Here is a 55,661-nt window from a genome sequence, read left to right on the forward strand (position 1 = left end):
GACGCGGTCACCTCCTCCGGCTCCGGACTCGACCCCCACATCTCCCCCGCCTACGCCCGGCTCCAGGTCCACCGGGTCGCGGCCAACAACCACCTGACCGTCACCCAGGTCGAACAACTCCTCACCACCCACACCCACGGCCGGATCCTCGGCTTCATCGGCGAACCCCGCGTCAACGTCCTCGAACTCAACACCGCCCTGAAGAACCTCACGACGGCCAAGGGCTGATGGCCTTACCCCGTCGACAGAGGGTGCCGACCGTTCAGCCCGCACAAGAGGAAGGCAGCACGTCGATGACCCGGGTGCTGGTGGTCGAGGACGACGCCCAGCTCGCACGAGCGCTGGTGATCAATCTGCAAGCCCGTCGGTACGGGGTGGACTCCGCGCGGGACGGCGCCACGGCACTCGCCCTCTCCGCCGCCGAACCGCCCGACGTGCTGATCGTCGATCTCGGGCTGCCCGACATGGACGGGGTCGAGGTCATCAGGGCGCTGCGGCGCTGGAGCCGGGTGCCCGTGCTCGTCCTCTCCGCCCGCAGCGGCTCCGAGGACAAGATCCGGGCGCTCGACGCGGGCGCGGACGACTACATGACCAAGCCGTTCAGCATGGACGAGCTGCTCGCCCGGCTGCGGGCGGCGACCCGGCGCGCCGCCGAGGCACCGGTGTCCGAGCCGGTCACCGGGGGGCGGGTCACCACCGACGACTTCACCGTGGACCTGGTGGCCAAACGGGTGCGGCGCGCGGACCGGGACGTGCGCCTCACACCCACCGAGTGGCACCTCCTGGAGATCCTGATCTGCAACCCGGGCCGCCTCATCAGCCAGCGCCGCCTCCTGAAGGAGGTGTGGGGGCCGAGCTACGCGACGAAGACGAACTATCTGCGGGTCTACATGGCCCAGTTGCGGCGCAAGCTGGAGAACGACCCGTCGCACCCCCGCTATCTGATCACCGAACCCGGCATGGGCTACCGGTTCGAGCCGTAGAGGCACGCAGCCGTGGCACCCGGAGCCGCTGACCCGCCGCCGAGGCGCCGAGCGGCGGGCCCGTACCGCAGTCGAGCCGTAGGAGAAACGCAGAACATGAGACGCGGGAAGCTGCGCATCTATCTGGGGGCCGCCCCCGGCGTCGGCAAGACGTACTCCATGCTCTCCGAAGGGCACCGGCGGGTGGAGCGCGGCACGGACTGCGTGGTCGCCTTCGTGGAGCACCACAGCCGTCCGCGCACCGAGGTCATGCTGCACGGCCTGGAGGTGATCCCGCGCCGCACGATCGAGTACCGGGGCACGTCCTTCACGGAGATGGACGTGGACGCCGTCCTCGCCCGGCGGCCCGCCGTCGCGCTGGTCGACGAACTGCCCCACACCAACGTGCCCGGCTCCCGCAACGCCAAGCGCTGGCAGGACGTCGAGGAACTGCTCGTGGCGGGCATCGACGTCGTCTCGACCGTCAACATCCAGCACCTCGAATCGCTCGGCGACGTCGTCGAGGCGATCACCGGCATCCGGCAGCAGGAGACCGTCCCGGACGAGGTGGTGCGCCGGGCCGACCAGATAGAGCTGGTCGACATGTCGCCGCAGGCGCTGCGCCGCCGGATGGCCCACGGCAACATCTACAAGTCCGACAAGGTCGACGCGGCCCTGTCCAACTACTTCCGCCCCGGCAACCTCACCGCCCTGCGCGAGCTGGCCCTGCTGTGGACCGCCGACCGGGTCGACGAGTACCTCCAGGAGTACCGGACGGAGCACCGCGTCTCCACGATCTGGGGTTCGCGGGAACGGATCGTCGTCGGACTGACGGGCGGGTCCGAGGGCCGCACCCTGATACGGCGGGCCACCCGGCTGGCCGAGAAGGGCGCGGGCGGCGAGGTCCTCGCCGTCTACATCTCCCGCAGCGACGGGCTGAGTTCGGCGTCCCCGAAGGAAATGGCGGTGCAGCGCACCCTGGTCGAGGACCTCGGCGGCACCTTCCACCACGTCGTCGGCGACGACGTCCCCACCGGGCTCCTGGAGTTCGCGCGCGGGGTGAACGCCACCCAGATCGTCCTCGGGGTGAGCCGCCGCCGCTCCTGGCAGTACCTCCTCGGCCCCGGCGTCAGCGCCGTCGTCGCCCGTGAGTCCGGGCCCGATCTGGACGTCCACATCGTCACCCACGACGAAGCCGCCAAGGGCCGTCGGCTGCCCGTCGCGCGGAGCGCCCGGCTCGGCCGGTCCCGGACGGTCTGGGGCTGGCTCGTGGGCCTCGGGGGCCCCGCCCTCCTCACCCTGCTGCTGCGCACCGCGACACCCGAGGTGGGCCTCGCCAACGACGTCCTGCTGTACCTGACGCTCACCGTCGCGGCGGCGCTGCTCGGCGGCCTCAAGCCCGCGCTCGCGTCCGCCGCGGTCGGCTCCCTGCTCCTGAACTGGTTCTTCACCCCGCCGATCCACGAGCTGACGATCGCCGACCCCCGCAACATGGTGGCCCTGGGGGTCTTCGTCGGCGTGGCGATCTCGGTGGCCTCGGTGGTGGACCTGGCGGCCCGGCGCACCCACCAGGCGGCCCGGCTGCGGGCCGAGTCGGAGACCCTCTCCTATCTCGCGGGCAGTGTGCTGCGCGGCGAGACCACCCTCGAAGCGCTCCTCGAACGGGTCCGGGAGACCTTCTCCATGGAGGCGGTCGCCCTGCTGGAACGCCCGGACGAGACGGGGCCCTGGGCGTGCGTCGCCGTCGCGGGCCACGGTCCCTGCGCGCGCCCGGACGACGCGGACGTCGACATCCCCGTCGGCGACCATCTCGCGCTGGCCCTGACCGGCCGGGTCCTGCCCGCCGAGGACCGCCGGGTGCTCGGCGCGTTCGCCGCGCAGGCGGCCGTGGTCCTGGACCGGCAGCGGCTCGTCGGCGCGGCGGAGGAGGCCCGCAGGCTCGCCGAGGGCAACAAGATCCGCACGTCCCTGCTGGCCGCCGTCAGCCACGACCTGCGCACCCCCCTCGCGGGCATCAAGGCGTCGGTGACCTCGCTGCGTTCCGACGACGTCGAGTGGTCCGAGGAGGACCGGGCCGAACTCCTGGAGGGCATCGAGGCGGGCGCCGACCGCCTCGACCACCTCGTCGGCAACCTCCTCGACATGTCCCGGCTGGAGACGGGCACGGTCACCGCCGTGATCAGGGAGACCGATCTGGACGAGGTCGTCCCCATGGCACTGCTCGGCGTCCCCGAGGACAGCGTCGAACTGGACATCCCCGAGACGCTGCCGATGGTCGCCGTGGACCGGGGGCTCCTGGAGCGGGCCGTCGCCAACATCGTGGAGAACGCCGTCAAGTACAGCCCGCCGGGCCAGCCCGTCCTCGTCGCCGCGAGCGCCCTCGCGGACCGGGTCGAACTCCGGGTCGTCGACCGGGGTCCGGGCGTGCCCGACGAGGCCAAGGACCGCATCTTCGGGGCGTTCCAGCGGTACGGGGACACCCCGCGCGGCGAGGGCGTCGGCCTCGGTCTCGCCGTCGCCCGGGGCTTCGTGGAGTCGATGGGCGGCAGCCTGGCGGCGGAGGACACCCCGGGCGGCGGCCTGACGATGACGGTCGTCCTGCGGATGCCGGACGGGGCGCCGCCCCAGATCCCGGAACAGGCGGCCGGGACGACGACCTGACGGGCAACGGGACGACGACCCGACGGGCGGGGGACCGGGACCGGACCCGGCTTCCGGGCCGGGACCCGGCCCGTCAGGGCTCCGAGCGGACGACGACGAGGGAGCCCCGGTAGGCGGGCCGGGTGCGCAGATGACCGAAGCGCGCGTCCCAGGCGCCGGAGGCCAGGTCGTGGCGCAGGGTGCGGTCGAAGTGTTCGCGGGCCGTGTCGTCGACGAAGCTCCAGGCGGAGCACGCCTCCCGGGCGGCGGGGTCCAGGAGCATCTCGGGGCGCCCGTAGTAGGCCTCGTTGAAACCGTCGGTGCAGTCGAACGGGACGGGGACCGCCTCCACGGTCACCGTGCCGCCCAGGGCGGCGGCGATCTCGTCGACGGGCGGGTACCTGAGGGCCTCCGTGTCCAGGACCCCGGGCGCGTACGCGTACAGCCAGAAGTCCCGTACGCGCGCGGGATCGCGGGTCAGGACGGTGACCGGGCCGCGCGTCACCCGGCGTGTCTCCCGCAGCCCGGCGGTGACGTCGCCCCACTGGTGCACGCTGAACAAGGTCATCGCCGCGTCGAAGGAGCCGTCGGCGAAGGGCAGTTCCCCGGCGGCGGCGACGGCCACCGCGTCGACGGCGGGGGCGGTGTGCGGGGACGAGGAGGGCCCGCCGGGCGCCAGCGCGCGGACGGCGTTCTCGTACGTGCCCGTGCCCGCGCCCACGTTGAGGACGGTCCGCGCCCCGCCGAGCGACCGGGCGACGAACAGAGCTATCCGCCCGTCGGGCCGCCGCCGGACGGAGCGGCCGTGTCCGGGCGGGCCGTGGCCGAGCACCCCGGAGCCGCCGTCGTGGGTCCGCGCGCATGTGGTCATCTGCCTTGCCTCGCCTCGTGAGCAGGAACAGCGGAAGCGGGCGGAGACCCGTGGGGGACCTCGCTCGCGGCAGCCGGTGCCGACGGGCCCCCGCGCACCGAACACCGCGTGCGGTGCGCAGGGCCCTGCCGGTTCTCCGCCGTGGCGGGAGCCACTCCACCACGCCGGGCCGGTGCCGTCAGTCAACCAGGCGCCGACCGTGCGCGGCGATTGGACGCAGCCACAGAAACAGGCCCTCGCGGACCGGATGATTACAGCCGATCATCCAAGAGGACAAATAGCCTTTCAGATGCACATGTGCGAGCCGGATACGGGAATCGGTCTCGCTGATGCGGATCGGCGGGGGTGTGGTGCCGGGGGTGCCTGTGATGGACGCGGGGACCGCGGTGGACGCGGGGAGCGCGCCTGGCCGTCCCGCAGGACGTACGGGCAGGCCGGTACGTCTCCCGAGCTGGTCCAGCTCGGTGCGGTCGGCGTGGACACCCTCGTCGACGCCGCCACGGGATCGCCCCGTACGACGGACCGCCCCGGGCCGACCTGAAACGGCCCGGGGCGCCCGGCGGGGGGCCGGACGACGACGGCATCGGTACGGCCCCCGGGCAGGAGGAGCACGGCCGTCGTCCCGGCTGGCGGGAGGAGCACGGCCGTCGTCCCGTAGGTCAGAGAGGGGCACGACCGCCGTCCCGGTCGGTCAGAGGGGCACGACCGTCGTCTCGGTCGCCTTCACACCCGTCCACACGGACACCCCGTCGGCGAGACCGAGTTCGGCGGCGGCCTGCGGGGTGATCTCGGCGACGAGGTCGGGTGCCTCGTCGGAGGAGACGAGCACCCGCAGTCGGCTGCCGCTGCTCGTGATCTCGCGTACGGTGCCGGGCCAGACGTTGCGCGGACTGCCCCCGGGCCTCTCCCGGTGCAGCGAGACCGCCTCGGGCGCGACGATCGCCAGCGCCCGGGTGCCGGGCGGCGGCGGTTCGGCCGCGACCAGGGTCCCGCCGCCGTCGAGGTCGAGACCGTGCGCGGTGGCCGTGCCGGGCCAGGCGTTGCGCCCCAGCATCCGGGCCACCCAGGGGGAGCGGGGGTGCCGGGTGACCTCGGCGGGGGTGTCGTCCTGGAGCGCGCGGCCCTCGTCGAGGACGAGCACCCGGTCCGCGAGCGACACCGCCTCGACGGGATCGTGGGTGACGATCAGACAGACACCGCCGAACCCGGCGAGATGGGTGCGCAGGGTGTGCCGGACGTGCGCCCGGGTCGTCTGGTCGAGGGCGGCGAGCGGCTCGTCGAGGACCAGCAGCCGGGGCCGGGCGGCCAGGGCGCGCGCCAGGGCGACCCGTTGCGCCTGCCCGCCGGAGAGCTGGCCGGGGCGGCGGTGGGCGAGGTGCCCCACGCCGAGCCGGTCCAGCCAGGCGCCCGCCTCGCGGCGCGCCTCGGCACGGGCGACCCCCTGGGCGCGGAGCCCGTACGCGGTGTTGGCGAGGGCCGTCAGATGCGGGAACAGGGCGCCGTCCTGGGGGACCCAGGCGACCCGGCGGCGGTGCGGCGGCAGCGCGGTGACGTCCTCGTCGCCGAGCCGGAGGTCCGCGTGGGCGCGCGGGGTGAGACCGAGCAGGGCCCGCAGCAGGGTGGTCTTCCCGGCGCCGTTGGGGCCGACGACGGCGATGGTGGTGCCGGGTCCCGCGTCCAGGGTGAGCCGGGTGAAGCCGGTGACCTCGGCGTGCAGCGCCCAGCGCCCCCCGGGGACGGCGACCGGGACGGAGGGGCCGCCCGCCGCGACCGGCCGCGCGGTGGCCGGGTCCGTCGCCGCCGGGTCGGGCGCGGCGGGGGCGGTCCGGCGCGGCCGGTCGGCGGGGGTGCCCGTCCACCGTCCGCGCAGGGAGACCAGTACGCCCATGGCGATGGCGAGCAGGAGCAGGGAGACCGACGTGGCGGCCTCGGGCTCGTCCTGGAGGAGCAGGTACACCTGGAGCGGCAGCGTCTGGGTCGTCCCGGGCAGGTTCCCCGCGAAGGTGATCGTCGCGCCGAACTCGCCCAGCGCCCGTGCCCAGGTGAGCGCGGCGCCCGCGAGGACACCGGGCGCCACCATCGGCAGGGTGACCGTGAAGAACACCCGGACCGGCGAGGCGCCCAGGGACGCCGCCGTCTCCTCGTAACGCGGCCGGAGCCCGCCGAGCGCGCCCTCCAGGCTGATCACCAGGAACGGCATGGCGACGAACGTGGCCGCGAGGACCGCGCCCGACGTGTGGAACGGGAACGTGATGCCGAAGGTGCGTTCCAGCCACGGCCCGAGCAGTCCGCGCCGCCCGAAGGCGAGCAGCAGCGCCACGCCGCCGACGGTGGGCGGCAGCACCATCGGCAGCAGGACCAGCGAGCGGACCAGCGCCTTGCCCCGGAAGGGGACCCGGGCGAGCAGCCAGGCCAGGGGCACCCCGAGTAGCAGCGAGAGGCCCAGCGCCCAGAAGGACACCAGCAGCGACAGCTTCAGCGCCTCGACGGTCCCGGGAGACGTCAGATGCCCGGCCAGCTCGCCCCATTCGGTCCGTACGAGGATGCCGAGCAGGGGGAGCGTCAGGAACGCCACGGCGAGGAGCGCGGGCAGGACGAGGAGCAGCGGCGGCCCGCCGCCGGGCCGCCGGACGACCGCTCGTTTCATGGATGACCCCGCAGAGGTGAAGAGACATGAGGAGGAGGGGGCCGCCCGTCTCCCCGGTACCGGGCGACCCTCTCACGACCGGTACGGCTCCGCCGCCGCGAGGGCCCCGGGCGGCCGGGCCCCGGGCGGCCGGGCCCCGGAACGGCGGGGTCCCGGGCCTGTCGTGCCGGGGAAGCCAGGGGAAGCCGAGGGGAGTCCGGGGAAAGCCAGGGGAAGTCAGGGCGAGTGCGGGCGAGTCCGGGGCCCGCCGGGCTCCACGCCCGTCAGGCCCCGGCCCCTACGGCTCCGGCCCGTAGGACCCGGACCGGTACGACCCTGGGCCCGTACGACCCCGATTCCGTCAGGCTCCGGGCGTCACGGCTTCTGGAAGCCGGCGTCCTGGAGGATCTTCTGGCCCTCGGGGGAGGAGAGCCAGGCGACGAACGCGGCGGCGGCGCCCGCGTTCTTCGAGTCCTTCAGCGTGGCCGCCGGGTACTTCGCGATGGCGTTCTGCGCGTCGGGGATCTCGACGGCGACGACCTTGTCCCGGGCGCTCTCGGCGTCGGTCTTGTAGACGAGACCGGCGTCGGCCTCGCCCAGCTCGACCTTGCTGAGGACGGCGCGCACGTTGGGCTCCTGGGAGACCGGCTTCACCGTGATCTTCTGGGCGTCGAGGATCTGCTTGCTGTACTTGCCCGCCGGGACCTCGGGAGCGGCGAGGACGACCTTCAGCTTGGTGTCGGCCAGGTCTTTGAGGTCGTCGACCTTGAAGGGGTTGCCCTTGCCGGTGGCGATGACCAGACGGTTCTTGGCGATGACGACCGGGGTGTCCGTGTCGGCCTTCACCTTGTCCATGCTCTTGGTGTCGGCGGTGACCAGGACGTCGGCGGGGGCGCCCTGCGCGACCTGGGCGACGAGCTCCTGCGAACCGGCGAACGAGAACGTCAGCTTGGTACCCGGGTGGGACTGCTCGTAGGCGGCACCGGCCGTCTTGAACACGTCGGTCAGGGAAGCGGCGGCCAGCACCGTCAGGTTCGCGGCGGGCGCCGCGCTCGCGGAACCGGCGGGGGTGCCGGTGGCCTTCGCGCCGTCGCCCTTCGTGCCGCCGTCACCGCAGGCGGCGAGCGGGACGAGGAGGGCGGCGGTGAGGGCGGCGGTGGTGACACGGCGTCTGGTGAGGGCGAGGGACATGAGGGTGTGGGCTCCTTGGATCGGGCGGAAGGTGCGGTGGGAGGCCGGCCGTGTCGACGGCCGCCGCGGTGCGGTACTGCGTGAGGGGCGTTCAGGTGCGGTCGACGCGCGGGCCGGTCGGCTTCACGCGGGCGGTGGCCCGCACGTCCGCTTCCGGTCCGGCTCCACCACGGAGGACCCACGGGTGAGGAGGGAGACCCGCCGGTGCGGACCCGCCCGGACGATCGTCCGGGCGGTCGTCCGGGCGGCGGCGTCACCGGGCCCGATCGCGGTGGCGATGCCCGGGAACGCGTGGCGCGCCGATGCCCGGGAGACGTCGTCGCCGCTCCGCGTGATCTCCGCGGAGGACGCGGCGAGCGGCTTCCCGTCGATGACGCGCCGTCCGCTCTCGTCGCGGTGCGTCGCGACCCTCCCCGCCTCCGCCCGGCGGCGCGCGGTGTCGGCGCCGACGCCGAGCGGTCGCGCGGCCCGCCCGATGGTGTAGGACTGCATGTGCGACACCGTAGGTCGCTCAGGCTCTCATCTGCAACAAAGCCGTACGACCCTCCATCGCGGATGCGAGCGGGGATGGAGAAAGGTACGAACGGTTTCGGGCCGCGCCTCGTCCACCTGCGGCCCAGGGGGATCTTCCAGCGCTACGGGCCCTCTCCTGGCGGATCATCTGAGAAGTATTTCGCCCTCTTGGCTTGTATCTACGATGGCGGAACGCGTACTCACCTGGTGAGCATGAGGTGCGGGCCCTTGTCCGCGAGCACGCAAGGAGCCTCGTATGCGGGTCGACCACCTCCTCCGCCTCGACGGCCTCGACCTGGCACTGGTCTGGGGCGAGGAGTCACTGCTCGGCCAGGAGATCGGCGGGGTGACGGCGACCGACCTGGAGGACCCGGCCCGGTTCCTCCAGCCCGGCGAGATCGTGCTCAGCGGCCTGGTGTGGTGGGGCCGCGACGGCGATCCGGCCAGGACCGACCGGTTCGTGTCCGCCCTGAGCGGCACCGGCGCCGTGGCGCTGCTCGCCGGGGAGGAGACGCACGGCGAGGTCCCCGACGAACTGGCCGCCGCCTGCCGCAGACACCGCGTCCCGCTGCTCGCCGTCCCCGCCCACACCAGCTTCCGGGCGATCACCGAGGCGGTCTACCTCCGGCAGTGGGGCGAGCTGAGCCGTCGGCCCACGGCCCCCTACGCGCTGCCGGAGAACGTCCGCGTCGAGCTGGCCCGCGCGCTCGACCGGGGCGCCTCCGCCGCCGAACTCCTCGGCCTGTCCTTCGCGCACCTCGGCACGCCCGTCTGCCATCTGGTCAGCGGCAGCGGGCGGACGGTCGCCCGGACCGCGACCGCCCCCGAACTCCCGCCGGGGCGCGCGGTGGAGGCGCTGCGGGGACGGCACGGGACGACCGTACGGATCGAGGCCGACGACAGCGTCTACGACACCTGGTACCTGCACCTGCCGGAGCCGGACCGGGTGCCGCCCCGCATCCTGCACGAGATCGGGGAGCTGATCGGCCGCCACCGTCGGAGACAGGACCGGCGGGCGGCCCCGCGCGTACGGGCCCAGGAGGAACTGATCGCCCGGACGGACGCGGTGTACGGCGAGGCCGACGGCCTGGAGCGGGCGCTGCGGTCCTGCGGTCTGGCCGGTGCCGAGGCCCACACCGTCGTGGTCGCCGCCTCGGCGGGACCGGCGGCCCGGGGGGACGCCCCGGCGGCCCTCGCGGAGGCGCTGCGGCACCAGCGGGCGGTCGGGTTCGCCGTCGCCGGACGCCCGGACGGGCGGGCCGTCGCGGTCCTGGCGCACGGCCCGGACCCGGACGGCGAGGTCCCGGCCCGGCTCCGCGAGGTGTGGCCGCTGCTCCACGCCTGCCGCCCCGGGGCGGCCCTGCACGCGGGCGTCAGCGACCCCGTCCACCGGCCGGGCGACCTCCCGCGCGCCCTCGCCCAGGCCCGCTACGCGCTGGCCGGGGCCCACGCGAAGACGGGCCCGGGCCCGGGGTCGGCCGGGAAGGCACCCGGACCGGCGGGACCGCCGGGACCGGCGGCCGGGACGGCAGGGGCAGCAAGGGCAAGAGGGGCAACAGGGACGACAGGAACAGCCGGTACACAGGGGACAGCCGGTGCGCCGGGGGCCGTTGGTCCGGCATCCGCTCCGGCATCCGCTCCGACGGCCGCCCCGGCCGCCCCGGCCGGAGTCGCGCGCCTCCGGGACCTCACCGACCTCAGGACGCTCCTCGCGGGCGTCCCCGCCGATGTGCGGGCCGCGTACCTGGACACCGTCCTCGGCCCGCTGCTGCGCGCCGGGCGCGGCTCCCCCTCGGTCCTCCTGGAGACCCTGGAGGTCTTCCTGGCGCACGACTGCTCCTGGACGAGGACCGCCGAGGCCCTGCACCTCCACGTGAACACCGTCCACTACCGCATCGACCGCGTCGAGGTCCTGACCGGCAGGGACCTGTCGAGCCTGGACCACCGGCTCGACCTGCGGACGGCGCTGCTCTGCCGCTGACCGGCGCGCGGCTCAGCCCAGGTCGACGTGGACGTTCGTCGACTTCACCCGGGCGGTGACCGTGACGCCGACGTCCAGCGCCAGCTCCTCGACCGCCTCCCGCGTCACGAGCGACACCAGGCGGTGCGGCCCGGACTGGATCTCGACCCGCGCGGCGACCTCGTCGAGCCGTACCCCGGTCACGATCCCCACGAACGAGTTCCGTACGGAGGTCGGCACGTCGTCCTCGGGGACGGCGTGCGCACCGGCTCCCCGCTCGGCCGCGAAGAGCGCCAGGGACACCCCGTCGACCGTGCGCCGGCCGGACCCGTCGCGCTCCACGCCCAGCCTGCCGCCGTCCGCCCACCGGCGAACGGTCTCCGAACTCACTCCGAGCAGCCGCGCGGCCTGCCCCATGCTGTACGACGGCATCCCCGCACCCTATCCAGGACCGTCCCGTCGCCCCACGCCCCCGGCCGTTCCCCGCGTGTGCCACCCTGGAAGATCGAATCATCCGGCAGACGTGAAGACGGAGGGGGACGGTCATGGCAGTCGTGGAGGGCGGGCGCGCCACCGGTCTGGTCGCCGCGCAGGAGAAGGCGGTCGCGCTGTTCGCCGAGGTGGAGGCGCGGGGCCTGGTCGTGCCGGGACGGGGCGAGCGGGAGGTGAGCGACGCGATCCGCGACCTGGCGAACGACATGTTCGGCACCACCAAGCACTGGCACAAGCGGATCGTCCGCTCGGGCCCCAACACCCTGGCGCCCTACCAGGACAACCCGCCGGACCGGACCATCGGCGAGGACGACATCGCGTTCGCCGACTTCGGCCCGATCTTCGAGGAGTACGAGGCCGACTTCGGCCGCACCTACGTCTTCGGCGACGACCCCGACAAGCACCGGCTGGCCGCCGACCTGCCGTCCGTCTTCGACGCCGGACGGGCCTTCTTCCGGGCGCACGAGGACGTGACCGGCGCCGGGATGTACGCCGAGGTCGCCCGGCTGGCCGCCGACGCGGGCTGGGACATCGGCATCTGGCACGCCGGGCACCTGGTCGGGGAGTTCCCGCACGAGACGAACGACGGCGCCAAGGCGGAGTCGTACATCACTCCGGAGAACCACCACCCGCTGCGCCGCGCCGACCGCTCCGGCCGTCCGTGCCACTGGATCCTCGAACTGCACCTCGTCGACCGGGAGAGGCGCTTCGGCGGCTTCCACGAGCAGCTCCTCGACCTGGCCTGAGCCGGGACGCCCGCGCCGGTGAACGCGGAAGGGGCCGGGCCGCGCGAACGCGAACCGGCCCCTTCCCCTTCCTCCCGGCGGTCCGCTACGAGCGGCGTCGGCGGGTCGTCAGGGCGTAACAGACGAGGAGGGCGAGGGTGAAGGCGAGGCCGATGAGGGCCGCCTGACGCATGTCGGGCACCTTCACCGCGGTGGCGGCGACCGCGAGGACCCCGACCGCCGCGACGACCGCGAGCTTGTCGCCGCCCCGGATGCTGAAGCCGGTGAACTCCTCCGGGTGCGCGTCGCGGTGGCGGCGGAAGGCCACGTACGAGGCGAGGATCAGCAGCCACACGAGCAGCACCGCGAAGATCGCGATCGACATCATGATGCCGAAGAGCCCGCTGACGTCGTAGAAGGCGAGCAGGGCCGCCGCCGCGATGCCGAGGGTGGACGCGCCGATCGCGACCGCCGGGACGCCCCGCCGGTTGAGCCGGGCCATCGGCGCCGGGGCGAGGCCGTCGTCGCCGAGCGAGTGGAGCAGCCGGGAGGCGCCGTACAGATGCGCGTTGGCGGCGGACATGGCGGCGATCAGCACGACCATGTTGGTGAGGGTCGCCGCCGCGGGCACGCCGACCTCGGTGAAGACCCGGACGAACGGGCTGGCCTCGATGCTGCCGTCGCCGTCCGCCATCCGCCGCCACGGGATCAGGGCCAGGACCAGGGTGATGGAGAGCAGGTAGAAGAAGCTGAGGCGCCAGGCCAGTTGGCGCATGGCGGTGCGGATGGTGCGCTGCGGGTCGGCGGCCTCGGCGGACGCGATGGCGACGACCTCGAACCCGGCGTACGCGAACATCACCACGGACATGGCCAGCCAGATCGAGCCCGCCCCGTGCGGGAGGAAACCGCCGTCGTCGGTGAGGTGCGCGAAGCCGGTCGCCTCGGTGTCCGGCAGGCCGAAGAAGACCAGCAGGGCGGCGCAGAGGATGAAGGCGCACAGGGCCACCACCTTGACGGTGGAGAGCCAGAACTCGGTGGTCCCGAAGGACTTCACGCTGATCACGTTGACCGCGAGGACGATCGCGGCGACGGCCAGGATGGCCACCGACATCGGCACGTCCGGCCACCACCAGCGGATGTACAGCGCGGAGGCGACGACCTCGGTGCCGATGACGACGACGGCGCTGAACCAGTACAGCCACCGGCTGAGGAAACCGGCCCAGGAGCCGAGATAGCGGTGGGCGACCGCGCCGAACGAGCCCTGGACGGGGTGCGCGGCGGACATCTCGCCGAGCAGGACGGCGATGATGGCCACCAGGACCGCGCCGATCGCGTACGAGACGATCACGGCGGGTCCCGCGACGGACATCGCCGAGCCGGAGCCGAGGAAGAGGCCGGTGCCGAGCGCGGAGCCCAGACCGATCATGGTGGTCTGCCGGTGGGTGAGGGAACGGACGAGTCCCTCACCGGCGGCGGGTGCCGGTCTGGCGCCGTCGGTGGCCGCGGGTGCGGCCGGGGCGGGGGGTGCGGAGTCGCTGGGTGCGGCCATGGCGGTGGGGCCCTTCTGCGCGGGGGTCGGGGGAGTGCGGAGGGGGAAGGCTCAGAACTCGCTGGTGCGGAACGGCTTCTCGGGGGCGCCGAGGCGGGGCTTGCCCAGGACCTTCGACGACAGGGCGTAGATGCCGTGGTTGGTCAGGGCCCAGGCGATGTTCCGGTCCCATTCCACGTAGACCCCGTGGGTCTGGTTGCCGTACGCGTACTCGGCGGTGTCCCGGCCGTACGCCTTCGGCACGAAGTACGCGGAGATCTTCGGGGCGGCCGGGTCGGAGACGTCGAAGAACTGCACGCCCGCGTTGTAGAAGCCGTAGCCGAGGAGTCCGGCGTCGTGCTTGCCCGGGTTGGTGTAGTAGCCGGTCCGCTTGGGGCCGAAGCTGCCGCGCCGCTGGCAGTAGTCGGTGAAACCGGCCGTCTTCGGCGGCACCGGGCGGGGCAGGACGCCGACGACGCGGGGCTTCGCCGGGTCGCGGGCGTCGATCTGGTAGACGTCCTTGTACGGCTCGTAGCAGTCCTCGGTGAGGGGATAGCCCGAGTAGTAGATCATCCCGGTCTTCTCGTACTGGGAGACGTCGATGTTGTCGCCCTCGGTGCCCGCGACCGACGCCGGGAGGTCGAGGTGGCTCACCGTCCGCATGTTCGCCGGGTCGGAGACGTCGAGGACCGTCAGGCCGTAGCCGCCCATCGCGGCGAAGGCGTAACGCCCGCCCTTCTCCACCGGCTTGGGCAGGAAGAGGGGCATCCGGGCGCCCATCCAGCTGGTGCGGTTGCCGCAGCGCGGGTTCTTTCCGTAGGCCGCGTCCTCGCCGGTCCGCTGGCCCGGCAGGTGCCAGGTGTCGAGGAGCTTCGGCCGCGCCGGGTCGGACATGTCCCAGGACTGGTAGCCGGCCGAGTGGAGGTTGGTCGGGTACTCGGTCCCGGAGTACGTGTCGTCCGGCGCGGTGGCCAGGAACATGTACTTCTCGCCCGTCCAGTACGGCACGTCGATCGAGCCGGAGCCCTGCTGCGCCGACGCCGGGTCGCTGCGCAGCGGATCGGCCTGGGTGGAGTCCGTGGAGACGGTCGCCAGGAGCTTCCAGTCCTTCTTGCGCGGGCCGTCCAGGCGGTACACCTTGAAGCCCTTCAGACCGGGCTTGGCCCGCAGCTTCTTCACGCCCTCGGGGTTGTTGTACTTGTCGAGCGGCGGGTGGTCGGAGAGTTCGGAGATCTGCCGCTTGCTCTCGAAGCTCTGCACCATGACGTACGCGCCGAGCTTCCGGCTCCACTGGATGGTGGACGCGCCCCAGTAGTCGCCCGCCGCCCAGTCGCCGTTGGCCCGGTTCTCGTCGCCGCCGACGTCCTCGCGGCTCAGCTTCTCGACGACCTTCACCTTCTTCACGTCGGTGACGTCGTAGACTCGCCCCTCGGAGCGGTCGTACTGGAAGAGGTAGCGCCGACCGCCGAAGTCCACGACGTTCTGCCAGGTGTGGAAGTAGTCGGGGGTGAAGTCGGCGCCCTCGTAGGCCGCTTCGACCTTCATGTTCTTGATGTACGAGCGGGTGTCGTAGGCGGCGTTCCGGCCGGGGAACGGATGGTCGGACCCCTCGTCGACCGGGGTGACGGAGGGGTGCCGGAAGGTGCCGTCGAGCTGCATCCCGTACGCGCCGGGGTCGGCGGGCTCCGGGCGGCGGTCGGCGCACACGGCGCGGACGTCCGGGTCGGCGGCGGGCGCGGCGGCGGTCCGGTCGGCGGCCCCGGACACCCCGGGGACGAGCAGGGTGGCCGTGGCGGCGGCCGCGACGACGGTGGCGAGTACCGCGTTCCTGCGGGTGGAGCGCATCGGACGGTCCTTTCGAAGACGTACGCGGGAGGGTGCGGGGATCAGGTGACGGTCGGGCGCTGCTGGAACTCGGGCGTGCGGTGGGCTCCCGAGACGGTGATGTCCCGCAGCTCCTCGACGGCGCGCAGGACGTCGGCGTGGGTGACGTACAGGGCGTTGAAGCCGAAGCGGAGCAGGTCGGGGGCGCGCATGTCGCCGATGACGCCCCGGGCGGTGAGGGCGGCGACCAGCGGGTACGCCTCCGGGTGGCGCAGGGCGGCCTGGCTGCCCCGGCGCGCCGGGTCGCGGGGTGTCGCCGGGGTGAAGCCGAGGCCGTCGAGGAGGGTGTCGGCGCACTCCTGGAAGAAGCCGGTGAGGGAGAGGCTCTTCTCCCGCACGGCCGTCATCTCCACTCCGTCGAAGGCGGTGAGCGCGGCTTCCAGGGCGAGCAGGGAGAGCAGCGCGGGCGTGCCGATCCGGGCCCGGGTGACGTCCGCCGCCGGTGCGTACGCGCCGGACATCGCGAAGGGCTCGGCGTGCCCGTGCCAGCCGGTCAGGGGGTGGTCGAAGGTCTCCTGGTGGCGCCGGGCGATGTACGCGAACGCCGGGGCGCCCGGTCCGCCGGACAGGTACTTGTAGCCGCAGCCGACCGCGAAGTCGGCTCCGATCGCGTCGAGTTCGACGGGGAGGGCGCCCGCCGCGTGGCACAGGTCCCAGTGCATGAGGGCCCCGGCGTCGTGCGCGGCGGCGGTGAGCGCGGCCATGTCGTACAGCTCGCCGGTGCGGTAGTCGACCGGGGCGTACGCGGCGACGGCCACGTTCCCCGCCTCCTCGGCGAGGACCTCGGCGGCGTCCCGGGCGGGCACCCGGCGGACGTCGAGACCGAGGAGGCGGCCGACCGAGTCGGCGATGTACTGGTCGGTGGGGAAGTGGTCCGGGTCGGTCAGCAGCAGACGGCGGCCGGGGCGCGTCCGGGCGGCGGCGAGCAGGGTGTTGAACAGCTGGACGCTGGTCGAGTCCCCGGCGACGACCTGCCCGGGGGCCGCGCCGATCAGCCGTCCGATCGCGTCGCCGGTGCGGACCGGGGCCTCCCACCAGCCGTTGGCGTTCCACGAGCGGATCAGGTCGGTGCCCCACTGGCGGTGCACGGCGTCCTCGACGACCGGGGGGACGGCGGCGGGCAGCGCGCCCAGGGAGTTGCCGTCGAGGTAGACGACCCCCTCGGGGAGGAGGAAGCGGTCCCGGACGGCGGCGAGCGGGTCGGCGGCGTCCAGCGCGGCGGCGCGCGCGGCGAGCCCGTCGGTGCCGGGGGCGGGGGAGGTGGCGGTGGGGTCGGTCGTCATGCGGTGTCTCCGTGATCACGTGCGAGGGGTGCGGCGGGGGTGGCGGGGGCGTCGGAAGGGGCGGGGGCGTCGGGCGCGTCGGCGGTGGCGGACTCCGTCGGCACGGAGGGCGCTTCGGCCGCCGGTGCCGGGTCCGCCCCGGCGGGGTCCGGGGTCCTGAGCAGGTCCAGGGCGATGTCCGTGAGCAGGTCCTCCTGTCCGCCGACCAGCCGCCGTCGGCCCGCCTCGACGAGCAGGTCCCGGGTGGGGACGCCGTGGCGCGCGCCGGTCGCCTCCGCGTGCCGCAGGAAGCTGGAGTACACCCCGGCGTAGCCGAGCGTGAGGGTCTCCCGGTCGACCCGGACGGGCCGGTCCTGGGTGGGCCGGACGAGTTCCTCGGCCGCGTCCGTCAGCGGGAACAGGTCGCAGCCGTGCTCCCAGCCGAGCAGGTCGAAGACCGCCACCACCGGTTCCAGGGGCGCGTTCCCGGCGCCCGCGCCCTGCCCGGCGAGGGAGGCGTCGACGCGCCGGGCGCCCGCCTCCACCGCCACGACGCTGTTGGCGACGCCCAGGCCCAGGTTGTGGTGGGCGTGGATGCCGATCTCGGTGGCCGGGTCGAGGACGTCCCGGTAGGCGCGGACCCGGTCCCGTACGCCGTCCATCGTCAGCCGCCCGCCGGAGTCGGTGACGTACACGCAGTGCGCGCCGTACGACTCCATCAGCCGTGCCTGCGCGGCCAGTTCGGCGGGCGGAGCGAGGTGGGACATCATCAGGAAACCGGACACGTCCATGCCGAGTTCCCGGGCGAGCGCGATGTGCTGGGCGGAGACGTCCGCCTCCGTGCAGTGGGTGGCCACCCGGACGGAGGTGACGCCGAGCGCGTGGGCGCGGCGCAGGTCGTGGGCGGTGCCGATGCCGGGGAGCAGCAGGGTGGTGAGCCGGGCCCGGTGGAGGACGTCCGCCGCCGCCTCCAGCCACTCCCAGTCGGTGTGGGCGCCGGGGCCGTAGGTGACGGAGGAGCCGGAGAGGCCGTCGCCGTGGGCGACCTCGACGGCGTCGACGCCCGCCGCTTCGAGGGCCCCGGCGATCGCCCGCACCTGGTCGAGGGTGTAGCGGTGGGAGACGGCGTGCATCCCGTCCCGCAGGGTGACGTCCTGGACGTAGACCTGGGTCATCGGCCGAGGCTCCGTTCGGCCAGGCGCTCGGCGGTGCGCAGCGCGGCGGCGGTCATGATGTCGAGGTTCCCGGCGTAGGCGGGGAGGTAGTGGGCGGCGCCCTCCACCTCCAGGTAGACCGAGACGAGCAGCCGTCCGCCGCCACCGAGCCGGACCAGCGGGTCGTCGGCGGCGAGCGCGCGGAACTGCGGCTCCTGCTTGAGCCGGTAGCCCGGCACGTACGCGGCGACCGAGGCGGCCATCGCGTGCACGGAGGCCGTGATCCGGTCGGTGTCGCAGTCGTCCACGAGGCAGTGGACGGTGTCCCGCATCAGCAGCGGGGGCTCCGCCGGGTTGAGGACGATGATCGCCTTGCCCCGGGTCGCGCCGCCGACCTGCTCCAGGGCGCGGGAGGTGGTCTCGGTGAACTCGTCGATGTTGGCCCGGGTGCCGGGTCCGGCCGACCGGGAGGCGATCGAGGCGACGATCTCCGCGTAGTGCACCGGGGTGACGGCGGCGACGGCGGCGACGACCGGCACGGTGGCCTGGCCGCCGCAGGTCACCATGTTGACGTTGGCCGCGCCGAGGTGCTGGTCGAGGTTGACGGGCGGCACGACGTACGGGCCGATGGCCGCCGGGGTGAGGTCGACCAGGGTCTTCCCGTAGGGCGCGAGCGCGGCGGCGTTGCGGTGGTGGGCGGCGGCCGAGGTGGCGTCGAAGACGACGTCGATCTCGTCGAAGCCGTCCATTCCGATCAGCCCGGCGACGCCGTCGGAGCTGGTCGGCACGCCGAGCCTGCGGGCTCGGGCGAGCCCGTCGGAGCCGGGGTCGATGCCGATCATCGCGGCGGCGGTGACGTTCCCCGAACCGCGGATGATCTTGATGAGGAGATCGGTGCCTATGTTGCCCGATCCGATGACGGCGGCCTTCACCGTGCGGCCTCCTCGGTCGTCGGGGTCAGTCCGAAGAAGCGGACGGCGTTCTCGCCGAGGACGGCCGCCCGTTCCTCCGGTGTGAGGGCGCTCTCGCGCACCAGCGCGCCGATCGACTCCTCGCCGAGCGGGAACGGGTGGTCCGAGCCGAGCAGCACCCGCTCCGCGCCCATCACGTCCACCAGGAGCCGCAGCGCCCCCGGGTCGAACACGGCGGAGTCCACCGCGAAGCGGTCGGTGTAGTACGACGGCGGGTGCGGGCTGTCGGCGCGCACGATGTCCCGCCGGTGCCAGGCGTTCTCGGCCCGGCCCAGCAGGTACGGGAAGCTGCCGCCGCCGTGCGCGAACAGCAGCCGCAGCGAGGCCGGGAGCCGCTCGAAGGCGCCGGAGAGGATCAGCGACAGGATCGTCAGATGGGTCTCGCCCGCCATCCCCGCGAGCCAGGCCAGCATGTACCGGGAGTGACGCGGCCCGGACGGCAGGTCCCAGGGGTGGACCAGGACGGCCGCGTCCTCCTGCGCGCAGTGCGCGAGGAATTCGACGAGGGCGCCGTCGTCGAGGTCCCGGTCGCCCAGGTGGTTGCCGATGTGGACGCCGTGGAAGCCCTGCCGCATCGCCTCGCTGACGGCCTCGCAGGCGGCCTCGGTGTCCTGGAGCGGCACCTGGCACAGGGGGGCCAGCCGGTCCGGGGCGTGCTCCGCGTACCGCAGCAGGTGCGCGTTGACGGTCCGGCACCAGTCGGCGGCCCGCGCCGCCTCCAGGCCGTAGCCGAAGAGCAGCGGGGTGCTGGACAGGACCTGCACGTCCACGCCGAGCCGGTCCAGGTCGGCGACCCGGGTCTCCGGGTCCCACAGGGTCCGCCGCACCGGCCGGTACTCGGCCGCCCCGGCCATCATCATCCCGGTGTCCGGGCCGTCCGTGGTGCGCAGCCAGGGGCCGTCGTCGGAGCCGGTGATCCGGCGGGACTCGGCGCGGCCGATCTCCGGGAAGACGTGCGCGTGGATGTCGACGACGGTCATGCTCCGGCCGCCTCGTCGCGCCGGGTGCGCGGGCGCAGTGCCTCGGGCCAGTCCTTGCCCGGGTGGAGGGCGCCGCAGTGCCCGCAGGTGCGGGCGGCCTCGTCGGCGTAGAAGGCGCTGAAGACCGGCGGCAGGTCGTCGACGATCGAGGTGAGCTGGACCTCGCTGCGGTGCACCAGGTGGTGGCACTCCACGCAGTACCACTCGAAGGCGTCGCGGTGGCCCTGCGGCCGGGCGAACTCGACGACCAGACCGATGCTGTCCTCCTCCGGCCGCTGCGGGGAGTGCCGCAGGTGCGCCGGGGCGAGGAAGACGTCGCCCTCCCGGATGTGGATGTCGCGCGGCGGACGGCCCTCCTCCTCCATGACGCGGAGCACCATGTCGCCCTTGAGCTGGTAGAAGAACTCCTCGATGGGGTCGTCGTGGAAGTCGGTGCGGCGGTTGGGGCCGCCGACGACCGTCACCATCAGGTCGGCGTCCTGCCAGATCTGCACGTTGCCGACCGGCGGCTTCAGCAGATGGCGGTGCTCCTCGATCCACGCCTGGAGGTTGAAGGGGCTCATGGTCATCGGTGCTGGTCCTCGTTCTGCGGGAGATGGGCCACCGCGCTGATCTCGATCAGCAGGTGGGGGTGGGGCAGTTGGTGCACGGCGACGGTGGTCCTGGCCGGCCCGGTCTCGTCGAAGTACTCGGCGTAGACCTCGTTGTAGCCGCCGAAGTCGTTCATGCCGACCAGGTACGCGGTCACCGACACCAGGTCGTCGAGACCGCCCCCGACCGCGCCGAGCAGGCTCGCGATGTTGTCGAGCACGGCCCGGGTCTGGACCCGGATGTCGAGGTCGGTCACGCCCATCGGATCGGCGCTCGCGCCCGCGAAGGTCCCGTCGGGGCGGCGCGAGCTGGTGCCGGAGACGAAGACCAGGTCGCCCGCGCGCCGCAGGTGCGGGAACCGGCCGCGCGGCGGGGCCGCGCCGGGGACGATCACGACGCCTCCCCGGTGGTGAACCGGACCGCGCCCAGACGCCCGACCACGGCCCGTACGTGCGTGCCGGGCGGCAGCGGTACGGCGGCGGTCGCCGCCCCGGCGAGGACGACCGTCCCCGGGGCGAGCGGTCCGGCCAGCCGGGCCGCCGCCGCGAGGGCGCGCAGCGGGTCGCCGAGGATCGCGGCGGTGGAGCCGGTCTCGGCCGGGCGGCCGTCCAGTTCGAGGACCACGCCCAGGTTCGCCAGGCCCCGGAGCCCGCCCAGCGCGGCCGGTGCGGTCCAGGGGCCCACCGCGTACCCGGCGGCGGAGGTGTTGTCCGCGATCACCTCGGGCAGCGAGAAGCGGAAGCCGTCGTAGCGGGAGTCGATGACCTCCAGGGCCGGGGCCACGCCCGCGACCGCCGCCGCCGGGTCGCCGCCCGGGACCAGGACCGAGCCGAGGAGGAAGGCCACCTCGGGCTCGACCCGGGGGTGGATCAGCCCGGAGACGTCGTACCGTCCCCCGTCCGGGATCTCCATCCGGTCCGTCAGCCGCCCGTGGATCAGGTCGGAGACGCCCATCTGCCGCATCTTGGCGACGCTGGTGAAGCCCAGCTTCACCCCGGTGAGCCGCTCGCCCCTGGCGAGCCGTCGCGCCACCAGCGCCTCCTGCGCCGCGTACGCCCCGGCGGTGTCCGTGAGGCCGCTGCCGCCCCCGGGCAGCGGACGCGCCTCCCGCGCCGCCGTGTCGAGGGCCTCGGCCAGTGCCGTCGGGTTCATCGGGCTTCTCCTTCCGTCCCGGCGCGCCCGAAGGCCGCGCGCACCGAACCGAGTCCGTCGATCCGGGCCTCCAGCACGTCACCCGGCGCCACGGCCGTCATCGGCCCCAGCGCACCGGTGAGCACGGTGTCCCCGGCCCGCAGCGGCCTGCCGAGCCGGACGAGGGTGTCGGCCAGCCAGACGGCGGCGTGCAGCGGGTTCCCGAGGCAGGCGACGCCCGCGCCGGTCGAGACGGGCTCGCCCCGCCGTTCCAGGACCATCCCGGCGGTCCGCAGGTCGAGTTCCCGCAGGAGCACCGGGCGGGTGCCGAGCACGTACGCGCCGCTGGAGGCGTTGTCGGCGACCGTGTCCACGGCCGTGATGTCCCAGTCGCGGACGCGGCTGCCGACCACCTCGACGGCGGGCAGCGCGAAGGCGGTCGCCCGGATCACCTCGGCCACCGTGTGCCGTTCGTGGGGCAGGTCGTGCTCCAGGACGAGCGCCACCTCGGCCTCGGCCTTCGGCTGGAGCACCGCCCCCCAGGGCAGCTCCGCGCCGTCGTGCACCGCCGTGTCGTCGAACAGGGCGCCGAAGTCCGGGGTGTCCACGCCCAGTTGCCGCTGCACGGCGGCCGAGGTCAGCCCGACCTTCCAGCCGGTGATCCGGCGGCCCTCGGCCAGACGGCGCTCGGTCAGGAGGGACTGCACGGCATAGGCCGTGTCCAGGTCGCCGGGCGGCAGCAGGTCCCGTACCGGATCGCACGGCACACCGGTCCGGCGCGCCAGGTCGAGGCGCTCGGCGGCGGCCGTGACCGCCGGGTTCTCGCGGTTCGTCGTCACAGCTTCACACACACGTTCATGGGCTCGGAGAAGAAGTCCAGGGAGTGGTCGCCGCCCTCGCGCCCGATGCCGGACGCCTTCACTCCGCCGAACGGGGTGCGCAGGTCGCGCAGGTTCCAGGTGTTGACCCAGGCGATGCCGACGTCCAGGGCCGGGGCGACCCGGTGGGCGCGCCGCAGGTCACCGGTCCACACCGTGGCGGCCAGCCCGTACGGGCCCGCGTTCGCCAGGGCGAGCGCCTCCTCCTCGGTGTCGAACGGCGCCAGGTGCACGACCGGGCCGAAGATCTCGTCCCGTACCGCCGGGTGGTCCTCCGGCAGCCCGGCGAGCACGGTCGGCTCCACCCAGAAGCCGCCGTCCCGGCCGTCCCCGAAGCGCGGCACCCCGCCACCGGCCAGGACCTCGCCGTCGGCGGCGGCCCGCGCCACATGGCCCAGGACCTTGTCGCGGTGGGCGGCCGAGACCATCGGGCCGTACCCGGTCAGCTCCTTCGCCCCGGCCGCCAGCTTCGCCGCGAACTCCTCGAAGACCGGCCGCTCCACGTACACCCGCTCGGTGCACAGACAGACCTGGCCGCTGTGGGTGAAGGACGACCGCAGCGTGCCCGCCACCGCCTCCTCCAGGTCCGCGTCGGCGAAGACGAGACCGGCGTTCTTGCCGCCCAGCTCGAAGGAGACCGGCGCCAGCCGGGCCGCCGCCGCCCGCATGATCGCCGTACCGGTGCGGGACTCGCCGGTGAAGGCGACCGCGTCCACCCCCGGGTGCTCGGTCAGCCACTGGCCGGTCGCGTCCGCGCCCCGGCCGTGCACCAGGTTGAAGACACCCGCCGGGACCTCCGCCTCGGCCATCACCTCCGCGAGCAGACAGGCCGTGCCGGGGGTCAGTTCGGACGGCTTGGCGACGATCGTGTTGCCCGTGGCGAGGGCGGGCGCGACCTTCCAGGTGAGGAGCAGCAGCGGCAGGTTCCACGGCGAGATCACCGCGACCACCCCGAGCGGCTTGCGCACCGTGTAGTTCAGCGCGCCCCGCCCGTCGGGGGTCGGCGTGTGCCAGGACTGCTCGCCGCGCCCCGCGAGGAGGTCCGCGTAGGCCCGGAAGTTGGCGACCGCGCGCGGCACGTCCACCGTCGAGGCCAGCTCGTACGGCTTGCCGGTGTCGGCGCACTCGGCGGCCACGAAGTCCCCGGAGCGCCGCTCGATCCCGTCCGCGATCCGGTGCAGGAGCCGCGACCGGTCCGCCGGGCTCCACGCGGCCCACGGTCCGCGCAGCGCCGCGCGGGCCGCGTCCACCGCCCGGCCGACCAGCTCCCGGGACGCCTCCGGCACCTCGCCGACGGCGTTCCCGGTGACCGGGTCGACGAGCGGGAACGGCACGCCGGACGCGTCGAACCCGCCTCCTACGTAATGCCGGACGGGTGAACTCACCTTGGGGACCTCCGTTGCTGAGCCGGGGACTGTCCGAAACTCGACCCCGGGGCGTGCCGGTATAGTGCGCCCACCCACCTATGCCGATCCAATGCCTTTTGACGCGGGAGGTATAGCGACCCCGGTATGCCGTGGTGGCGCGCTCCCCGGAGACGTCCCGCTCGCGGGCCCACCGCCCCCGGCCCGACACCCCTCGTGAGCACCCCTCCTCCCCGGAAGGACCCCCTGGCGATGGATCTCCTGGACGGCCGGCTGAAGTTCCGGCACCTGACCCTCCTCATCGCGGTGTACGAACACGGCAGCGTCGTCCGCGCGGCCGAAACCCTCCACCTCACCCAGCCCGCGGCCACCCGGACCCTGCGCGAACTGGAGACCGTCGCCGACCTCCCGCTCTTCGTCCGCGTCCCGCGCGGGATGCGGCCCACCGTCTACGGCGAGGCGCTCGTCGGCCACGCCCGCGCGGTCGTCGCCGAGGTCCGGCGGGCCGAGGAACACCTCACCGGACTGCGCCAGGGCCAGGACGGCACGGTCACCGTCGGCACCCTGCTCGCCGGGGCCAACGTGCTGCTGCCCCGGGCGGTCGCCCGGCTCAAGAGGGAACGCCCACGGCTCACCGTCGTCGTCCGCGAGGGCACCCCGGACGTCCTCCACCCCGCGCTGCTCGGCGGCGAACTCGACGTCATCGTCGGCCGGGTGGGCGCCGCGCCCGGCGAGGGCGAGAAGGTGCGGCACCGGATGCTCTACCGCGAACCCATCCGGCTCGCGGTCCGCGCGGGCCACCCGCTCCTGGCCGGATCCGGGACCGCGCTCACCGACGCGCTCGGCTACCCGTGGATCCTGCCGGTCGAGCAGACCGCGCTCCGCCAGGAGATCGGCGCCCTCTTCGTCGACCGGGGGCTCTCGCTCCCCGCCGACCGGGTGGAGTGCACCTCCATCCTGACCATGCGGGCCCTGCTCCTCCAGACCGACATGGTGGCGCTGCTGCCCGAACTGGTCCTCCGCGACGACGAACACCTCGCCCCGCTCCCCGTCGACCTGCCCTCCGTGGGCCGCACGGTCGGCATCACCGAGGCGGCCCACCGCACCCGCACCCCCGCCCTCGAAGCCCTCCTGCGCCATCTGGAGGAGGAGGCGGCCCTGCTCCGCGAGACCCTGGGCGGCGGGACACCCGCGCCGGAGGGCGGGGGAGCGGCCCACCGGTAGGTAGGAGGGAGGGGAAGCGCACCGGACCGGAAGGGCGGGGCCGAGGCGGTGCGGCGGCCCCCGGCTGGGAGGGGGCGGGGCCGAGGTGGTGTGCGGCCGACGACCGGGAGGGGCGCGGCCGACGGCCGGACCCGGCCCCGCTGTCAGACCCCTGCGCCATGCTCTGCGCCATGGACGAGAACGCCTTCTGGCAGCTCATCGAAGAGTGCCGACCCGCCGCCCCCGACCCCGAGGGCGACGGACTCGCCGCCGCCCTGACGGCCCGGCTCGCCCGGGGGCCGGTGTCCGAGGTGACCGGTTTCGCCGAACGGCTCTCCCTGGCCCTGTACCGGCTGGACCGCAGGGAGTACGGCGACGGCCTGTCGGGCGACCAGTTCCTCTACACCCGTGCGGCGGTCGTCGCGGCGGGGCGCGAGGAGTACGAGAGCGTCCTGCGGGACCCGGAGCGGTTCGTCCCGTACGCCGAGGCCCTCGTCTGGGCCGAGGCCCTGCTCTCCGTGCCGGACGAGGCGTACGAGCGGCTCACCGGCGAGGAGTGGGACCGCGCCACCCGCTACAGCTACGAGTCGTACTCCCACAGGGACGGCTGGGCCGGGGCGTAGGCCAGGGCCGGGGGCACCGGCGCCACGAGGGTGCCCGTACCCCCCGGCCGCAGGGCGTCAGACCGGCTGCGGCCCCATCAGCCGGACCAGCAGGTCGTCCAGGCTGACCAGGCCCGCGAGCCCGCCGTCCGCGTCCCGCACCAGGGCGAGGGAGGCACGGCGCTGCCGGAGCTGCTCGACCGCCTCCGACACCGTCGTGTCCCAGGCGAGTTCGGGCACCGGACGGACCAGGTCGCGGGCCTCGGCCCGGCGCCCCCGGGCGGCGGCCACCAGGACGTCACGGGCGTGGACCGAGCCGAGGAGGCTCTCCCCGTCCCGTACGAGCAGCCGGGAGAAGCCGGTGTCCGCCGCACACGCCAGGATCGTGTCCAGATCCGCGTCGGCGGGCACGGCGACGATCTCGGCGGCCGGGATGCGGAGCGCGGAGACCGGGGTCTGCGGCTCGGTGAGGGAACGGGTGATGAGCTGGGAGTCCGTCTTGTTGATCAGCCCCAGACGCGCGGACTCCTCCACCAGATGGGTGAGCTGCTCCCGGTTGTGGACGGCGGTCAGCTCGTCGCGGGGCTGTACGCGGCAGAGCCGGACGAGCGCGTTGCTCACCGAGTTGAGCAGCCACAGCAGCGGGCGCACGGCGTTCACGACGGCCCGGAAGGCCGGGGTGAGGAGCATCGCGGAGCGCTCGGGGTGGGCGATGGCCCAGGACTTGGGAGCCATCTCGCCGACGACCATGTGGAGGAAGACCACGACGATCATGGCGACGGCGAACGACACCCCGTAGCTGAGGGCGGTCGGCAGGCCGAGCTTCACCAGGAGCGGGTCCAGCTCGTGGGAGATCGCGGGCTTGGACAGGGAGCCGAGCCCGAGGGTGCAGATGGTGATGCCGAGCTGGGCGCCCGCGAGCATCAGGGACAGCTCGCGCATCCCGGCGAGGGCCGCCTTGGCGCCGCGCCTGCCCTCCGCCACGGCCTTCTCGACGCGGTGCCGTCTGGCGGCGACCAGCGCGAACTCGGCGGCGACGAAGAAGCCGCTGCCGATGAGCAGCAGGACGGTGACGAAGAGAGCCATGGGGAAGCTCATGCCGGGGCCTCCTCGGCGGTGGGGGCGAGGCGTTCGACGCGGACGCGCTCGGGGACGTGGCGGTCGAGGCTCAGCACTTCGATGCGGACGCCGTCGACGGTCAGCCGGTCCCCGATCGTCGGGAAGCGGCCGAGGCGGTCGATGACCAGTCCGGCCACGGTGTCGTAGTCGTCCTCCTCGGGCAGGACGATGCCGGTGGCCTCCTCGACCTCGTCCAGGCGGCGCCCGGCGTCCACGCGCCAGCCGTCCCCGTCCGGTACGGCGAGGGCGACGACGGTGTCGGTCTCGTCGGCGATGTCCCCGACCAGTTCCTCGGCGATGTCCTCGTAGGTGACGACCCCGGCGACGCCGCCGTGCTCGTCCAGGACCACGGCGAACTCGTCGTCGCGCTCCCGCATCTGCGCCACCGCGCGGGGCAGCGGCAGCGTGTCCGGCAGCAGCAGCGGCGGGCGGCAGGACGCACCGGCGGTCAGCCCGCCGAACCGGGCGACGGGCACCCGGACGAGGTCGCGGACGCCGAGGACCCCCACGACGTCGTCGGGGTGGTCGCCGAGGACCGGGTAGTTCGAGTGGCCGTGCTCCGCGATCAGGCCGACGGCTTCGGTGAGGGTGGCGTCCTTGCGGACGAAGACGGCGTCGGCGCGCGGCACCATGACCTCGGCCATGGTCCGCTCCGAGAACTCCAGGGCGTGGTCGAGCAGCTCGGCGGTGTCGGGCGGCAGTTCGCCCCGCTCGTGGGACTCGCCGATCAGATGGCTGAGCTCCTCCAGGGTGGCGCCGTGGTGCAGTTCCTCGACCGGCTCGATGCCGATCCTGCGCAGCAGCCTGTTCGCGGCGCCGTCGAAGACGTGGACGACCGGCCCGACGACCTTCAGGTAGAGGAGGGTGGAGGAGGCCAGGGACTTGGCCAGCCGCTCGGGCACCGCGAGCGCCAGGTTCTTCGGCGCCAGCTCGCCGAGGACCATCTGCAGGACGGTCGCGAAGACGAAGGCGAGGACGACGGAGATCGCGGAGACGGCGCCGTCCGGGAGCCCCGCCCCCTCCAGTACGGGCTTCAGGAGCGCCGAGACGGACGGCTCGGCCAGGAAGCCGACGACCAGCCCCGTGACGGTGATGCCGAGCTGGGCGCCGGAGAGCATGAACGAGAGCCGTCCCAGGACCGTGAGCGCGCGGGCCGCCCGCTTGTCGCCCGCCTCCGCCTCCCGGGCGAGCGCGAGGCGGTCGGCGGCCACGTAGGCGAATTCCTGGGCGACGAAGTAGCCGGTTCCTGCGGTCAGTACGAGAACGGCCAGGAGGCCGAGAGCGGCGTTCATCGGCTGCCGCACCTCATCACGCGGGGGCGGGTCGGACTGGCGGACAAGAAGGGACTCCTTCGGGGGGCGGTGCGGGGTACGGGGCGCCGACGGGCACCCGTGGGGGCGCGCCGGGCGTCGGGGGGAACGCGGAGCGTGTGGAGGAACGGACGCGGGCGGCCTCGGCCGGATCGTGTTCCGGTGCGGGACGCCGGTCTCGGGACGGATCGTGTTCCGGGGCCGGATGCCGGCCTCGGGCCGGATCGTGTTCCCGGGCGGGGGCCTGGCCCCGGGCCGGATCGTGGGTCCCGGGCGGCACGCGGTCCACGGCGGGAACCCGGCGCCCGGCCGGATCGTCCTGCCGCGCCGGACCGTCGTCCTCGGCCGTGTCGGTCGTGTCCGCCGTGCCGCTCGGCGTCCGCGCCGGGTCGTACGTCGGCCGTCGTGCCGCGCGCGCCTCCCGGTGCGAAGGGGCCGGGGCAGGGGGCGGCACGGCTGGTACTCGGAGGCTCACCCATGTGCGGGTCGCTCACTCCTCGGTCGTCCTCGGGCGGAATCGGCGGCCGGACGGGCACGCGGATTTCTACATCACTGTAAAGGAAAGGTGATCGGACATCGAGAGGCGCCCGGTCTTCCCTCCATGCGGCCCGGCACCGGCCGGGGCACGGCCTGGCCTGGCCCGACCCGACCCGACCCGACCCGACCCGACTCGGTCCGACCCGACTCGGTCCGGTCCGGTCCGCGTGCTGGGCCCCGGCCCGGTCCCGGCCCGCGCACTGGCCTCCGCCCGGTCCCGGCCGCGTCTGGGCCCCGGCCCGCCCCCGGCCCCGGCCCGCCCCCGCCCCCGACCCCCGGCCCGGCTCCCGGCCCCCGCCCCCAGCCCCGCCCCGCCCCCGGCCCCCGCGCCGGAACCACCCCGTGGAGCCGTACGGGAACGATCACCCATCCCACGACGTTCTACACTCCTGTAGAAGATCTGATGGTCCGGCGCCGCCCCGGCACCGGACCGTCCCGACGTCTGGAGTGTTCATGGCCCTGTGGGACCGCGTCAGGGAGTCCGCATCGACGATGCAGACCCAGTTGACGGCGAAGAAGAACGATCTGCGGTCCGGTGCCTTCCGGGACGCCTCGATGGCCATGTGCGCGCTGGTCGCCGCCGCCGACGGCACCGTCGACCCCGCCGAGCGCCAGCGGGTCGCCCAGCTCATCGCGGCCAACGAGGTCCTGCGGAACTTCGACGCGGCCGACCTCCGGCGCCGCTTCGACGCCCACCTCGACACCCTCGCCGCCGACTTCGACTTCGGCCGGGTCGGCGTCCTCCAGGAGATCGCCAAGGCGAAGAAGAAGCCCGCCGAAGCCCGCGCCGTCATCCAGATCGGCATCGTCATCGGCGGCGCCGACGGCCACTTCGACAAGACCGAACAAGCAGCCGTCCGCGAAGCCTGCTACGCCCTCGGCCTCCCCCCGCACGAATTCGACCTCTGAGACCCAGACCCACCCCGCCCACGGAAAGGGAAGCAACGGCATGGAGATCTCCGGCATCATCAGTGCGATCGTGATCGGCGTCGTCATCGGAACCCTGGGCCGACTGGTCCTCCCGGGACGGCAGCGGATCGGGGTGCTGTGGACGATCGCGGTCGGCATCGCCGCCGCCTTCGTCGGCACCGCCGTCGCCGCCGCCCTGGGCGTGGCCGACACCAGGGGCGTCGACTGGATCGAATGGCTGATCCAGATCGCCCTGGCGGCGGTCGGCGTCGCCGCGCTCGAACGCCTCAGGGCCCGCGCCTGACCGACGGGCGCACGACGGGACGGCACGGACGGCACGGACGGCACGGACGACGGGGGAGTCTTCGGTGAAGCACGGCAGGTTACGGACCCGGTTCCGGTACTGGTTCGACGGAACGATGGACCGGGGCACACCGGCCCTGATCAGCTGGCTGGCACTGGCCTCGGTGCTGCTGATCGTGGCCGCCTCCACCCTGGTCGTCGTCTTCACCGACACCGACGCCGAGGACAACGGCGGCTGGCCCGGGGTGGCCTGGATGAGCCTGCTGCGCACCCTCGACCCCGGCACCATGGGCGGGGACACCGGAGGCCCGGTGTTCCTCGGCCTGATGCTGGCGGTGACGATCGGCGGCATCTTCATCGTCAGCGCCCTCATCGGTGTCCTCACCACCGGCCTGAACCAGAAGATCCAGGAACTGCGCAAGGGCCGCTCCCGGCTGATGGAACGTGACCACACCATCGTCCTCGGCTGGTCGGACCAGGTCTTCACGGTGATCGCCGAACTCGTCGAGGCGAACCAGAGCGAACGCCGCTCCTGCGTCGTCGTTCTCGCCGACCGCGACAAGGTCGCCATGGAGGACGCGATCCGCACCCGCGTCCCCGACATGGGCCGCACTCGGGTCGTCTGCCGCTCCGGCAACCCCCTGATACGGGCCGACCTGGAACTGGTCAGTCCCGACACGGCGAAATCGGTCATGGTGCTGCCCCCGGTCGGCGACGACCGGGACGTGGACGTCATCAAGGTCCTGCTGCTCCTCAACAGCCGCACCTGGCAGGGCCCCCGGCCCCACATCGTGGCCGCCGTGCACGATTCGGACAACCTCGCCGCCGCCCGCCTCGCCGCCGGGGACGGCGCCCTCGTGATCGACGCCGAGGACATCGCCGTACGCCTGATGGCCCAGGCCCACCGGCAGACCGGCCTCTCCGGCGTCTTCGACGAACTGCTCAGCTTCGTCGGCAACGAGTTCTACCTGCGCGAGGAACCCGCCCTCGTGGGCACCACCTACGGGGCGGCCCTCCACGCCTTCGAGACCGGCGCACCGGCCGGGCTGCGCGGGAGCGACGGCCGGGTCCTGGTCAACCCCGCCATGGACACGGTCATCCGACCCGGCGACCAGCTCCTCGTGATCGCCGAGGACGACCTGCTCATCAGGACGGCCAGGACCCCGCCCCGGATCGTCGAAGCGGCCATCACCTCCGCGCCCGCCCGAACGCCCCGGCTCGACCGCACCCTGCTCATCGGCGAGAACTCCCGCACCACCAAGCTCGTCACCCTGCTCGACAGCTTCGTACGGCCCGGCTCGACCCTCGACATCGCCGCGCCCCGGAGGCCGGACGCCGCCCTGGCCCAGCCCGTCGCCCACCTCACCGTCGGGTTCAAGCACTGCGAGCCGACCCGCAGGGCGTCCCTCGAAGCCCTCGACCTCGGTGGCTACCAGCACATCGTGGTCCTCTCCGACGACACCTTCGCCCCCGGGCCCGCCGACGACCGGACCCTGGTGACCCTGCTCCACCTGCGGGACATCGAGGAACGCCTCGGCGACCCCTACTCGATCGTCACCGAGATGAACGACGACGCCAACCGCGAGGTCGCCCAGGTCACCAAGGCCGACGACTTCATCGTCAGCACCAAGGTCATCAGCCTGCTGCTCACCCAGCTCACCGAGAACCGCGAGCTGTACGACGTCTTCATCGACCTCTTCGACCCGGAGGGCTCGGAGATCTACCTCAAACCCGCCACCGACTACATCGTCCCCGGCGCCGGGGCCAACTTCGCCACCGTCGTCGAAGCCGCCCGGCGCGAGGGCGAGACGGCGATCGGCTACCGGCTCGCCCGGCACGGCGAGACGCCCCCCGGCTACGGCGTCTTCCTCAACCCGTCGAAGGACACCCCCCTGACCCTCGGCCCCCAGGACGCGGTCGTCGTCCTCGCCGAGGGCGAGGGGCACGGCCCACGGCGCTGACCGGCGGCACCGCGCCCGACGGGCCCGGGGCGCCGCGCCCCCGGGCCCCGGCCGCCCCTTCCGGCCCTTCCGGACCGGGCGCGGCCCCGACCCGGCGGGACTCCCCGGGAGACGACCTAGACTGGGAGGCCTTCGGGCGTACGCGGAAAGGGAGAGCGACGGTGGCGGCAGACGCGGGAGATTTCACGGACCCTCCCGCGGAGGTCCTCGCCGAGGCGGCGGCGGCCTTCGGGCTGCTCTCCTCGCCCTCCCGGCTGCACATCGTCTGGGCCCTCGCCCAGGGCGAGAGCGACGTGACCGGGCTCGCCGAGCGCGTCGGCGGCGCGCTCCCCGCCGTCAGCCAGCACCTGACCAAGCTGAAACTGGCCGGTCTGGTCCGCTCGCGGCGCGAGGGGCGACGGCAGGTCTACCTGGTCGACGACCCCGAGGTGGTGACCGTGGTCCGGGTGATGGTCGGCCAGCTCACCGCCCGGAACCCGGCGCCCCTCCGACGCATCGGCACCGGTGCCTGAGACGACCGCCCCGGGCCCGCGCGCCCCGGACACCGGCGACAGCCGTGCCCCGGCCGCCCCGGAGACCCCCGGCCCGCCCACCGCGCTCCAGGTGCTGCGGGCCCTCGACAGCGGACCGCGCGGCCTGACGGACACCGAGGCCGAACGGCGACTGGCCCGGCACGGCGAGAACCTCCTGCCCGCCCGGCGGCCGGTCCCCTGGTCCCGGCGCTTCCTGCGCAGCCTCCGCGACCCCTTCACCACGGTCCTGCTCTGCCTCGGACTCGTCTCCGTGGTCGTCGCCGCCTGGGGCACCGGCGGCGTCATCCTCTTCCTCGTCGTCGTCAGCTGTCTGCTGCGCTCCTCGGGCGAGCACCGCGCCGACCGCTCCATGGCGGCGCTGCGGGAGTCCGTGGCCTCCACCGCGACCGTACTGCGCCGCCCGGCCCCCGGCGCCCCGGCCGCCCGGCCCCGGGAGATACCCGCCACCGAACTCGTCCCCGGCGATGTGGTCCGGCTGGGCCCCGGAGACCTCGTCCCCGCCGACGTACGGCTGCTGCGGGCCGCCGGGCTGCGCGTGCACGAGGCGGCCCTCACCGGCGAGTCCGCGCCCGTCGAGAAACGTCCCCCCGACGGCCCGGCGGCCCCCGGGGGACCCGGCCCCGGGACCGAGCCCCACCTGTGCTTCCTCGGCAGCAGCGTGGCCTACGGCAGCGCCACCGCCGTGGTCGTCGCCACCGGGGCCCGCACCCGCTTCGCCTCCGCCCACCGGCCCGCAGGACCGCGCGGCGAGAGCGCCTTCGACCAGGCGGTCCACGGCATCTCGTGGACCCTGATCCGCTTCATGCTGCTGACCCCGCCGCTGGTCCTCATGGCGGGCGCCGCGCTGCACGGGAAGGGCCTGGAGACGCTCCCCTTCGCCGTCGCCGTGGCGGTCGGCCTCACCCCCGAGATGCTGCCGGTCGTCGTCACGACCGTCCTCGCCCGGGGGGCCGCCCGGCTCGCCCGCGCCCACAAGGTGATCGTCACCCGGCTGCCCGCGCTCCACGACCTCGGCGCCGTCGACGTCCTCTGCCTGGACAAGACCGGCACCCTCACCCAGGACCGGCCCGTCGTCGCCCGCTCCGTGGACGCCCACGGCCAGGACGACCCCGAGGTGCTGCGCTGGGCCGCCGCCAACGCCTGGTGGACGCTCCAGCTCGCCGAACTGCCCACCCCCGACGCCCTCGACGAGGCACTCCTCGACCGGACCGGCGAGGACGAGCTGCCCGACTGCGACGGGGTGACGGCCCTGCCCTTCGACCCGGTGCGCCGACTGTCGACCGCCGTCGTACGACGGCCGGGCCGCCTCGGCGTCCACACCCTGGTCGTCAAGGGCGCCGTCGAGAACGTCCTGGAGCGCAGCGCCCTCGACGAAGCCGAGCGGCGGCGCCTCCTCGCCCTGGCCGCGCGCGAGGCGGACACCGGCGCCCGCCTCCTCGCCGTGGCCGTCGCCGAGCGCCCGGCCCGCGACCGCGCGTACACGCCCGCCGACGAACGCGGACTCGACTTCCTCGGGTTCGTCGTCCTGCACGACGCCCTCACCCCCACCGCCGCGGGCGCCCTCGACAGCCTCGCCGACCGGGGCGTGAGCGTCCGCATCCTGACCGGCGACCACCCGGGCACCGCCGTCCACACCTGCCGCGAACTGGGACTCGCCCCCGGCCGGGTCCTCACCGCCGAGGACGTCGACCGGCTGGACGACACCGCGCTCGCCGAGGCCGCCCGGGGCACCGTCGTCTTCGCGCGCTGCGCCCCCGAGCACAAGGCCCGGATCGTCGCGGCCCTGCGGGCCGAAGGGCACGTCACCGGGTTCCTCGGCGACGGCGTCAACGACGTACCGGCCCTGCGCGCGGCCGACGTGGGCCTCTGTCCCAAGGGCGCGGTCGCCGTCGTCCGGGACACCGCGGACGTCGTCCTGGCCGAGAAGGACCTCACGGCGGTGAACCACGCCATCGCCGTCGGACGGCACAGCGGCGGGAACATCGCCACCTATCTGCACATCACCCTGTCCTCGAACCTCGGCAACGTCATCGCCATGCTCGCCGCCGCGCTCCTGCTGCCGTTCCTGCCGATGCTCCCCGCCCAGGTCCTGGCGCAGAACCTGTGCTTCGACGCCGCCCAGCTCGCCTTCGCCCACGACCGGCCCGCCCCGGCCGCCCTCAAGGCCCCGACCCGGCTCAGGCCGCGCGGCTTCCTGCGGTTCATCAGTGGTTTCGGGCTGCTCAACGCGGTCGCCGACCTGGCCACCTTCGGGGTGCTCCTGGCCACCACCCGGGCCTCCGCCGACGTCGAGGGCTCCTTCCACGCGGGCTGGTTCACCGAGAACCTGCTCACCCAGGCCCTGGTCATGGTCCTGCTGCGCAGCACCCGGGGCGGCGGCACACCGGGCCCGATCCGGTACGCCGCCGGGGCCCTCGCGGCGATCGGCGTCCTGCTGCCGCTGTCCCCGCTCGGACCGACGCTCGACATGGCACCGCTGCCCCCGCTGTACTACGGGCTCCTCGCCGCCGTCCTCGCGCTGTACGCGGTGGCGCTGCGGGTGGCGAGGGCCCGCTACGACCGGCGGCTCGACGCGCCCGGGGACACGCGGGCGCGGTAGCCGTCCCGGGGGCCGTGCTCCCGCCGTCCCGTACGCCGTCCCCGGTCCTGCGGGCGGCTCAGCCGTACGAGAGGTTCGAGCAGGGGTCGTCGTCGGCGGAGCGGGTGTCCCGGGTGGGCACGGTCGCGGGCGTTCCGGTGGGGGAGGCCGAGGGGTTGTCCGCGTAGGACCGTCCGAGGACGACGTCGATGCCCGCCGTGCCGACCGGGCGCAGTTCGGCGGCGGCGAAGAACCGGGCGACCGTCGCGGCCTTCTCCTTCTGGCCGGGGCCGTACTCGATGACGGTGCCCAGGTGGTCCTGGGCGGCGGCCGTGGCCGTACCGGTGACGGTGAACCCCTCGGACCTCAGGGTCTCGGCCGCCCGCGCGGCCAGCCCCCGGACCCGGGTGCCGTTGTGGACGGCGACGGCGATGCCCTCCCCGGAGACGGGCGGGGGCGACGCCGCGGGCGTCGACGCGCTCGCGCCGCTCCCGCCGTCGGCGTTCTCCCCGTCGAGGGTGCGGTCCGCCTTCAGGGCGGCCCACAGCGCGTCCGCCTCGGGCTCCACGATCGCCACGCGCGCCCCCTGGTAGCGCCAGGGGAGCGTGACGAACTTCGTGTTGTGCAGATCGACGTCCTTCAGGGACATCGCGAACGAGATCAGCTTGTCGGCCGACCCGAGGCCGGGGTCCACCGTCAGGGACTTGGTCGCCGCGTCCGCGAGCGGCAGCAGCCGGGTCGGGGTGAACCCCTCGCTCTTCACCTTCTTGAGGAGGCTGGCCACGAACGCCTGCTGGCGCTTGATGCGCCCGATGTCGGAGCCGTCGCCGATGCCGTGGCGCAGCCGTACGTAGTCCAGGGCCCGCTGTCCGGCGACGGTCTGTTCCCCCTTGGGGAAGAGCAGCTCGCCCCGGGTCGCGCGCTTCGGGTCGAGGTCCTTCTGGTACACGTCGCCGGGCAGGCACACCCGTACGCCGTCGACGACGTCCGTCAGCGCGGCGAAGCCCTTGAAGTCCACCACGACGGTGTGGTCCACGCGCAGCCCGGTCAGCTTCTCCACGGTGTTCTGGGTGCACGCCGGGTTCCCCTTGGCGGTCTGGCCCACGCTGAACGCCGAGTTGAACATGGCGCCGCCGACCGGCCGGGTCCACCGGCCGTCGGGCAGCCGGCAGGACGGGATGTCCACCAGGGTGTCGCGGGGGAAGGAGACGGCGACGGCGTGCCGGCGGTCCGCGTACACGTGCAGGAGGAAGGCCGTGTCGGAGCGGCCGATGTCGTGGCTGTCCCCGCCGCCGAGGTCGCTGTTCCCGTCGGTGCGCGCGTCCGAGCCGATGACCAGGACGTTCTGCCCCCTGCTCGAAGCGGCCGGACGGTTGTCGGAGAGACCGTCCGCGCCGAAGGTGTCGATGTCGCCGCTGAGCCTGAGATACGCCCAGCCCATGCCCGCCGTCGCCAGGACGAGCACGGCCAGCGCGGCCATGAGGAGGCGTCCGCCCCGACCGCGCCCCCGGCGCCCTTGCGGCGCCGTGGACCGGCGCCCGTGCGTGCTGCGCTTTCCGCCTGTCATCTGTGTGCCCTCATTCGTCGCGGCCCGTATGAGGGGACGGTGGACGGGCCCCCGGGGTTGCACGACTGCGCAAGCCCGCAAGACGGCGCGCCCGGCCGGACACCCCGTCGCGCCCCGGCCGGAGGCACCGCGAGGACCGGCCGGTGCGGGAACACCGGCCGGGCGGTCACGCGGTCACGGACTCGCCGGGTCGTACCCGTACCGCAGCCGTCCGTCGTCGGTGTCCCCGTCCAGCCGGTAGACGTGGAGCGCCTCGATCCGGACCCCGGCACCCGCTCCCTCGGCCGCGCACGGATAGGTCACCTGCAGTACCGGTGGGCGGCCGGTCACCGTCACGCCCACCCCGTCCGCGGGACCGCCGAGGAGTACCGCGTTCCGCCGGTCCTTCATGTCACTCGTCCCCATGGGGAGACTTTAAAGCTTGCGCAACCCCAGAAGTGTCGTGAGGTCCGTCACGCGTGGGCCACCCGGGCGAGGGGCACATCTCGCTCCTTCCGGTTATACAGTTGCGCAATGTAGCAAGCGTTCCATCCGGTCGGACCGGGCGGAGCGCACCTGGAGCCGACAAGAGGGGGCGTGGCCGAGTGCTCCGCAACGCACTGGAACCGTGGCACCTGCTGCTCGTGGCGATCGCGTTCATCGTGCTCTTCGGATCGAAGCGGCTGCCGGACGCGGCGAGGTCCCTGGGCAGGTCGCTGCGCATCCTCAAGAGCGAGACGCGCGCCCTGCGCGAGGACGGCGCGGAGTCCGCCGCCGCGCCGACGCCTCCTCCCGGGTCCGGCGAGGACGGCCGCGCCGCCTCGCGGTAGCGCCGGGCCGGGCGCCCTCGACGTTTCAGTTATTGCGCAAATGAGGGAACTGGGGCGATGGCCTCGGCGTTCCTCAAGGTGAGAGGCCGGATGTACGGCACCGACACGACAGTGAGGAAGAAAAGTGGGAGTTTCCCTGGCCAAGGGCGGCAACGTGTCCCTCAGCAAGGAGGCCCCCGGACTGACCGCCGTTCTGGTGGGACTGGGCTGGGACGTACGCACCACCACCGGCGCCGCCTATGACCTGGACGCGTCCGCCCTGTTGTGCGACGCCTCCGGCAAGGTCGTCTCGGACGGGCACTTCGTCTTCTACAACAACCTCACCAGCCCGGACGGTTCGGTCGAGCACACCGGGGACAACCTCACCGGCGAGGGCGACGGCGACGACGAGTCGATCAAGGTGAACCTCGCGGGCGTGCCCGCCGACATCGCCAAGGTGGTCTTCCCGGTCTCCATCCACGACGCCGAGAACCGGGGCCAGAGCTTCGGTCAGGTCCGCAACGCGTTCATCCGCGTCGTCAACCAGGCGAACGGCCAGGAGATCGCCCGCTACGACCTGTCCGAGGACGCCTCCACCGAGACCGCGATGGTCTTCGGCGAGCTGTACCGCCACGGGGCGGAGTGGAAGTTCCGGGCCGTGGGCCAGGGTTACGCCTCCGGGCTGCGCGGCATCGCCATGGACTTCGGCGTCAACGTCTGACACCCCCTCCGCGCCGCCCCGCGTCCTCTCGGGGGCGACGAGGGCGGCGCGGGGCGTCCGGGGTGAGGTGCGGGGACCCCTGTCCCGTGTTTCTACAGTGCTGTAGATTCTGGCTGATCGCCGCAGTGATCGCCGCAGTGATCGCCGCAGTGATCGCGGCACGCCCGGCGCTCGCCGGTCACCTCCGACCCACCCGCCACCCGCTACCGGGGAGAAGACGTCCACGCATGTTCGGCATCAGCGAACTCGCCATCCTGCTCATCGTCGTCGTGCTGGTGTTCGGCGCCAGGAAACTTCCCGAACTCGCCCGCTCCCTGGGCAAGTCGGCCCGCATCCTGAAGAGCGAGGCCAGGGCCATGAAGTCCGAGGAACAGGCACCCCCGCGCGTCGTACGGGCCGCCCCCGGCGACGCCACCTGGAGCCCGGCCCCGCCCCGGGACGGGGAGGCCCCCCGCGCCTGAGCGCCGTCACCGGTGCTCCCCCCATGTCACCGATGCTCCCCCGCGTCATGGGTGCTCCCCGCGTCATGGGTCCCGCGCGGCTCACGGCCGTCCCCGCCACCGTGGGAGGACGGCGGGGGACCGGGGCCCAACGGCCCCACGACGGGTCCCAGCGGTCCCACGGCGGCGCCGAGCGCGTACGAGCCCCCGAAGACCAGGGCCAGCAGCAGAAGGAATCCCCACACGGCACACCGGGGCGTGGGACCCCGCGAGGGTTCTCGTGGTGCGTCCATCGGTCGTCCCTTCGGGTGCGGTGACGATCCGCGCCGACTGACCGGGCGCGCTCCCGAGGTGGTCGGACGGCGGGCCCGTCCGGTTCCCGCGAAAAGGGAGGCGGGCCCGAGAAACGGGCCCGCCTCCCGGATCAGGCGAGGACGGGGGCCCTCGTGGACCTCCCGCGCGCCGGTGCTCCGCCGCCCGGGGCGGACGGCGGACCGGGGTCCTCCTCCCCGTTCAGCAGGGCGATCAGCGAGGCACGGGCCCGCGCGACGCGCGAGCGGACCGTGCCGACCGGACAGCCGATGGTCTCGGCCGCCTCGGCGTAGGGCAGGCCCAGCATCTGGGTCAGGACGAAGGCGTCCTTGCGCTCCGGCGCGAGCGCGGCGAGCAGCTCGGCGAGGGCGACACCGTCCTCGAAGCCGGGCAGCCCCCGGGGCTGCGTCTGTTCGACCTCCTTCTGCCAGTCCTCGCGGTCGCAGAGCCGGGGCCGGGCAGCCGCGTGCCGCAGGCTGTCCACCACCGTCCTGCGGGCTATCGACAGCAGCCAGGTGCGGGCGGACGAGCGCCCCTGGAAGCGGGGGAGCGAGGCGAGGGCGCGCAGGAAGACCTCCTGGGTGAGGTCGTCGGCGGCCTGCCGGTCGGCGCTGAGATGGGCCACGTACCGCCAGACGTCACGGTGCAGGGCCCGTACGAAGAGATCGGTCTTGGCCGGGTCGCCGTCCCGGGCGGCGAGCGCGAGCCGGGTCGTCGCCGCGTCGCCGTCGGCGGTGTGCGGGAGCCGGGCCGGTCGCGCCGGTCCCGGGCGGGAGGTGTCGTGGACAGGAGTCATCGCCACAAGTCCTTACGGGGCAAGGGGAATCCGGTGGCGCGCGAGGGGCGGCACCGGTGACGGGTACGGCCTGCCGGGACGGCAGGACCGATGCCCGGGCGACGGCGCGGGAAGCCGTCGGACCCGGGGATCCGGCTGTCAGAGGACAGCGGGCACCCGTGGAGGTCCCCGGGAGACGACGCAGTGGGCGAGCAGGAGCCGCCGGGGCGCGCGTTCGTCACCGGCGCGCGCGGCACGGGGCCGGGGCCGGTCCGGCGTCACGGGGGCGAAGGCCGTGATCAGCAGCCGCAGGGGCCGGAACAGGCCCAGCGGCACGGCCCGCAGCAGACGGAACACGGCCCGTTCGCCGTACGCCATCCACACCCCGCTCAGGAACGCGGCGAGGAGGTGCGCCGAGAACATCCCGAAGGACGAGCCCATGTCTGTCATGTCGTGCGCCGCGGGCATCCCGTCGAGCGCCGCGCCGACCCGGGAGACGGCTCCGTGGTCCATGGCGGCGTGCGCGGGGCCGCCGGGTTCCGCCGTCCCGTGGGAGACGGCCCCGCGCACCAGGGAGGTCATCGTCGTGGCGGGGGCGCCGGTGGCCGGTGACCCGGCCGACTGGGACCAGCCGAACACCGTGTGCAGCGCGCTCTGGACGGCCATGCTCGTCACCGTGACGGCCACGAGGCCGCGTTCACGGCCCGAGAGGGCCCAGGCGACGGCCCAGGTGCCCGCGAGGGCGAGGGCCAGGACCGGACCGGGCAGGGCCCGCGCCGACATCAGGACGTGGCCGGTGGCCGCGAGCAGCACACAGACGGCCGCGAAGGCCGCGGCCCGCACCCCTCGCGCACATCGGCCTGGTGTCATGGCGCGCCCATCCTTGCACCCCTTCCCCCGGAGGCATGAGGACGGTGACGACCGTGCCGGGGGCGCCCTGGGACCCGTCGACACATGAGTACGCGACTGTGGCGCACCCCACAAGAGCGCCTCGGGAACTTCCGGCGCACCCGTGACGACTCCTCCGTGACGGCGGTGAACATCCGTGCACCGTGGGGGAGATGAGGTACGAGGTGAGCGGGGTGGACACGGCGGCGGCCGGTACCGGCCGGGGCGCGGGCCGGGGGCTGACCGCGCTGCTGACGACCGCCATGGCCTTCTCGATGATGCAGCTCTTCCTGCTCGGCGCCCTCGGCCCCCGGCTCGTCGACGGGCTCGGCGTGTCCGAGACGGTCCTCGGCCTGACCACCACGGTCGGGTTCGGCACGGCGGCCCTCCTCTCGCCCCTCGGGGGCCGTGTCGTGGACCGGTTCGGGCCCCGGCGCGCCCTGACGTGGCTGCTCGTCGTCTCCGCGGTCGCGCTCGCCCTGATCGGCGCGGCCCCCGGGCCGGGTGCGCTCCTCGCCGCCGTGGCGCTCGGGGGTCTTCCGCAGGCGCTCGCCAACCCGGCCACCAACAAGGCGATCCTGGCCGCCGTTCCCGCGCCGAGGCGGGGAGTCGTCACCGGGACCAAACAGTCCGGTGTGCAGTGGGGCGCGTTCGCGGCCGGGCTGCCCCTCGCGGCGCTGGCCGGTCTCCTCGGCTGGCGCGTCGCGGTGTGGGCGGCGGCCGGTGCGGCGCTCGGCGCGGCCCTGTGGGCCCGGCGCGCGCTGCGTCCCGACGTCCCGGCGCCGAGGGCGCCCGCCGACCGGGGGCCGTCCCGGCGCGGGGCCCCCGTCCCCTGGCTGGCGGCGTTCTCGCTCTTCCTCGGCGCCGGGATCGCCTCCGTCAACACCTATCTCGCCCTGTTCGGGGTCCAACGCCTGGGCCTGGGAGCGACGGTGGCGGGCGCGCTGGTCGCCGTCCTCGGCGTCGCCGGTGTCGGCGGCCGGATCGGCTGGTCCCGGGCGGCCACGCCCGGCCGGGCCCGGTGGCTGCCCGGTCTGCTCGCGGTCGGCGCCGTCGGTGCCGCCCTGCTCCTGGCGGCGGCCGTGGGCGCCGGGCCACTGGTGTGGCCGGCCGCCGTCGCCGTGGGCGTCTTCGCCGTGTCCGGCAACGCGGTCTCGATGGTCCTGGTCCTCCAGCGTTCCGCGCCCGGCCGGGCCGGTCAGGACTCGGCGCTGGTGTCCGCCGGGTTCTTCGCCGGATTCGCCCTGGGCCCGCCCCTGTTCGGCCTGTTCGCGGAGCACGGCCGGTACGCGGAGGGCTGGTTCCTGGTCGCGGCGGAGTTCTCCGTCGCGGCGGCCGTCGCCCTGGCCTGGGCGGTACGGGACCGGCGGCGCGAGGGGCCGGAGTGACCGCCGGAGCCTGGGCCGAGGAGGCCCTCGGACTGCTGCTCGCCCGGGCCGGGGAGACCGCCGCGCGGCTGGACGGCCGCTTCCCCCTGTACGCGGACCCGGACGACGGCCGGTGGACGACCACCGGACGCGGCTCGTGGACCGGCGGCTTCTGGGCGGGGCTCCTCCATCTGCGGGCCGGGCACACCGGCGCCCCCGCCGACCGTACGGCCGCCGGGACCGCCACCGCCCGGCTCGCCCCCTGGGCCGACGCGGACACCGCGACCCGGGGCCTGATCCTCTGGTACGGCACCGCCCTCGCGGACGGGGACGGGGCGGCGGACGCCCTGCGCGAGCGGGCGGCGCGGGCCGTGCTCGCCGCGTGGGACCCGCGACTCGGCCTGGTCCCGTGGGGCGCGGCGCTCGGCGGCCCCCGGCTGCGGGCCCGCGCCGACGGCGTTCCGGGCCTCGTCCCGCTGCTGGCCTCGGCGGGCCCCGGGGGACGGACGGCCGCCGCCGCGCACCTGGACCGGCACCTGGAGCTGTGCCTGCCCCCGACGACCGGCCCCCGGTCCCGCCCGGCCCGGCCCCGCCCGGCGTGGCGGCTGGAGGAGGGACGCCGGACGTCGGATGCGGGCCGCGCGCCCGGCGGTTGGGCGGCGGAGGGCCGTGCGCCCGGCTGTTGGGTGGAGGCGGACTCGGCGCCCGGTCGTCGGGCGGATACGGGCCCCGCGCCCGGCGGTTGGGCGGCGGAGGGCCGCGTGCCCGGCCATCGGGTGGAGGCGGACTCGGCGCCCGGCCGTCGGACGGAGACGGACTCCGCACCCGGCGGTTGGGCGGATGCTGGCCGCGCGTCCGGCCGTTGGACGCCGGAGGCGGACCCCGTGCCCGGCTGGGCCCGGGGCGAGGCGTGGCTCCTGCTGGCCGTCGCGGACGCCCTTCTGCTTCCGGACGCCCGGCCCCGCTGGTCCGGGGACGCCGAACGGCTCCTCGCAGCGGGCGAGTTCCTCACCGGACCGCTCGTCCCGCCCGCCGAGGCGCACCGCCCCGACGGCCCCCTGGACACCTCCGCCGCCGCCGTGGCGGCGACCGCCCTGCTCAAACTCGCCCTCGTCCCCGGCTTCGGACGGGCCACCGCGTGCGCGGCCCGCGCGGAAGCGGTCCTGCGCGGGCTCACGGCCGCCCACCTCACCCGGCCGGGCGGCCCCCGCCCTCCCGGGATGCTCCTCGACGGCTGCTACGACGCCCGCGCCGGAACCGCCGTCCGGCACGAACTCGTCTGGGGGGACTTCTTCCTGGCCCTCGGCCTGTCCGCGTTCCTCGGCCGGACGGACCTCAGACGGGTGTGACCCCGGGGTCACGGTGGCTCCGCAGCACGCGCCGGGCCACCGAGGACACGTGCTGCTCGTCGGGACCGTCGAGGACGCGGGCCGTCCGCCCCGTGCGCAGCAGCGCCGGAAGAGGGGTGTCAGGACCGAGCCCGGCCGCCCCGAAGACCTGGACGGCACGGTCCGCGACCTCCTGGAGCGCACGGGCCGCCGCCGTCTTCGCCAGACCCACCTCCACCCGGGCGTCACGGCCGCCCGCGACCAGGGCCATCGCCTCGTACGCCAGCGGCCGGGCGGCCCGCAGCGCCAACAGTGCCTCGAACACGTGCTGCTGGACGAGCTGATGGTCCGCGAGCGGACCCCGGACGCCCCGGCGGGCCACCGCCCGCCCGCACATCAGGCCGAAGGCGCGCTGGGCCTGCCCGATCCAGCGCAACGCCCGCAGCGTCCGGCCCAGTTGGAGGCGTTCGGAGGCGACCGCGAGCGCCCGTCCGGCATCGCCCACGAGATGGTCCCCGCCGACGGCGACGCCGTCGAACGCGATCTCGTACTGCCCGGTCGAGCCCAGGACGGGCAGGTCGCGCACGATCCGGAAGCCGGGGGAGGCCGTCGGTACGAGGAGCAGCGACAGTCCGTCGCGGTCGCCGGGCGATCCGCCGGTGCGGGCGAGCACGGTCACCAGGTCCGCGTCCGCCGCGTGGGACACGAACCACTTCCGGCCCGTGACCCGCCAGCCGCCCCCGGGGCCCCGCTCCGCCCGGGTCGCGGTCAGCGCGGGCTCGGTTCCGGGCGTGTCCGGCTCGGTCATCGCGTAACAGCTCCGCAGGGCGCCGGAGACCAGACCCGGCAGATACTCCGTCCGCGCCCGGGGCGAACCGTGCCGGGACAGCATCCGCACATCGAGGAGGGGCGCCGAACCGAGGGCGGCCGGACCGTGGTCGCTGGCGCCCTCCGCCTCGGCGAGCAGCCCGTAGGACCCCAACGAGAGCCCCCCGCCGCCGAGTTCGGACGGCAGCGGCAGCGCCCACAGGCCCTCCCGTCGCGCCTGTGACCGCAGCAGCTCCCGGGCCTCCCCGGCGCCGGGCCCGCCCGCGTCCAGCTCCGGCTCGCGGGGGAAGACCCGCTCGCGGACGAACACGGCGACCCGCTCCCGCAGCGACTCGACATCCGTTACGTCATGATCCCTCACCATTTCCTCCGTTCCGGGAACTCGGCGGAACGCCCGTCCGACTGCCTGCCCGTGGAAGTGGTCGGGCGCCGCCCCGCCCCAGTTCCCGCACCCGTGACAGTCCCGCGCGGCGGCCGGAGCCGCCGCGCCAGGAGAGGAGAGCCATGGTGCCACCACCGGCCACCCGCCCCGAGGCCCGTACCCCGCTCGACACCGCCCGCCCGCTCGACGCGCTGGACTTCCGGGTCGGCGGCCCCACGGCCCTGACCCGGGTCGTCTCCGACCATCTGCGACGGCTCGGCGCGCGCGTGCACGACGGGGACGGCGGCGGGGCCGGGGGCGTCGACGGCGGGGCCGGGGGCGCCGACGGCACGATCGAGGGCGACGGCGGCGGCTTCGCACCCCTCACGGCCCGTACCGCCTGGGGCGCGAGCGGCTCCGGCATCGAGGACGAGGCCACCGCCCAGGCGGTCACCGGCGTGATGGCCGTGCACGGCCGCCGCCACGGCACCCCGCGCGGCACCGGGGTCGACCTCCTCGCCACGGCCACCGGCGTGCTCACCGTGCAGGGCCTGCTCGCCGCACTCGTCGGCCAGGCCCGGGGCGGCCCGGCGGCCCGCGTGACGACCACGGCCGACCGGGCCGGTCTGCTCACGGTCTCCCAGTACCTCGCCGCCGCCGGGGCCGATGAACCGGAAGCCGTCGAACCGGCCCCCGGCGGACCGCCGTTCACCTCCGCCGACGGCGTCGGCTTCGAACTGGAGACGCTGGACCCCGAGGCGTGGGCCGCGTTCTGGCGGGCCCTGGCGGCCCCCGCCGAGGCGATCCGGGCGGGCTGGCGGCCCTTCCAGTTCCGGTACGCCACCGCCGGTGCGGCCTTCCCCACCGTCCTGCACGAGGTGACCCGGGGACACCCGTGGACGCGGGTCCGCGAGGCCGCCGCGCTCTCCGGCGCGGAGGTCTGCCGACTGCGCACCCTCGCCGAGCGGGCCCGGGAGGACGACGGCGCCGACCCCTGGACCCTGCGCCTGCTCGGCCCCGGACACCGGCAGGACGGCGCCCCCTCGCAGCCCGCCCGGCCGCTGTCCGGACTGACCGTCCTGGAGGCGGGCCGCCGCATCCAGGCACCCCTCGCCGCCCATCTGCTGGGCCTGCTCGGCGCCCGGGTGATCAGGATCGAGCCCCCGGGCGGCGACCCGCTCCGGGGGATGCCGCCCGCCTGCGGCGGGATCTCCGCCCGCTGGCTCGCCCTCAACCGGGGCAAGACGGCCGTCGAGGCCGACATCACCTCGCCCGCCGGACGACGGCGGCTGCGCGGACTCGTCGCCGAGGCCGATGTGTTCCTGCACAACTGGGCCCCGGGCAAGGCCGCCGCGCTCGGCCTCGACGCCGAACACCTGACCGCGCTCAACCCGTCCCTCGTCTACGCCCACACCGGCAGCTGGGCCGGGCGCCTCGACGACGCCCCCATGGGCACCGACTTCATGGTGCAGGCCCGCACCGGGGCGGGGGAGGCCGTCCACCCCTCCGGCGAACCGCCCGTACCGTCCCTGATGACCCTCCTCGACGTCCTGGGCGGTCTGCACGGCACCGAGGCCGTCCTCGCCGGGCTCCTGCTGCGCGCCCGCACCGGACACGGCGTACGGGTCGACTCCTCCCTGCTCGGCGCCGCCGACACCCTCCTCGCCCCCGCCCTGCGACGGGCCGCGACCGGCGCCGACCCCCGCCGCCCCGCCGGTTTCCGCCACCCGCTCCGCACCTCCGACGGCTGGGTCGCCCCCACCGACGCCTCCGCGACCGCCGCCTCGGCGCACGACGTCACGGGCATGTGCACCGAGGACGCCCTGGACCTGCTGCGCGGTCACGGGCTGACGGCCACCGCCGTCACCACCGCGCTCTCCGCCCTCCACCACGACCCGCGCCTGTCCGGACCGATCGGCAGGGACGCGCACGGCGCTCCCGCCGTCCCCGACCCCTGGAGCCTGACGTGACGCCCCTGACCGACCTCGTGCCCACCGCGCTCCGCCGCTCCTGGGCGGCCGACGGCACCTGCCCCGACCTCGACCTCTACAGCCTCCACCGGGCCGGACAGATCGCCGACCCGCACCGCACCGCCGTGATCGACGGCAAGGGGGCGCTCTGCCGCACGGCACTCGACCGCAAGGCCCGATGTCTGGCCGAGGGACTGCGCGGACTCGGCGTCCGAGCCGCCGACATCGTCGCCGTACAGCTCCCCGACGACCGCGACGCCGTCATCACCGACCTGGCCCTCGCCGCCCTGGGCGCCGTCGCCCTCCCCTTCCCGGTCGGGCGCGGAGCCGGGGAGGCCGGACGCCTGCTGCGCCGCGCGGAGGCCGTCGCGGTCGTCGCCGCCGTGGAACACCGGGGCCGTACCCCCGCCGCCGACCTCCTGGCCCTCGCCCCGGCACTCCCCGCCCTCCGCCACGTCGTCGCCGCCGGTCGCGGCACCGCCCCCGAAGGAACGATTCCGCTCGCCCGGCTGCTGCGCACCTCGCCCACGGCCTTCGTCCCGGCGCGCCCCGACCCCGACAGCGCCGCCCGCGTCCTCGTCTCCTCCGGCTCCGAGGCCGAGCCGAAGATGGTGGCGTACTCCCACAACGCGCTGGCCGGCGGACGCGGCAACTTCCTCGCCTCCCTCATGCCCGACGGCACCCCGCCCCGCTGCCTCTTCCTGGTCCCCCTGGCCTCGGCCTTCGGCTCCAACGGCACCGCCGTGGCACTCGCCCGGCACGGCGGCACCCTCGTCCTGCTCGACCACTTCACCCCCGAGGCCGCGCTCGCCGCCGTACGGGAACACGCCCCCACCCACGTCTTCGGCGTGCCCACCATGATCCGGATGATGCTGGAGGTCCTGGAGAACGAGGACGCCCCGCGCCCCCTCCCGGCGCCGACCGCGCTCGTCCTGGGCGGCGCCCCCCTCGACGGGACCACCGCGCGGGCGGCGGCCACCGCCTTCGGCTGCCCCGTCGTCAACCTGTACGGCTCGGCCGACGGCGTCAACTGCCACACCGGACTTCGGCACACCGTCCCGCCGACCAGCCCCTCGGGGGTCGTCGCGGGCCGCCCCGACCCCCGGGTCGCCGAGATCCGCGTCACCGACCCCGACACCCAGGAGCCGCTGCCCGACGGACGGGTCGGCGAGATCGTCTCGCGCGGCCCCATGACCCCGCTGCGCTACGTGGGAGCCCCGGAGCTCGACGCCCGCTACCGGACGGCCGGGGGCTGGGTCCGCACCGGTGACCTCGGCCTCCTCGACGACGACGGCGTCCTGCACGTCGTGGGCCGCCTCAAGGACGTGGTGATACGCGGCGGCGCCAACATCAGCCCCGCCGAGGTGGAGCGCGCGCTCGTCGTCCACCCGCGCGTCCGGGACGCGGTCTGCCTGGGAGTCCCCGACCCGCTCATGGGCGAACGCCTCGCCGTCTGCCTGGTCGCCAAGGGCTCACCGGCCCCGTCCCTCCCCGAACTGGCCGCGCACCTGACGGCCCGGGGACTCGACCGGCACAAACACCCCGAGCACCTGCTCGTCCTCCCCGAACTGCCGCTCACCGCGGCCGGGAAACCCGACCGGCCCGCACTGCGGGCCCGGCTCGCGGCCGACCCTGCGGCGGCCCTCGTCGAGGCGTGACGGGGGGGTGCGGGAGAGCAGCGGAGACGGGGGAGGCCGGGGGAGACGGACTCGTCTCCCCCGGCCTCCCCCGAGGGGCGGGCGGTCAGGACCCGCCCATGGCTTCCTTCAGCTCGGCCGCCGCGCCCCGGTACACCGCCAGGAGATCCAGATCCTCCCCCGGGTAGTTCACGATCCCGACCTGCCGGGCGCCGGAGCCCGGCAGCACGGTCCCGGTGGACATGTGCGCGTTGTCGAGCACGTACGCGGGCCGCTTCGCCGTGAGCGCGGCCAACCGGGCGGGGGTGACCGGTTCGGGGCCGTACGTGCCCACCGTCGTCGCGCCCGCGAGACCGGCCGCCCAGGCGGTGAACACCTGGGAGACGACGGCCGGGCTCCGGCCGCCCGGCCAGGCGGCCCTCAGCTCCCCGTTCAGCCGTGCGACCTCGCCGTCGAACCGGCCCTTCCACCGGGCGGCGGCGTCCTTCGTACCGAACAGGCCGCCCAGGCGCAGGACTTCGGCCCCCGCCCTGGCCGGGTCGTTGTCGAGGCCGACCTCGACCAGCTTCGCCCTCGAACCGGCGGCCTCCTTGATCTTCGCCGCGTACGGCTCGAACGGCGCGTACAGCACGAAGTCGGCCGCCGCGACGGCGGCCAGATCGGACGGCTTCGGCTCGTAGTCCGGGGCGTGCCGCACGGACGGCGGCACGAGCACCGTGACGTCCTCGGCTCCGGCGGCCCGCGCGAAGGCGCCCTCCCAGGTGGTCGTGGCCACGACCACCGGCTCGCGCCCGGCGGCCCCGGGACCCGCGGCGGGGGCGGTCTTCCCGGCTCCGCACCCGGTCAGCGGCGCCAGCACCGCGCTCAGTGCGAAGAGGGAAGCGATACGGGTGTGACGGACGCGGATGCGCGCCATGAGCGGTTTCTCCGTTCGGGGACGAGATGCGCGGCGAGGACGACGAGCCCCGCCGTCAGGACGAGGACAGGCCCCGGGGGCCAGTCCAGCCACAGGGCCAGCAGGAAGCCCGTGGCGTTGACCACGACACCGATGCCGACCGCCCACAGGGTGATCGACGCCAGCGAGCGGCCGAGGCGGCGGGCCGCCAGCGCGGGAAGCAGGGTCAGGGCGTCGACCAGCAGCGCCCCGGTCAGCCGGATCGCCCCGGCGACCGCGACGGCGACCAGGACCAGGAGCGCCGTCGTGAGGAACCGGACGGGCACCCCGGAGACCTCGGCCAGCTCACGGTCGTACAGCAGCAGCGCCACGTCCCGGCGCCGCCACCAGAACAGCGCCGGGACGACCACGGCCAGCGCGCCGAGCACGACGAGATCGGCCGTGCCGACCGACAGGATCGAGCCCCACAGCAGGGCGAAGGCCCCCGAGGCGTTGACACCGGAGACGGACAGGAGGAGCAGCGCGGCGGCGACGGCCAGGCTCATCAGCAGGCCCATCGCCCCCGAGAGCCCCGTCGGCGTGCGCGCCAGCGGGGCGACTCCGGCCCCCGACAGCGCACAGGCCACCAGCGCGCACAGCATCGGATCGATGCCGGTCAGCAGCCCGACGGCGACGCCGAGGAGCGCCACGTGCATCATGGCGAAGCGCACCGGCATGATGTCCAGGCCCACGATGACCACGCCGATCACCGGAAGCCCGACGGCCGCGAGGAACAGCGCGAGCCCCGCCCGCTGCACGGGCACGAGCTGGAGCACGGCGCCCAGGTCGGCGGTCGCGAGCGCGTTCACCGCACCTCCCGCAGCCGTCCGGCGGCCATCTCCAGGACCCGGTCGCAGCGTTCCGCGAGGGCCCGGTCGTGCGTCACGACCACGAGCGTGACCGGCAGCGCGGTGAGCACGTCGGCCGCCTCCTCCTGCCCCGCGAAGTCGAGGGCGGCGGTCGGTTCGTCGGCGAGCAGCACCCGCGCGCCCGCCGCGACACAGCCGAGGGCCCGCGCCAGGTACATCCGCTGCAGCTGTCCGCCGGACAGGGTGCCGACGGGGCGCGCGGCCAGCGCGCCGACCCCGAGCCGCCCGGCGGCCCGTACCGCCTCGGCCGGTGCCCCGCTGCTCGCGAGCAGCTCGTCGCCGCGCAGCGGGAACCGTCCGGCGGCGGGCTTCTGCGGGATCCAGGCGCACGACCGGCGCCGCCACGCCCACTCGGCGGCCGAGCGCGCACCGCGCCCGCCGACCTCGATGGTGCCGGTGGTCCGCCGGTGCAGCCCGAGGACGGCGCGTAGCAGCGTCGTCTTCCCCGAGCCGTTCGTCCCGGTCAGCGCGACCCGTTCTCCGGCGGCGATCTCCAGGTCCACCCCCGACACCGCTTCGTCGGCGCCGTGCCGACAGGCGACTCCCCGCAGGTGTATGTCCAGTCCGCCCATCCCGTGCCTCTCGCCGCCGCCGTGTCGGTGCGGTGAGGGAGTCGTACGGCGGCGGCCCCGGGTTCCCGGACGGCGGAGACCTCCCGCCCCCGGGTTCCCGGTCGGCGGAGGCCTCCCGCCTCCCCGCCGACCCGGGTGAGGTCGGCGGCGGCCTCCCGTGCCCCCACCGACCCCGGTGAGGACAGTGGAACCCCTTCTTGCACATATATTGCAAGTGCAGGAGTTACGCAGAAGGAGTGACGTGGTGGGCGGACCGGTGGTGCTGGGGATCGAGTCGTCGTGCGACGAGACCGGCGCGGGGATCGTGCGGGACGGGAAGCTGCTCGCGCACGTGGTGGCGTCGAGCATGGACGAGCACGCCCTCTTCGGCGGTGTCGTGCCCGAGATCGCCGCCCGCGCGCACCTCCAGGCGTTCACCCCCGTCGTACGGGAGGCCCTCGACCGGGCGGGACTGCGGCCGAGCCAGCTCGACGCGGTCGCCGTCACCACCGGACCCGGCCTCTCCGGGGCCCTCCAGGTGGGCCTCGCCGGGGCGAAGTCCCTCGCCTACGCGGCGGGGGTGCCGCTGTACGGGGTGCACCACCTCGCCGGTCACGTCGCCGCCGACACCCTGGAGCACGGGCCGCTGCCCAGCCCGTGCGTCGTCCTGATCGTCTCCGGCGGCCACACCTCCCTCCTCCTCGTACGGGACCTGGCGCGCGAGCCGATCGCACACCTCGGCGACACCCTCGACGACGCGGCCGGGGAGTGCTTCGACAAGGTCGCCCGGATCATGGGCCTGTCCTACCCGGGCGGGCCCGCCATCGACCGGGCCGCCCGCGACGGCGACCCCCGCGCGGTGCGCTTCCCCCGTCCCCTGACCCGCCCCGGGGACGACCCGTACGCCTTCTCCTTCTCCGGACTCAAGACGGCCGCCGCCCGCTGGGTCGAGCGGCACCGCCTCCAGGGGCTGGACCTCCCGGTCGCGGACGGGGCCGCCGCCCTCCAGGAGGCCGTCGCCGACGTCCTGACCCGCAAGGCCCTCGCCGCCTGCGCCGCGTACGACGTCCGGACACTGATCGTCGTCGGCGGTGTGGCCGCGAACTCCCGCGTCCGGGCGCTGGCCGAACAGCGCTGCGCCGCCGCCGGGGTGGAACTCCGCGTACCGCCGATGACCCTGTGCACCGACAACGGCGCCATGGTCGCGGCCGTCGGCGACCTCCTCGTCCGCGCGGGCGCCGAACCCGCCCCGCTGAACGTCTCGATCGACCCGTCCGCCCCCCTGGAACGCGCCTCCCTGACCCCGCTCCCCCCGGCCCCGGCCACCGTCGGCCCCGCGTCGTAGGTGCCATCCCGCCCGCCATGCCGGACGGTGCCGGACCAGCGGACTCACGCAGGTCCGGGCCGGTGCCTGGCGGGCCGCGCCACGGCGGTCAGGAGGCCGGGCCGGGGTCGTTGGGGTGGGGTTCGAGGGCGGTCACGGTGAGGGTCATCCAGGGGCGCAGCGGGAGGGTGCCGAGGACCTTCGCGTGGAGTTCGTCCTCGTCGGCGGCGCGCCACACCCCGATGCTCCGGAGTTCTCCCCGGGGGCGCCACAGCCGGGCGAGATGACCGGAGGCCGCCAGCTCGCGGGCGCGCAGGGCCTCGGCGGCGCGGCGGCGGTCGACCTCCTCGGAGGGGGTGCCCTCGGGAACGGTGGTGGTGATCTCGACCAGGTACTCGTTCATGGCTCTGCTTCCTTCGCGGGTCCGTCGTGGCGGGCCCCGGTGGCCGGTCCGGTGACTCCATCGTGCGTCCGCCGACGCCCCGGCGCCCTCCCCGCCGGAGCGGCCTCGGCGTCGGGGGCGTGGAGCTTTTCCGGTGCCACGGGGGCGCGCCCACGGCGAGCCGGGCCGCCTTCCAGTTCCCCACCGTCCCGCCGGACGTGCTGAACGTGCCGAACGGCGCCGTCCCCGCACCGGGCGAGGAGGGCGCCACGCTCGTCGTCCCCGCACCGGGCACGGCGCGCTTCGGCCACTACCGGCTCCCGGAGCCGTACCCCGCCCCATTGTTTAGCCGCACTACGTGAGCCCCGTGCGATTCGCCGTTGTTCCGGGCCGTCCGTAGGCCGAATGCTGGTCGTGTCCCTTCCGTACGCGGCGGAAGGGGCGCGAGCCATCGGGATTTCCGTCCCGGGACATTTCCCGGTGCGTGGATTTCCCGGATCCCGCCGCGTCTCACGGGGAATGCGGCGGGGTCTTCAGCCACCGAATCCACCGGAGCGGTCATGGATCCGCGGCTCGCCGGACGGACTGGTGTGGTGACAGCCGCCGACGGGAGGATCGGCGGTGCGGTGGTGTGGTGGTGCTGGACGTCTCCGCGTCTCCGCGTCTCCGCGTCCCGGCGCTGGGCGGTGGCTCGCGAGCGTCACGCCATGATCCACTGCCGACAGCGGTCACCGATGAGTTTCCGCTCTCCGTACCGTCTACAGACCGAAAGCCACGACGGCACCGGGTCACCCCGGCTGCCGGAGCCCACAGAGAAGAGAAGAACCATGCAGTACGCACTCGTCTACTCCTATGACCCCGCCGAGACCGGGCCCGGCGGGGACGCCGAGGTGGGCGAGTGGATCGCTCTCGACGACGAACTCACCGCGGCCGGGATCAAGGTCCACGAAGCGGGGTTCCATCCCGGCGCCCACGGCAAGACGGTGACCGTCCGCGACGGCGGAGCCACCGTCACCGACGGTGTCGCCGCGGGCTCCGTCGTCGCCGGTTACTTCATACTCGACGTGCCCGACGAGCAGACGGCGGTCTCCTGGGCCCAGCGGATCCCCTCCGCCCGCTACGGCCGGGTCGAAGTACGCCAGGTCGCCGTGGTCTGAGCCCCGCCACTCACCGCGACGGGAGCCGGGGCGAGGGCCCCGGGGCACGACCCGGGAGTACGACCCGGGAGTACGGAGCCAAGGACGCGGGCCCCGGGTGCCCGCACCGGGCGCCACTTCCCACGCCACTCCCCACGCCACGATGAGCTCCGGACCGGCGACAGGGCCCGGACCGTGTGTCGCGGTCCGGGCCCTGCTCCGTGCGGTGCCGCCCCGTGGCGGTGGTGCGTCAGCTCCGCGCGGTGTCGTCGCCCGTCTGCTCGGCGCCCTCGGTCGCGCGGGTCTTCTCGCGCATCTTGCGGACCAGCTCGGCCTTCTGGTCGGCGGCGCTCTGGCGGTCGAGGTTGCGGTGCGGACCGTTGTTCTGGCGCTCGGCGCGGGACTGCTTCTTGCGCTGGCCGCCGCCCTGGCCCACGGGATTGTTGATGTTCTTGCTGTCGGTCACGGGTTCTCCCGGTGCTGATGTGGAGCGAGCTGTGGATTCATCGGTGGGGGACGGGCGCGGCGACGCTGAAGGACGTCAGCGGGGGCCCGTCACGCTCTCACTCGGCAATCGGTGTCTGGAAGAACATGACAACGACGTTACCCGGTCCCGCCGACCCCGTACGCCAAGCGACGTCAGGAGGGGCGCCGCCCACGGTGCGGCATGACCTCCACCGACGGGGAAGCCGGGCACGGTATCGGCGGACGAGCCGGTACGGGAGCGCCACCCGTCGCCCGAGGTGCCTTCCGGCCCGCCGGGCGGTCCAGGTGACCCGGACCACGGGCCCGCCGTCCGTACCGGACCGCCGTCCGCCGACCGTTGCGCGTGCCGGGGGCGAGGGCGGCTCCGCTCAGGAGTGACGGTGGTAGGCCTTGTTGGCGATGCGCCAGCCGTCCTCGACACGTACCAGCAGGAAGACGTCGGTGAAGGTGTCCGCGCCGTGCGCCAGCGTCATGGTCGCGGTCGCGACGGAGCCGTGGACGTCGACGGCGTCGATCCGGCGTGACCGGGTGGCCTCGTCGGGGGCGGGCGAACCGTGGAAGAGGGTGCAGTACGTGTCCAGGGGCCACGAGACGAACGCGCCCTCCCTGATCCCCTCGATGTGGGCGCTGGGGAGGAACGCCTCACGGAAGTGCGCGGGATCGCCGGTGGCATGGCCGCGCATGTAGGCGCGGAGGGGTTCGAGCACGGCGTCCGGCACGGCGGGGACCGTGGCGGCGAGGGCGATGTCCGACTCGGCGCCGACCGTGGCGTCGGCACCGGTGTCGGCCAGTCCGGCCGCACTGCGCAGGGGCAGGTCCGAGGCGTCGGCCAGCAGCGCCATGTCCTTGGCCAGCGCCCCGATCGTGAACTCGGCCGCCGGTGCGGCTGGTTCAGCCGGTTCGGTCACCAGGAAGGCGCGCTTGCGGGCCACGAGGCCGCCGAGCTGGCCGAGTTCGAGGACATCGAGGACCTGGGCGCGCGGCAGACCGAGCGCGTCGGCCTGCCGCAGCGTGTCGCGCAGGGCGAGAACGGCTCCGGAGAGGCTGTTGTTGGCGACCAGCTTCAGCGCGGCGGCGGTGGCCGCGTCGTCCACGGGCCGTACGGTGCCCAGGGCCTCCAGCACCGGCCGGACCCGGTCCAGGGTGTCGGGGTCGGCCGCGGCGAGGATCTGCAGGGCCCCGGCCGCGACCGCCGACACGGAACCGAGCACCGGCGCGTGGACATAGGACGGGCCGAGGCGCCCGGCCAGCTCCGCCGCCTCGGCGGGCGCGACGGTGCTGAGGTTCACGACCGCCGTGTCCGGGCGCAACGAGCCCCGGACGTCGTCGAGGACCTGGCGGCAGGCCGGGCCGTCGAACAGCGCCAGGACGACGAGGTCGGCCCGCGCCACCGCGTCGTTCGCGTCGGAGGTCGTCTTCACGGCGTCGGAGCCGCGCCCGGAGCGGGTCCAGCCGACGACGTTCCGGTTCTGGGCGGTGAGGCGGGTCGCGATCGCGCCGCCCATGCGCCCCAGGCCGAGGACGGCGATCGTGTGTGCTGCAGTCATGGGAGCCACCTTGGTGTACGGGGCGGAGGGCGACAAGTGGAGATCACGCGGGGCTCGTTCCCGCCGGTGGGCTCGTTCTCGTCGGTGAGTCCGGTGAGTCCGGTGAGTCCGGTGAGTCCGGTGAGTCCGGTGAGTCCGGTGAGTCCGGTGAGTCCGGTGAACCCGGTGAACCCGGTGAACCCGGTGAACCCGGTGAACCCGGCGGGTCCGGCGGGTTCAGTCGGTCAGGTCGAAGAACTCCGCCGCGCGGGCCAGGGCCGGCAGGTCCGCCTCCAGATCGCCCGCGCCGTGGGCGCGGGCCAGCAGCGCGCCGCGCCAGTGCATGTCGAGGTAGTCGGCCGTGCGGCGGAGCATCCCGGTGAGCGGTTCGGTGTCGGTGTCGTCACCGCGCGCGTACGCGGTGACGGCCCACAGGTTCTTGCCCCGCATCCGCTCCCGGAAGCCGACGTCCGGCAGCCCGCTCCAGCGGGCCCAGTAGTCGAGGTAGAGCTTCGTCGCGGCGGAGACGCTGTACCAGTGCAGCGGGGACGCGAGGACGATGTCCGTGCTGTCCAGGGTCGCGTCGAGCAGCACCTTCTCCGGGCCGTCCAGGAGCGGCCCGGACGGGCGCGCGGGGAGCGGCAGTTCGCTCAGGCTGAGCCAGCCCGTGGCGGCGTCCGAAGGGAGACCCTC

At 74.6% G+C, this 55,661-nt stretch carries 50 protein-coding genes and 1 pseudogene (1 of these 51 running past the window's edge); 21 read left to right on the forward strand and 30 right to left on the reverse strand.

Annotated features, from left to right (window positions below):
• The 3 genes from ACFXGN_RS00005 to ACFXGN_RS00015 all read left to right on the forward strand — a co-directional run.
• Positions 1–228 (forward strand): potassium-transporting ATPase subunit C (locus tag ACFXGN_RS00005; RefSeq protein WP_384851369.1); only part of this gene is annotated, 228 nt, incomplete at its 5' end.
• A 65-nt stretch (positions 229–293) separates the two neighbouring features.
• Positions 294–983 (forward strand): response regulator, encoded by a 690-nt coding sequence (locus tag ACFXGN_RS00010; RefSeq protein ID WP_384851370.1) that lies wholly within the window; start codon positions 294–296, stop codon positions 981–983.
• Between the two features lie 96 nt (positions 984–1,079).
• Positions 1,080–3,623, forward strand: a complete 2,544-nt coding sequence (locus ACFXGN_RS00015) for a DUF4118 domain-containing protein (RefSeq protein ID WP_384851371.1) — start codon at positions 1,080–1,082, stop codon at positions 3,621–3,623.
• Between the two features lie 73 nt (positions 3,624–3,696).
• On the opposite strand, the gene ACFXGN_RS00020 is transcribed toward ACFXGN_RS00015, so the two are convergent.
• The 4 genes and pseudogenes from ACFXGN_RS00020 to ACFXGN_RS00035 all read right to left on the reverse strand — a co-directional run bounded on the left by ACFXGN_RS00020 (position 3,697) and on the right by ACFXGN_RS00035 (position 8,782).
• Positions 3,697–4,473, reverse strand: a complete 777-nt coding sequence (locus ACFXGN_RS00020; RefSeq protein ID WP_384851372.1) for a class I SAM-dependent methyltransferase — start codon at positions 4,471–4,473, stop codon at positions 3,697–3,699.
• 691 nt (positions 4,474–5,164) lie between these two features.
• Complete coding sequence (locus tag ACFXGN_RS00025) at positions 5,165–7,120, reverse strand: ABC transporter permease (protein WP_384851373.1); 1,956 nt, start codon at positions 7,118–7,120, stop codon at positions 5,165–5,167.
• A 354-nt stretch (positions 7,121–7,474) separates the two neighbouring features.
• Complete coding sequence (gene modA, locus ACFXGN_RS00030; RefSeq protein ID WP_384851374.1) at positions 7,475–8,290, reverse strand: molybdate ABC transporter substrate-binding protein; 816 nt, start codon at positions 8,288–8,290, stop codon at positions 7,475–7,477.
• Between the two features lie 91 nt (positions 8,291–8,381).
• Positions 8,382–8,782: pseudogene (locus ACFXGN_RS00035) on the reverse strand (MerR family transcriptional regulator).
• A 277-nt stretch (positions 8,783–9,059) separates the two neighbouring features.
• On the opposite strand from ACFXGN_RS00035, the gene ACFXGN_RS00040 reads away from it, so the two are divergent.
• Positions 9,060–10,784 (forward strand): PucR family transcriptional regulator, encoded by a 1,725-nt coding sequence (locus ACFXGN_RS00040; protein WP_384851375.1) that lies wholly within the window; start codon positions 9,060–9,062, stop codon positions 10,782–10,784.
• Between the two features lie 12 nt (positions 10,785–10,796).
• Here ACFXGN_RS00040 and ACFXGN_RS00045 read toward each other — a convergent pair whose 3' ends face one another.
• Entirely contained in the window at positions 10,797–11,195 is a 399-nt protein-coding gene (locus ACFXGN_RS00045; protein WP_384851376.1) for a molybdopterin-binding protein, read from the reverse strand.
• A gap of 113 nt (positions 11,196–11,308) precedes the next feature.
• Here ACFXGN_RS00045 and ACFXGN_RS00050 point away from each other — a divergent pair, with 113 nt between their 5' ends.
• Entirely contained in the window at positions 11,309–12,001 is a 693-nt protein-coding gene (locus ACFXGN_RS00050) for a M24 family metallopeptidase (protein ID WP_384851377.1), read from the forward strand.
• A gap of 85 nt (positions 12,002–12,086) precedes the next feature.
• Here the strand turns inward: ACFXGN_RS00050 and ACFXGN_RS00055 are convergent, their stop codons facing one another.
• Genes ACFXGN_RS00055 through ACFXGN_RS00105 form a run of 11 tightly spaced genes read right to left on the reverse strand, consistent with a single transcriptional unit; the run spans position 12,087 to position 23,744 of the window.
• Positions 12,087–13,529 carry an amino acid permease gene (locus tag ACFXGN_RS00055; RefSeq protein ID WP_384851378.1) on the reverse strand — a complete coding sequence of 481 codons (1,443 nt, stop codon included), beginning with the start codon at positions 13,527–13,529 and terminating at the stop codon, positions 12,087–12,089.
• A 51-nt stretch (positions 13,530–13,580) separates the two neighbouring features.
• Positions 13,581–15,353 carry a hypothetical protein gene (locus ACFXGN_RS00060; RefSeq protein WP_384851379.1) on the reverse strand — a complete coding sequence of 591 codons (1,773 nt, stop codon included), beginning with the start codon at positions 15,351–15,353 and terminating at the stop codon, positions 13,581–13,583.
• A gap of 41 nt (positions 15,354–15,394) precedes the next feature.
• On the reverse strand, positions 15,395–16,675 hold the full coding sequence (kynU, locus tag ACFXGN_RS00065; protein ID WP_384851380.1) for a kynureninase: 1,281 nt from the start codon (positions 16,673–16,675) through the stop codon (positions 15,395–15,397).
• The gene (gene dmpG, locus ACFXGN_RS00070) at positions 16,672–17,829 is read right to left on the reverse strand and encodes a 4-hydroxy-2-oxovalerate aldolase (protein ID WP_384851381.1); all 1,158 of its coding nucleotides are present in this window, start codon (positions 17,827–17,829) and stop codon (positions 16,672–16,674) included. Before dmpG ends, kynU begins: the two co-directional genes overlap by 4 nt.
• Positions 17,826–18,740: an acetaldehyde dehydrogenase (acetylating) gene (locus ACFXGN_RS00075; protein WP_384851382.1), complete on the reverse strand. Its 915-nt coding sequence runs from the start codon at positions 18,738–18,740 to the stop codon at positions 17,826–17,828. Before ACFXGN_RS00075 ends, dmpG begins: the two co-directional genes overlap by 4 nt.
• On the reverse strand, positions 18,737–19,759 hold the full coding sequence (locus tag ACFXGN_RS00080) for an amidohydrolase family protein (protein WP_384851383.1): 1,023 nt from the start codon (positions 19,757–19,759) through the stop codon (positions 18,737–18,739). The genes ACFXGN_RS00075 and ACFXGN_RS00080 overlap by 4 nt, the downstream gene beginning before the upstream one ends.
• The gene (locus ACFXGN_RS00085; RefSeq protein ID WP_384851384.1) at positions 19,756–20,328 is read right to left on the reverse strand and encodes a 3-hydroxyanthranilate 3,4-dioxygenase; all 573 of its coding nucleotides are present in this window, start codon (positions 20,326–20,328) and stop codon (positions 19,756–19,758) included. The genes ACFXGN_RS00080 and ACFXGN_RS00085 overlap by 4 nt, the downstream gene beginning before the upstream one ends.
• A complete protein-coding gene (locus tag ACFXGN_RS00090) occupies positions 20,325–20,744 on the reverse strand; it encodes a RidA family protein (RefSeq protein WP_384851385.1) in 420 nt (139 codons plus the stop codon). Before ACFXGN_RS00090 ends, ACFXGN_RS00085 begins: the two co-directional genes overlap by 4 nt.
• Complete coding sequence (locus tag ACFXGN_RS00095; RefSeq protein ID WP_384851386.1) at positions 20,741–21,502, reverse strand: 2-keto-4-pentenoate hydratase; 762 nt, start codon at positions 21,500–21,502, stop codon at positions 20,741–20,743. The genes ACFXGN_RS00090 and ACFXGN_RS00095 overlap by 4 nt, the downstream gene beginning before the upstream one ends.
• The gene (locus tag ACFXGN_RS00100; RefSeq protein ID WP_384851387.1) at positions 21,499–22,320 is read right to left on the reverse strand and encodes a 2-keto-4-pentenoate hydratase; all 822 of its coding nucleotides are present in this window, start codon (positions 22,318–22,320) and stop codon (positions 21,499–21,501) included. Before ACFXGN_RS00100 ends, ACFXGN_RS00095 begins: the two co-directional genes overlap by 4 nt.
• Positions 22,317–23,744, reverse strand: coding sequence for a 2-hydroxymuconic semialdehyde dehydrogenase (locus ACFXGN_RS00105; protein WP_384851388.1), 1,428 nt, complete (start codon positions 23,742–23,744; stop codon positions 22,317–22,319). Before ACFXGN_RS00105 ends, ACFXGN_RS00100 begins: the two co-directional genes overlap by 4 nt.
• A 231-nt stretch (positions 23,745–23,975) precedes the next feature.
• Here ACFXGN_RS00105 and ACFXGN_RS00110 point away from each other — a divergent pair, with 231 nt between their 5' ends.
• On the forward strand, positions 23,976–24,947 hold the full coding sequence (locus tag ACFXGN_RS00110; protein ID WP_384851389.1) for a LysR substrate-binding domain-containing protein: 972 nt from the start codon (positions 23,976–23,978) through the stop codon (positions 24,945–24,947).
• Positions 24,948–25,117: 170 nt separating this feature from the next.
• Positions 25,118–25,549 (forward strand): DUF4240 domain-containing protein, encoded by a 432-nt coding sequence (locus ACFXGN_RS00115; protein ID WP_384851390.1) that lies wholly within the window; start codon positions 25,118–25,120, stop codon positions 25,547–25,549.
• Positions 25,550–25,606: 57 nt separating this feature from the next.
• Here the strand turns inward: ACFXGN_RS00115 and ACFXGN_RS00120 are convergent, their stop codons facing one another.
• A complete protein-coding gene (locus ACFXGN_RS00120; protein WP_384851391.1) occupies positions 25,607–26,626 on the reverse strand; it encodes a hemolysin family protein in 1,020 nt (339 codons plus the stop codon).
• Complete coding sequence (locus tag ACFXGN_RS00125; RefSeq protein ID WP_384851392.1) at positions 26,623–27,939, reverse strand: hemolysin family protein; 1,317 nt, start codon at positions 27,937–27,939, stop codon at positions 26,623–26,625. The genes ACFXGN_RS00120 and ACFXGN_RS00125 overlap by 4 nt, the downstream gene beginning before the upstream one ends.
• A gap of 1,008 nt (positions 27,940–28,947) precedes the next feature.
• Here ACFXGN_RS00125 and ACFXGN_RS00130 point away from each other — a divergent pair.
• From ACFXGN_RS00130 to mgtA, 5 genes are all read left to right on the forward strand, one after another.
• Positions 28,948–29,403 (forward strand): tellurite resistance TerB family protein, encoded by a 456-nt coding sequence (locus ACFXGN_RS00130; RefSeq protein ID WP_384851393.1) that lies wholly within the window; start codon positions 28,948–28,950, stop codon positions 29,401–29,403.
• A gap of 40 nt (positions 29,404–29,443) precedes the next feature.
• Positions 29,444–29,707, forward strand: coding sequence for a GlsB/YeaQ/YmgE family stress response membrane protein (locus ACFXGN_RS00135; protein WP_384851394.1), 264 nt, complete (start codon positions 29,444–29,446; stop codon positions 29,705–29,707).
• Positions 29,708–29,771: 64 nt separating this feature from the next.
• On the forward strand, positions 29,772–31,667 hold the full coding sequence (locus ACFXGN_RS00140) for a potassium transporter TrkA (protein ID WP_384851395.1): 1,896 nt from the start codon (positions 29,772–29,774) through the stop codon (positions 31,665–31,667).
• Positions 31,668–31,828: 161 nt separating this feature from the next.
• Complete coding sequence (locus ACFXGN_RS00145; RefSeq protein ID WP_366445005.1) at positions 31,829–32,179, forward strand: metalloregulator ArsR/SmtB family transcription factor; 351 nt, start codon at positions 31,829–31,831, stop codon at positions 32,177–32,179.
• The gene (gene mgtA, locus ACFXGN_RS00150; protein ID WP_384851396.1) at positions 32,172–34,799 is read left to right on the forward strand and encodes a magnesium-translocating P-type ATPase; all 2,628 of its coding nucleotides are present in this window, start codon (positions 32,172–32,174) and stop codon (positions 34,797–34,799) included. Before ACFXGN_RS00145 ends, mgtA begins: the two co-directional genes overlap by 8 nt.
• 58 nt (positions 34,800–34,857) lie before the next feature.
• Here mgtA and ACFXGN_RS00155 read toward each other — a convergent pair whose 3' ends face one another.
• Both ACFXGN_RS00155 and ACFXGN_RS00160 read right to left on the reverse strand, forming a co-directional pair.
• Entirely contained in the window at positions 34,858–36,345 is a 1,488-nt protein-coding gene (locus ACFXGN_RS00155) for an LCP family protein (protein WP_384851397.1), read from the reverse strand.
• 174 nt (positions 36,346–36,519) lie between these two features.
• Positions 36,520–36,750, reverse strand: coding sequence for a hypothetical protein (locus tag ACFXGN_RS00160; protein WP_351780549.1), 231 nt, complete (start codon positions 36,748–36,750; stop codon positions 36,520–36,522).
• 179 nt (positions 36,751–36,929) lie between these two features.
• Here ACFXGN_RS00160 and tatA (ACFXGN_RS00165) point away from each other — a divergent pair, with 179 nt between their 5' ends.
• From tatA (ACFXGN_RS00165) to tatA (ACFXGN_RS00175), 3 genes are all read left to right on the forward strand, one after another.
• Positions 36,930–37,154: a Sec-independent protein translocase subunit TatA gene (tatA, locus tag ACFXGN_RS00165; protein WP_384851398.1), complete on the forward strand. Its 225-nt coding sequence runs from the start codon at positions 36,930–36,932 to the stop codon at positions 37,152–37,154.
• 124 nt (positions 37,155–37,278) lie between these two features.
• Positions 37,279–37,854: a TerD family protein gene (locus tag ACFXGN_RS00170; protein WP_384851399.1), complete on the forward strand. Its 576-nt coding sequence runs from the start codon at positions 37,279–37,281 to the stop codon at positions 37,852–37,854.
• Between the two features lie 227 nt (positions 37,855–38,081).
• A complete protein-coding gene (gene tatA, locus ACFXGN_RS00175) occupies positions 38,082–38,315 on the forward strand; it encodes a Sec-independent protein translocase subunit TatA (protein ID WP_384851400.1) in 234 nt (77 codons plus the stop codon).
• Between the two features lie 403 nt (positions 38,316–38,718).
• Here the strand turns inward: tatA (ACFXGN_RS00175) and ACFXGN_RS00180 are convergent, their stop codons facing one another.
• Positions 38,719–39,402 (reverse strand): sigma-70 family RNA polymerase sigma factor, encoded by a 684-nt coding sequence (locus ACFXGN_RS00180; protein ID WP_384851401.1) that lies wholly within the window; start codon positions 39,400–39,402, stop codon positions 38,719–38,721.
• 138 nt (positions 39,403–39,540) lie between these two features.
• Positions 39,541–40,251 (reverse strand): hypothetical protein, encoded by a 711-nt coding sequence (locus tag ACFXGN_RS00185; RefSeq protein ID WP_384851402.1) that lies wholly within the window; start codon positions 40,249–40,251, stop codon positions 39,541–39,543.
• Between the two features lie 191 nt (positions 40,252–40,442).
• On the opposite strand from ACFXGN_RS00185, the gene ACFXGN_RS00190 reads away from it, so the two are divergent.
• Together ACFXGN_RS00190 and ACFXGN_RS00195 are read left to right on the forward strand one after the other, a co-directional pair.
• Complete coding sequence (locus tag ACFXGN_RS00190) at positions 40,443–41,657, forward strand: MFS transporter (protein WP_384851403.1); 1,215 nt, start codon at positions 40,443–40,445, stop codon at positions 41,655–41,657.
• Positions 41,654–42,985 carry a sugar ABC transporter permease gene (locus ACFXGN_RS00195; protein ID WP_384851405.1) on the forward strand — a complete coding sequence of 444 codons (1,332 nt, stop codon included), beginning with the start codon at positions 41,654–41,656 and terminating at the stop codon, positions 42,983–42,985. Before ACFXGN_RS00190 ends, ACFXGN_RS00195 begins: the two co-directional genes overlap by 4 nt.
• Here the strand turns inward: ACFXGN_RS00195 and ACFXGN_RS00200 are convergent.
• Entirely contained in the window at positions 42,972–44,156 is a 1,185-nt protein-coding gene (locus ACFXGN_RS00200) for an acyl-CoA dehydrogenase family protein (protein WP_384851406.1), read from the reverse strand. The two genes, ACFXGN_RS00195 and ACFXGN_RS00200, sit on opposite strands and share 14 nt — an antisense overlap.
• Positions 44,157–44,296: 140 nt before the next feature.
• On the opposite strand from ACFXGN_RS00200, the gene ACFXGN_RS00205 reads away from it, so the two are divergent.
• Positions 44,297–46,123 carry a CoA transferase gene (locus ACFXGN_RS00205; RefSeq protein ID WP_384851408.1) on the forward strand — a complete coding sequence of 609 codons (1,827 nt, stop codon included), beginning with the start codon at positions 44,297–44,299 and terminating at the stop codon, positions 46,121–46,123.
• Positions 46,120–47,781 (forward strand): class I adenylate-forming enzyme family protein, encoded by a 1,662-nt coding sequence (locus ACFXGN_RS00210; RefSeq protein WP_384851410.1) that lies wholly within the window; start codon positions 46,120–46,122, stop codon positions 47,779–47,781. Before ACFXGN_RS00205 ends, ACFXGN_RS00210 begins: the two co-directional genes overlap by 4 nt.
• Positions 47,782–47,866: 85 nt before the next feature.
• On the opposite strand, the gene ACFXGN_RS00215 is transcribed toward ACFXGN_RS00210, so the two are convergent.
• Genes ACFXGN_RS00215 through ACFXGN_RS00225 form a run of 3 tightly spaced genes read right to left on the reverse strand, consistent with a single transcriptional unit; the run spans position 47,867 to position 50,135 of the window.
• Positions 47,867–48,676, reverse strand: a complete 810-nt coding sequence (locus ACFXGN_RS00215) for a metal ABC transporter solute-binding protein, Zn/Mn family (RefSeq protein WP_384851412.1) — start codon at positions 48,674–48,676, stop codon at positions 47,867–47,869.
• On the reverse strand, positions 48,625–49,503 hold the full coding sequence (locus ACFXGN_RS00220; RefSeq protein ID WP_384851414.1) for a metal ABC transporter permease: 879 nt from the start codon (positions 49,501–49,503) through the stop codon (positions 48,625–48,627). The genes ACFXGN_RS00215 and ACFXGN_RS00220 overlap by 52 nt, the downstream gene beginning before the upstream one ends.
• On the reverse strand, positions 49,500–50,135 hold the full coding sequence (locus ACFXGN_RS00225; RefSeq protein WP_384851416.1) for a metal ABC transporter ATP-binding protein: 636 nt from the start codon (positions 50,133–50,135) through the stop codon (positions 49,500–49,502). The genes ACFXGN_RS00220 and ACFXGN_RS00225 overlap by 4 nt, the downstream gene beginning before the upstream one ends.
• 256 nt (positions 50,136–50,391) lie before the next feature.
• Here ACFXGN_RS00225 and tsaD point away from each other — a divergent pair, with 256 nt between their 5' ends.
• Positions 50,392–51,459, forward strand: a complete 1,068-nt coding sequence (gene tsaD / locus ACFXGN_RS00230; RefSeq protein ID WP_384853047.1) for a tRNA (adenosine(37)-N6)-threonylcarbamoyltransferase complex transferase subunit TsaD — start codon at positions 50,392–50,394, stop codon at positions 51,457–51,459.
• A gap of 88 nt (positions 51,460–51,547) precedes the next feature.
• Here tsaD and ACFXGN_RS00235 read toward each other — a convergent pair whose 3' ends face one another.
• Positions 51,548–51,841, reverse strand: a complete 294-nt coding sequence (locus ACFXGN_RS00235) for a muconolactone Delta-isomerase family protein (RefSeq protein ID WP_384851418.1) — start codon at positions 51,839–51,841, stop codon at positions 51,548–51,550.
• An 806-nt stretch (positions 51,842–52,647) separates the two neighbouring features.
• Between ACFXGN_RS00235 and ACFXGN_RS00240 the strand changes: the two genes are divergently transcribed.
• Positions 52,648–52,977 carry a YciI family protein gene (locus ACFXGN_RS00240; RefSeq protein WP_384851419.1) on the forward strand — a complete coding sequence of 110 codons (330 nt, stop codon included), beginning with the start codon at positions 52,648–52,650 and terminating at the stop codon, positions 52,975–52,977.
• A 229-nt stretch (positions 52,978–53,206) separates the two neighbouring features.
• Here ACFXGN_RS00240 and ACFXGN_RS00245 read toward each other — a convergent pair whose 3' ends face one another.
• The 3 genes from ACFXGN_RS00245 to ACFXGN_RS00255 all read right to left on the reverse strand — a co-directional run.
• Complete coding sequence (locus tag ACFXGN_RS00245; protein ID WP_384851421.1) at positions 53,207–53,422, reverse strand: DUF6243 family protein; 216 nt, start codon at positions 53,420–53,422, stop codon at positions 53,207–53,209.
• Positions 53,423–53,810: 388 nt separating this feature from the next.
• Complete coding sequence (locus ACFXGN_RS00250; protein WP_384851423.1) at positions 53,811–54,989, reverse strand: nuclear transport factor 2 family protein; 1,179 nt, start codon at positions 54,987–54,989, stop codon at positions 53,811–53,813.
• Positions 54,990–55,205: 216 nt separating this feature from the next.
• A protein-coding gene (locus tag ACFXGN_RS00255; protein ID WP_384851425.1) for a flavodoxin family protein crosses the window boundary here: on the reverse strand, positions 55,206–55,661 show its 3' portion. 102 nt of this gene lie beyond the right edge of the window; the window shows 456 of its 558 coding nt (coding positions 103–558); its start codon lies off the right edge, out of view — the gene reads right to left on this strand; it ends in the stop codon at positions 55,206–55,208.

Source organism: Streptomyces sp. NPDC059247, assembly GCF_042754005.1.
Lineage (GTDB): Bacteria > Actinomycetota > Actinomycetes > Streptomycetales > Streptomycetaceae > Streptomyces.

Excerpts from the sequence above, each read along its gene's own strand:
- ACFXGN_RS00010 (WP_384851370.1), top strand. The coding sequence starts at position 294 with ATGACCCGGGTGCTGGTGGTCGAGGACGACGCCCAGCTCGCACGAGCG.
- ACFXGN_RS00015 (WP_384851371.1), top strand. The coding sequence starts at position 1,080 with ATGAGACGCGGGAAGCTGCGCATCTATCTGGGGGCCGCCCCCGGCGTC.
- ACFXGN_RS00020 (WP_384851372.1), bottom strand. The coding sequence starts at position 4,473 with ATGACCACATGCGCGCGGACCCACGACGGCGGCTCCGGGGTGCTCGGC.
- ACFXGN_RS00025 (WP_384851373.1), bottom strand. The coding sequence starts at position 7,120 with ATGAAACGAGCGGTCGTCCGGCGGCCCGGCGGCGGGCCGCCGCTGCTC.
- modA (WP_384851374.1), bottom strand. The coding sequence starts at position 8,290 with ATGTCCCTCGCCCTCACCAGACGCCGTGTCACCACCGCCGCCCTCACC.
- ACFXGN_RS00040 (WP_384851375.1), top strand. The coding sequence starts at position 9,060 with ATGCGGGTCGACCACCTCCTCCGCCTCGACGGCCTCGACCTGGCACTG.
- ACFXGN_RS00045 (WP_384851376.1), bottom strand. The coding sequence starts at position 11,195 with ATGCCGTCGTACAGCATGGGGCAGGCCGCGCGGCTGCTCGGAGTGAGT.
- ACFXGN_RS00050 (WP_384851377.1), top strand. The coding sequence starts at position 11,309 with ATGGCAGTCGTGGAGGGCGGGCGCGCCACCGGTCTGGTCGCCGCGCAG.
- ACFXGN_RS00055 (WP_384851378.1), bottom strand. The coding sequence starts at position 13,529 with ATGGCCGCACCCAGCGACTCCGCACCCCCCGCCCCGGCCGCACCCGCG.
- ACFXGN_RS00060 (WP_384851379.1), bottom strand. The coding sequence starts at position 15,353 with ATGCGCTCCACCCGCAGGAACGCGGTACTCGCCACCGTCGTCGCGGCC.
- kynU (WP_384851380.1), bottom strand. The coding sequence starts at position 16,675 with ATGACGACCGACCCCACCGCCACCTCCCCCGCCCCCGGCACCGACGGG.
- dmpG (WP_384851381.1), bottom strand. The coding sequence starts at position 17,829 with ATGACCCAGGTCTACGTCCAGGACGTCACCCTGCGGGACGGGATGCAC.
- ACFXGN_RS00080 (WP_384851383.1), bottom strand. The coding sequence starts at position 19,759 with ATGACCGTCGTCGACATCCACGCGCACGTCTTCCCGGAGATCGGCCGC.
- ACFXGN_RS00085 (WP_384851384.1), bottom strand. The coding sequence starts at position 20,328 with ATGACCATGAGCCCCTTCAACCTCCAGGCGTGGATCGAGGAGCACCGC.
- ACFXGN_RS00095 (WP_384851386.1), bottom strand. The coding sequence starts at position 21,502 with ATGAACCCGACGGCACTGGCCGAGGCCCTCGACACGGCGGCGCGGGAG.
- ACFXGN_RS00110 (WP_384851389.1), top strand. The coding sequence starts at position 23,976 with ATGGATCTCCTGGACGGCCGGCTGAAGTTCCGGCACCTGACCCTCCTC.
- ACFXGN_RS00115 (WP_384851390.1), top strand. The coding sequence starts at position 25,118 with ATGGACGAGAACGCCTTCTGGCAGCTCATCGAAGAGTGCCGACCCGCC.
- ACFXGN_RS00120 (WP_384851391.1), bottom strand. The coding sequence starts at position 26,626 with ATGAGCTTCCCCATGGCTCTCTTCGTCACCGTCCTGCTGCTCATCGGC.
- ACFXGN_RS00125 (WP_384851392.1), bottom strand. The coding sequence starts at position 27,939 with ATGAACGCCGCTCTCGGCCTCCTGGCCGTTCTCGTACTGACCGCAGGA.
- ACFXGN_RS00130 (WP_384851393.1), top strand. The coding sequence starts at position 28,948 with ATGGCCCTGTGGGACCGCGTCAGGGAGTCCGCATCGACGATGCAGACC.
- ACFXGN_RS00135 (WP_384851394.1), top strand. The coding sequence starts at position 29,444 with ATGGAGATCTCCGGCATCATCAGTGCGATCGTGATCGGCGTCGTCATC.
- ACFXGN_RS00155 (WP_384851397.1), bottom strand. The coding sequence starts at position 36,345 with ATGACAGGCGGAAAGCGCAGCACGCACGGGCGCCGGTCCACGGCGCCG.
- ACFXGN_RS00160 (WP_351780549.1), bottom strand. The coding sequence starts at position 36,750 with ATGGGGACGAGTGACATGAAGGACCGGCGGAACGCGGTACTCCTCGGC.
- tatA (WP_384851400.1), top strand. The coding sequence starts at position 38,082 with ATGTTCGGCATCAGCGAACTCGCCATCCTGCTCATCGTCGTCGTGCTG.
- ACFXGN_RS00180 (WP_384851401.1), bottom strand. The coding sequence starts at position 39,402 with ATGACTCCTGTCCACGACACCTCCCGCCCGGGACCGGCGCGACCGGCC.
- ACFXGN_RS00185 (WP_384851402.1), bottom strand. The coding sequence starts at position 40,251 with ATGACACCAGGCCGATGTGCGCGAGGGGTGCGGGCCGCGGCCTTCGCG.
- ACFXGN_RS00190 (WP_384851403.1), top strand. The coding sequence starts at position 40,443 with ATGAGGTACGAGGTGAGCGGGGTGGACACGGCGGCGGCCGGTACCGGC.
- ACFXGN_RS00200 (WP_384851406.1), bottom strand. The coding sequence starts at position 44,156 with ATGGTGAGGGATCATGACGTAACGGATGTCGAGTCGCTGCGGGAGCGG.
- ACFXGN_RS00205 (WP_384851408.1), top strand. The coding sequence starts at position 44,297 with ATGGTGCCACCACCGGCCACCCGCCCCGAGGCCCGTACCCCGCTCGAC.
- ACFXGN_RS00215 (WP_384851412.1), bottom strand. The coding sequence starts at position 48,676 with ATGGCGCGCATCCGCGTCCGTCACACCCGTATCGCTTCCCTCTTCGCA.
- ACFXGN_RS00225 (WP_384851416.1), bottom strand. The coding sequence starts at position 50,135 with ATGGGCGGACTGGACATACACCTGCGGGGAGTCGCCTGTCGGCACGGC.
- ACFXGN_RS00235 (WP_384851418.1), bottom strand. The coding sequence starts at position 51,841 with ATGAACGAGTACCTGGTCGAGATCACCACCACCGTTCCCGAGGGCACC.
- ACFXGN_RS00240 (WP_384851419.1), top strand. The coding sequence starts at position 52,648 with ATGCAGTACGCACTCGTCTACTCCTATGACCCCGCCGAGACCGGGCCC.
- ACFXGN_RS00250 (WP_384851423.1), bottom strand. The coding sequence starts at position 54,989 with ATGACTGCAGCACACACGATCGCCGTCCTCGGCCTGGGGCGCATGGGC.